This is a genomic window from Nocardia sp. NPDC041819 (genome assembly GCF_055590505.1).
The window spans coordinates 1-56,758 of record NZ_JBVJAP010000012.1; the positions used below are offsets into that span (position 1 = coordinate 1).

Genomic DNA, 56,758 nt, shown 5'->3' on the forward strand with positions numbered 1-56,758 from the left:
ACACCCGGCGCCTGCTCCACCCGCGGAGCCACCACACCACCCGGCACCGGCTCACCCGCAACCGGCTGACCCGGAACACCACCCGACTGACCCGGAACACCACCCGACTGACCCGGCACAGCCCCCGACTGACCCGACCCACCCGACCCACCCGGCACACCCGACGCAGACGGACCCGAAACACCCGGCGACCCAGCCTGACCCGGCATCCCGGGTTGCCCCGGCTCGCCCGCCCCATTGGACTGCCCCGGCCCTGTCGATGAACCGGGCTGCCCCGGCACCGAACCACCCGGACGCGGCCGCTGCTGATCGGGCCGGTTCGACCACGGCGTCACCGGCCCCGGCGGCGCCTCGGCTTCGTCGCCCGCCTCTATCTGCGGCTCTACTTCTGTAGGTGGCATCGTGTATCCATCACATTCCGCTGCCGAGCACTCGCTTCACCCGCACGTCAGCAGTGCTGGGTATGGCCTGCTCGACGAAACCGCGGTTCACCGAATCGAGGGTGACGAGCATCGTGCCGCTGATCGCGATTCCGACTTCGGTGGGCGCATTCTTTCGGTAGTTCCAAAAGACCAGGTCGCCCCCCGATACAGCCGACAGGTCCACCCGTTGACCGCACGCTCCTTGCGCCGCGACGGTGTTCGGCAGCACAACCACCGTGGCTCCCGAACTGTCGGACTGCCCGCATGGCCGCCGAGTCGTACCGCTCGGTTGCTGCGCGACGTCCACTGACGGCGGCAGCGCCACCGGGGCCGCCGTGACTTCGCATCGCCCGCTCGACTGTGCGGCGGAGGCCTGATAAATGACTGATCTGGTGAACTCGGCAGCATCCGCCGAGCCACCGGCGCGGCCCTGACCTCCGTTCGACGAGGCTCCGGCTTGCGCGAGGGCGAGCCGACGCGCGCATTCGGCGCCGATTCCCGAATTACCCGAGATCAGGGGCGGATCTTGGTAGGGGGCGTCCTTCAGCGCTGTGGCACACGCGCGCTGCCAGTCGGACACATTGGTGTCGTCCGGCGCGATGGTCAGTTGCGCATACGGATTCGTCGTGGGAGCGGTGGTCACCCCAGCCGCAGGTGCGCTGAGCGCGGTCGGCCGCGCCGCCGTCGACGCCCGGGTCGCGGTCACGGTCTGGGAGGGGTCGGGTCCCACCGCACTGTCGCACTGGTAGTGCAGGTCGGAAGCGATCGCCGACGTCGCACCGCCGATGACCAGCACCAGGCCCATCAGGATCACGAACAGGACGCCGACGCCCCCCAGCACCAGCCATATCCAGAACGGCATCAGTACGAATGTTAGGAGACGACCGATCATCGACTGCCTTTCTGTGATATCTGCCCCGCTGTCTTGCCCTCATCGCGGGGTGATCAGCGGCCGCGCGGGTTTCTGAGGGGATTGAGGATCCTGCCCGGAATCGCGGGCAGCGGCTGTGCGGGGTTCGGCTGCGGGAGCGAGACAGCACCCGTGATATTCCGGCCCGCCTGCCATTGGTCGGTCTGAGCAGCTTTGTCGATTTCGGAACGCAGTACTCGGATCCGCTCGAAGTCGTTGGGGTTTTCGGCTACCCAGTTGGTGGCCGCCTGGACCCGCAGCGCATGCTCGTTGGAGATCCAGCTCCTCAACCGGTCCGCTTCGGTTTGATTCAGGTCCCGGCCATTGATCCGCAGCCGCGCGGCGGTATTGTCCGTGATCGGCCCCTCGGCATGGGCCTGCAGTGCATCGATCCATTGCTTGTGTGGATTGTCGATGTAATCTCTGCCGAGCTGGGCCAGCTCTTCCGAAATGTGCACACCGCCCTGATAATCACCTCGATACCGATCGACGCTGGCCTCCAACCCGTGGAACCTGGCCATCATCATTCCCGGATTCGTATGGAAGTCCCGCTCGAAATGCTTGTGCGCGGCGACTACACGGCCGAGGTGCTTCGATGCGAGCGGCTCGTCGTCCGCGTGCCGGATGATATCCGCTCGCGCGATGGTCGCCCGTTGCCCTCTTCCCCAGCTGATACCCGCCATCCGGAGGGCATACTGCACGCTGCCCATCATGCCTGTCGCATGCGCGACATTCTCCGCCGCGAAGGCGGCCGCTCTTTCACTGTTGCGTCGCGCCCCGGACCTCGCTATTCCAGCCCGCGCGAAATCGGCGGAGGACACCCGATCGTAGGCGGCACCGTGCGTGGCATTTCTCAGGTCCCGCGAACTCAGGCCCCTCGCCTTATTCTTCTTATCGATATGATCGACCCGCGAGAAGGGACTCAGCGGGTTGAGACGGCCCGCGAACATCCATGCGGTGACCGGCGAGCTGTTGATGGTGCTGACCGCGCCGAGCATCGCCAGCGGGGACAACGAGTTGGCCGCGCCGGAGTTACCCATCCCCAAGCCCGCACCCATCGCGGCGCCGCCGCCCGCACCCTGCGCCGAACCGCCGCTGTGTATCGCCGACCCGATGCGGTTGACCACCCATTCGTTGGCCTCGTCGATATTCCTGCTGAGACGCCGCACCTGGACGATGGCGACGATCTCGACAGCCGCCCCGATGACGAAGATAACCATGATCTGGCCGTTCGCAGCGCGGAACAGGCTGCCCAGCAGCAGCTCGTAGATCCCGAGGGCGATGACGAAAAAGGCCATCTTGCCGGCGGCGATGAAGCCGTGGACCACACAACGGACGGTGAACGTCTGCGTCGGACCATAGATGTACCCGCCGGCGGCGAACCCGAAGATCGACGCGAATCCGTAGTAGATGAGGTCGAGGGCGGCCCACATGATCTTGAAGGACAAGTACGCGGCAAAGGCCAACAGAATGAGCGCGCACAGCAGCAGCAGCAGTCCGGCTCCGATTTGACCGACGCTCGGATTCTGCACCGCGGCATACGCGGCACCGTCGCCGCACGAGCGCAATCCGTTCTTTACCCGGTCTTCGCTACCAGCAGTCATTCCAGCCGACCACGCCGCCCGACAGGAGGGGTTCCCGTCGACGACGTGCCCGAAGTTCCACACCTGCAACGGAAGCCGGATGAAATTGTCCGCCATGGTCGCTTGCAGAGTGGCGACCAGCTGTCTCGGATTCGGGTTGTTGTTCCCGTTCAACCCCGCCGCGACCGAGAGCCCGAGGTCACGCCCTTGCACCAGCACACCGTGGTCGGACAGCGCCTCCGCCATCGGGTTCGCCAGAAAGAACACACCCCCGATCGCGACGATTATCATCGTCACGACCTGCATAACGGCCTTGGCGTATAAGGCGCGAAGGATGAAATATCCCACGAAGAACGCGCCGATCGCCAGTGCCGTCGCGGCAAGCAATGGTGTCGCGATCTGTAGCGTGAAATTTTGGGCCATCGCCTGCAACGGCGCGCTGATCAGATTCAGCCACCCGAAATCCATCGCCTCCGCGGGGAACCAGACCCCGGTCGTCACGGTGACCAGCCATAGCGCGAACATCGGCATGAGGATGATCCACAGCGCGAAATTCCCCAGGTTGAACACTCCGCCGTTATCGACCACCAGTTGGTAGCTCGAGACGTTCACTCCCTGGGAGTCTTTGACGTTCATCCAGCTGGTCGCGCTGTTGGGCGCGGCCCCCTGGGCCAGGGCGCCGGTCTGCGCGACGGACACGGCATGAAGGAGGCCAGGGAAGACGAGCAGCACGAAGAGGGCGATGACGATCCACGAGATCCTGCGACGACGGCGGGACGCGGCGATCCAAGCCCGGAATCGCCGGAAGACCATCTGTGGTCGCCAACGGTCCGTGTCCCAGAACTGGGGTTCCCAGGGCATTCCGAAGGACGCCCCCTCTGTACGCATGCCGGAGCCGAGCAGTGATCTCATCAGCGCGCCAATCGCTCCGGTAGGGCCGAACGCGCACCGGCGCCACTGGTCGGAGTGCTCGTAATCGCCGCGGCGCGGTCCGGACGCGCGGGACCCAGAACCTTGCCGCGCCCGATGCGGTTGAGCGCGTCACGCATGAACATCTCGCCTCGGCGCTCCTCGGGGATCTGACGGCCGGGTCCGACCGGAGGCGAGGTCTCTTCGCGAAGAATCTGCAACAGGAAGGGCGCTTCCTCCAGATCGACGCCCAACCACTCCAAACTGTTGCGCGCCAGCGTCTCGTCGCGCTGCCGGAAGACGAACCGGTTCGGGATGAGGTTGTGCGCCGCGCCTTGGAAGTCGGTGGCCGGGTCGTGCGAGGCGAGCCCGATCGCGGCCAGGTGCTTACGGCCGTCGCGGCTGAAATCGGAAGTGACCGCGGAGCCGACCTGCGTCTGCGTGAAGTGGTGCGCCTCGTCGCCGACCAGGAGGCCGAACCTGCCGTTGTCGGAGAGGAACGCCTCGCGCGCCGCCACGCCGACCAGTTCGTACAGCGCCGTGCCGAGCCGTTTCGTCAGCGGCAACCGGTTGTACAGGTGCGGCGTGGTGAGTTCCTCGGCACTCGGCAGCTGCAGGTTGTGGCTGCGCACGACGGTCGCGGCGGCATCGAGGCGCAGCGGTCGCAACTTGGGGTCGAACAGCACCGGCACCCGCTCCACCACGGTGCCCAGGCGCGCCGCGAGATCAGCGTATTCCTCGCCGCGGTCGGGGTGGTCCCGTAAGCGGCGCACGACGTGGTACAGATCGAGCAGACTCTTGATCTTGTGCTCGGCCATGCCTCTGGGCGACAGCAGGTTGCTCACCGCTGCACCCGTGCCGGAGGTCGGCGACAGATCCAGTAGCGGCAGAATCGAGTCGAGCGCACGTTCACCCGCGATCCGCGGGGGGAACAACCGCAGCGGATCCAGCGACACCGTGGGATTGGCCAAGTCGATGATGACCGCGTCATCGATCGACCGCGCGAAATGCTCCCACTCGCCGACCTGACTGCGGTCGATCGCGAGGAACTGCCCGCCCATGTCGTGCACGAGCACGGCCATCAGCTTGAGGAAATAGGACTTGCCCGAGCCGAGTTCGCCGGTCACCGCGAACGAGGCGGACAGGTCGTGCAGCGCGGCCTCCATGATGCCGAAGTGGATCGGCTCGAAATGACCGGACAGCAGGTTGACCCCGATCACCGGCCCGCTGTCGTCACCGATCTGACTGGTGGTGAACGGCACGAAACCGGCCCACATGTCCGAGGGAACGATATGCGCGAAGTCGTCGAAGGCCCGGCGGGGCGGGCTGCCGGGAACCAGCATCGACCACAGGTCGACCTGCGCGCCGACCGGCGCGACCATATCGACCTGGAACCGCTTGTAGCGGCGTTTGAGCGTGTTGACCGCGTCCATCGTGGCGTCCCGCGACGGCCCGCCGATCGCGATGACGGTGGTGAACGAGACCTCTGATTCACCGCCGTTGACTTCGAAGTGCTGGTTGTACTCACCGAGCATCTGCGCTTTCGACGCCAGCGTGTTCTGCGCGAACGAGACTTCCTGGTCCCGCTGGTCCATCTGCTCGCCGAGCCTGCGCAAGTTGAGCTCGTTGTTCTTGAGGACTTGCTCGGCGGACTTGGTCGAGATCCGCATGCCCCAGTCGACGGTGACGTCGCCGAGGCCCTCCAGCACGTTCAGGAACTCGCTGCCTCCGGGAAACGTCATGCCCGCGTACGGGAATGAGTGCGGTGTCAGCATGGCCTGGTAGGAGGGACGGTATTCGAAATCCGGCTGCACAACCTTGATCACGGGCACGAACGACGGACGGATACGCCGGTTGCTGTCGGCCTGCGCACCCTCGTCGAGCGCGGCGGAGCGGAAGACCGCCGCGGTCGCGTCGTCCAGCGCACCCGCACGGGTGGGCGCCACCGGGTCCCCGGCCGCGCCGCGCGAAAGGTAGTGCTCCCACAACCATTGGAAAAGGGCGGCGGGCACCGGCTGCGGATCGAAGTCCCCGCCGATCCTGGACAGGATCTCGTTCGCCTTCTCGTCGTAGGCGTCCAGGTCGGCGCGTGCGATCGCCGTCGCATCGATCGTGGTGGTGCTACCGCGCCACAGGCGCGACAACGCGGACATACTGGAGTTGCTTGCCCCGACCGGGATGGACAGCAGGAAGATGCGGGTCTGCGGCATGATCGCGTGCACGCGCTCGTAGGAGGCGACCACCTCGTCGGCGTAGTCCTCGCACTCGTCCAGGTCGACGCCCTCCACCATCTTGGTGAGCACGTCGATCGTGTTCAGCCGCGCCTGGATACCCAACAGCAACGATCCGCTCGGCAAGTTGGTGACCAGTGAGTGATGCGCCAGCTTCACGTCGTACTTGTCACCGGCCTTGCGCAAGCCGTAACCGAGCGGGTTGATGAAATAGGTCGCGGTGACCAGACCCGAATGGGTGAACTGGAGATTGCCGCGAATCGCCGCGGTGGGCTGTAGATCTCGTCCGAGTGCCATCAGGGGCTTCCTTCGGTGGAAGTACCGTTGCCGTTGTCCTTGCCGTTCAGTCGCCGCCACAGGTCGGTGGCCTTGCCGCTCCCGTTCAGCACCTCGAGCATCCGGATACCGGACTTCGGCTTGGCGGCCACCGCCGCATCGGGGCGGTCGGGCAGCAAGAGGACCACGGTCTCCTCGATGAACAGGGTGTGGCGCACCGAGTCATTGGTGATCGGCATGCCCGAGGCGGACACCGGCTTGCGGTAGACGATGAGCCTGCCCAGCCATAGGGCCCGTGAGGTCATCCGGACGCCGGTGTACGGCACGAGTCCCAGCACGAAAACCGCCAAGATCGTCATGGCCAGACCGGCGATGAAGGTTACGGCCGGGTTGACCGGAAAAGTCATGGCGCACAAAGACGTCACCGACATCATCGCCACACCGGCGGCGACCTGGGGCAGGGTGTACGGGCCGAACGGAAGCTTCTGCCCGTTCTGCGCCTTGCCGATCATCGTGGGGACACGTTTGACCGGCGTGAACACCTTGATCACTTGGCTCATCGATAGCCACCGATGGGGTGATCGGGGACGATGAGGTTGGCGTCCGTTCGCGCGTAATTGATGGTCGTAGGCAGAATCCAGATCACCACCCCGGCCATCAGCCCCGATCCGAAGACGACGATGATCCGCGCAGGCGAGAGCCTGGATTTGGCTGCCTCGGAAATCACCACACCGATCGTGACGATGGCGATGATGATCATTCCGCCCCATCGGACAAAGATCAGGATGCCATAGAGGATGTTGCTCAGATTACCCATCGGGCTGCCTCTCGGATCAGTTCTGCGTCGCCGGCGGAATCGTCACCGTCGGCGAGGAAGACGAGGTCGAAGTGGGCGGCGCTCCGCCGCGTGAATCCTGACCGACGACCACCGCGAGCGGACTCGACAGAGCGGGAATCGGATCTATGGACACCACCTGCCACTGGCCCGCGTTGCGGATCATGGTGAGCGGGTAGGCCAGTGTCGCGGCGGCGCCGGTGTCGGCTTTCGGGTTGATGGTGGCCAGCACTTGGGCCTTCGCGCCGCCGGAACCGCAGCTCGAATCGTCCGTGGTGAGCGAGGTCAGCTCAACGGCGGTGTAGGGAGGCGGCTTCAATGCGGCCAGCCCGGCATCCGGAGTGGTGTAGCGGGCCACGTCACCGTTTCCGGCCAGCATGGCGTTGAGGAAACCCGCGGCGACCTGGCCGAGCGGCGTGTCCGGTGCGCAGGGCGAGCCGTAGGCCAGCTTGAGATCGACGCCCTTCGCGGGCGGCTCGACCACCGCGGGCATCGACAACGCGCGCAGCCGTCCATCCGACACCGACACCGCGACGCGGTAGAACTGCCGATGTTCCGGCGCGGTGGCGGCGCCGGCTTTGCCGACTCGCACCGACACGGTCACCGACCAGACGTCGACAGCCCCCGTCGAGACCACGCGCGACACATAGGCGACCGACGGGTCGGACACTTGACGCGCGGACGAAGGCAACGTGATCTGCTGATTGGAACCGACGAATTCGCCGATCCGATCCTGTTGCCCCGCAACAGCGGTCAGATAAGTGACGACGAACTGCTCGGCGAAAGAGCTTGCCAATTGCGCGCGCCCGATAATTGCCGTCGTCGAAGCGTCCGACGGCGGAGGCGGAGGGGAGTCGAAGACACTGAGAATCGCGTGACCGCCGCCGAGCACGGCGAGTACCGCCAGCACGGCGACCACGATGTTGTCGCGACGGCGGCGGGCGGCCATCCGGCGAAGCAGTGCCTCACCCGAATCTGCCGGTCCACGAACCACTGTCCTCACTCTCGGAATGGTAGAGAGCACAGGGGTTCTTAACCGGCCAGTAGTTCCCAGTCGTGGGAATCAACTGTCAGCAGGCGGGGCTGCTTTTCATCCTGCCCGCCAGCCAATGCCGCAATTGTTCGTCATAGCCGATCGGCGCGCCGCACTGCCGGGGTTCCAGCACCTGGCGATGGGTTTCCAGCAACGGAACATCGTCGGCGACGCGAACCAGTTGCGCGATGGCCAGCTGTCTGCTCGAGTACCCGGGATAGGGGTAGAGCAGTAGCGATGTCGGGGTGTAACCGCCGCCGTAGTTGAGCACCCGCAGGGTCACGCCGGCGCTGTCACCGGAGCGCAGCCGGTCGCCGAGTTCCGCCAGCCGGGGACGGTCGTCGGGATGGAACACGTCCACAGGCCGGAAGAGATAGTCCCACCGCACCCATGGCGCGGGATCGGTGAGCCAGTGCGAAATGCTGGTGTGCTCGAGCTGCACGACAGCCAGATGCGTACCCGCCCGGCGGTGCGCCTCGCGCAACCCGATGCGCTCCAAAGTCGGCCACGCCGACGGCGCGTTCTCCGACGTCACGTCCTCGATCAACCACCAGGCACCGCGCGTGCGCTCGTCGTCGCGGGCACGAACGGTGATCCGCCACTGGGCCGGGCGACCGAATCCGTGCATCACCGTGGTGTCGAACTGCATCCGCTCACCGGGCTTGGGATCGTAGAGCAGATCGAGCATTTCCGCGTGCCGATCGAAACTCGACACCCGGTGGAACAGTTCGGCGATCGACATACGCGGGACGTATTGTTCCGCGGTGCTGCCCGACAGCCGCGTGATGCCGCTCGGCTGCTGGATGGTCTGACTGCTCAGATCCCAGATGGCGCCCACCGCAGGGCGCAACGCGGGCACCCGCTCGGACGCGGGGCCCAGCCACAGCCGCACCGCATGCACGTCCCCCGCCGGGCCGAAGATCGGACGGATGAGCAGTTGATGCCTTCCCGCCCGCGTCTGGATGGCCAGATCCACGTCCCGCGCTTGATCGTGCGCGTTATGGATGGCCTCGGTCAATGCCGCGGTCGTGAGCTTGTCGTACAGCGCGGGCATTTTCGACAGCGTTCGCTGCACCACCCGCTGCCAGCTCGCGAACTCACGCGGTGCATCCCCCACCGACGCCACGGACATGCCGTCCGGCGCCAACGTCTCGATAGTCACCCATGGAATCACTGCGCCACTTCGCTTCGCACTTGCCCGACCAGCCGTTCCTCCGGGTCCGCCTCAACCCGGATGAGACATCTTGTGACTCAGGCAATGTACCGTTATTTAGCGGCTCAATCAACCTGCGACCTCGGCCGCCCGTTCCCATGAAGTCTGCGGCACGCTCACGAGACACGCGTAGGGGTGTTCATTTTGTTCACGTTAAGTTCCGGAGAAGTCCTCCTCGACCGGCGCACGGACAACGGCACATCTGCCGCAAACCGGCATACAAGATCAACGGAAGCCGTCGGCCGACGCCGACAGCATTCATCTGGCAACTTCGCACGAGGGCTTGAACTCGCTCCCGCCCAGCGCATTACGCCACGGTGCGATAGGTCAGGCGTTCCTTCCGGAGAGAGCCAGCACACCCGCGCCCATGATCGTCGCGACCGCACCGAGCTGCGAAGGAATGACGCGCAATCCCGGCAGGAAACTCAGCCGAGCGTGCGTGGCCACCGCCTCGCCGAGCGGTTTCCACAATGCCGGCCCTGCCTCGGAGAGCGGGCCACCGAGCACCACGAGGTCGAGGTCGAGCAGTGCCGCCACCGAGGCGATCGCCCGTCCGAGCGCCGTGCCGGCCCGGCCGAGCGCCGCGGCGGGAATGTCCTCGCCGACGCGGGCGGATTCCAGCAATTCCGGGACCGACGTGCCCGCCCAGCCCTGTTCTCTGGCCCAGCGCACCATGGCCAGTCCACCGGCAACCGCTTCCAGGCACCCGCGGCCGCCGCAGGAGCACCGATCGTCGAAGCCGGGGACCAGGACATGACCTACGTGCCCCGCATTTCCGGTGCGCCCCACCAAGACGAAGCCGCCTACCACGACCCCGCCGGTGATGCGATCGGAGATACTCAGCGCCAGGCTGTCCATCACCGCGCTCGTCGCGCCGAAACCTCGCTCCGCCAGCGCCAGGCATACGCCGTCCAGCGCGAGCGGAACCTGCGCTTCCGGGAACAGCTTTTGCGCGGCTCGGACGAGTTCGAAACCCGCTCGCCACTCCGGAACCTCGAAGGGGGCGATCACCCCGGCCGCCATATCGATCGGCCCTGCCGAAGCGACGCCGAGGGCGGTGACCTGGTCACCGCCCGCGACCTCGAGCAGCAGCTCCTGGCATCGGTCCCAGGCGCCCGTCGCCGGGATCGGGATCCTCCGGATGTCGTCGGTGTCGACATCGTCGGCGACTCGGGTCGCCGCGAAGCCCGACGACCCGATCTCCAATGCCAGCACTGTCATGAGTTACCCACCACCGAACGACTCGACGCGAAAAGCTGCACGCAGCATAGTCACAGGCCGTCGGTGCCGGTCGGCTTGAGGGGCTGCCCGAGCACGATGTGCCGACGAGGCGCGGGAAGCGTGGACACGGTGCGCAGCGGACGCGGTCCGGTGCGGATGATCCGCATGGGGCGCTTGTGGTCGATCGGCGCGGCACGGTGCCGGTCCAGGTTCTCGATGACGCTGCCCGAGTTGTCATAGGCGACACCCGCCCAGATCATCGCGCGGGGACCGTCTCCGCGGGTGGTGAGAGCCTGCGCCAACTGCTGGCACTGCACGAGCAAGGGGCAACTCTGACAGGTGCGCACCGCTGCTCGCCAGGCATCCGGATTCCCGGTGTCCATGTCCCAGTTGTCCGGGACGTCGGCGCACGGGGGCCGCTGGTTCGACTTTGCCGGAATCGACGAGACCTTTGCTGATGCAATGGATCCCGTGTCCATCGGAAGGGTTCGCGTAATGCTCATAGCCATCTCCGGGGATGCCGAGCACACACCTCTGGCAGGTGCGTGGCCCATGGATCGGACGGTCATCAGGGCTGCTCAACAGTCCCCGGAACCCAGCCGCGATAAGCTGGTCTACGCACGGTAGCCCACTGTTGCCCAGCACACAACCTCTTGTGCCGCTATGTAACGGCTCGTTGACCTTGAAGCAACACACAGCTACCGTCTTTAACGGCACGTTATGAAACGGACCATTTTCCACGGGGGCCCGACTATGGTTTCCTTTTAAACATGGCTGCAGACTCTGAATTCACGATCGACGAACTGGCACGGGCAGCCGACACCACCGTGCGCAGCGTCCGCGTGTACCACGAGCGAGGTCTCCTGCCCTCGCCGGAGGTGCGCGGGCGGATCGGGTACTACGGGTCGGACCATCTCAACCGCCTGCAAACGATCAGCCGCCTGCTGGGGCGGGGCATGAAGCTGAACGGGATCAGGGAGCTGCTGGAAGCCTGGGACCGCGGCGACGGACTTGCCGACGTACTCGGAGTGAAGAACGCGAACGCGGCCGAAGCGGACGCGGAAGCAACCACCGAGCCACAGGACAGCTACGCCGAGTTGCCGGAGTACGCCAAGCAGGCGCTGGCCTCCAGCGAGGACCCGCTCGAGGCCTACCGGGTCACGAATCCCCGGTGCTGCGATCTGGCCACCCGGCTCACCGACACCGGGCTGCCGATGCAGGACACGTTCCAGTTGGTCGAACGTCTGCGCGCCGACTGCGATCGCATCGCCGACCGCTTCGCCACCGAGTTGTTCTTTCGCCTGGCCGGGCAGACCTACGAAGACTCCGCGCGGACCCCGCGGGACCGCACCAAGCTGGAGACCGACCTGGCGATCGCCCGTTTGATCGTCACCCGCGCCACCTCGGAGCTGATCGACCAGGCGTTCGCCCGGCACTCCGAGCTGCCGCCGTCCACGGTGGCCTCCGGCCCACAGGCGCAAGCCGAGCAGTGACGGCGCGGTCGCGAACCGACCGTTCTCCTATTTCCATCCGGCACTGTCGAATACTTACGTAGACATTCGCATTCGGGCTTTTTCGAACCGTGCGCCGGTAGCCGCGGGCGAATGACTCGCAGCACGGTTCCGGCGCAGCGAACACGACGCCCGGCGAATCGCTGAACATACCTACGTAGGATTAGTGCCGAAGAGTTGCCACGGGATTCCCCGGCGGCGACGCGGCGTCCCACCCCCGACTCCGCGCGTCCACCCTGGCCGTTCTCCCACGTATGCGAAACCCGGTGGGACGCGTCGGTATACCGATCCGAGAAGACACGGCGGAGCCGCCGCTACCGTCGAAACCCGAGGACGAACCCCGCCCCCGAACGATGGTCGGGGTGACAGGATTTGAACCTGCGACCCTCCGCTCCCAAAGCGGATGCGCTACCAAGCTGCGCTACACCCCGTGGCCCTCGCGGCGACGGGGCGGCCGCCGACGAGGATGAATGCTCCGTGGAGCGGGTGACGGGAATCGAACCCGCACCATCAGCTTGGAAGGCTGAGGTTCTACCATTGAACTACACCCGCAGGCATACGACACCGATGGGATCGCCACGATGTCGTGTGCGATCCGACTGTACCGAACCCGGCTTCCGAAACGCCAATCAGCCCCCCGCGCAGCGAGATCTCGCAGGTTGCCCGGCGGAGCGCTCCAGGGTTGCCGCGCCCAGTGTCGCACGGCGGGGCCGCAGGCACACGGTGACGCGCTCGACAAAATTTAAAGGTTATTTTTCATTGAAACTCTGGCGTGTCGGATTCCGGTGGGCGAAACTCGAATGACACACTTGTCACCCCAAGAACATCGCTCGAGGGATTTCCGATGAGGACCGCACGACTCGCCGTCACGGCCGACACACTCGGTGTGTCGCCGAGCCACGGCCGCGCGGCCGGGACCGACTCGACACGGCGCACGCGGGGACGAGGTCCATCCCGCGAACCCTCGGCCGATCGCAGGGCAACCCGTCCGCGGGGAGCGTCGGCGCATCGAGCGGCCATCCCGCTTCTCTCGTCGGCGCGCACCGCGCCCCCGGCCGAGGCGGGCTCCGGTGTCGCGGCCCGAAGCGACGGCGTAGGCGACCCGAACCATATCGACCGGACCACCGCCGGTAAGCGACTACCCTCGGAACACTCGGCACAACCATTCGGAACACGACAGGGAAGACGAGGACGTCGCGTGCGAGAACAGATTCTCGTGAGGCGGGCGACGCCGGGCCGGACCGGACCGTCGCCGTTGCTCGCGCACCTTTCCCCGCACACCTCCCGCAGCGTGTCGCCAGCGCGTCGCGGCGCGATTTTGCAGCGAACGAGAATCGGGTGTAACACCAACGCGACGGGAACGATCACATACCCGATCGCTGTTCGCGAGGTATCGAGAACACGTTGCAAATCAGCGCTTTTCGATGCCGAGTGGCTTGCTAGGATCCTTTTTGCCGGACGGGGGTATCTGGAAAGGGGGCGGTGAGCGTGCGCCGAACCAGGTGGACACAACCGCGTAGCAGTGGGAACGATCAGGGTGACGCCGGCACCTGTGTGACTACAGGGCACCTGGGTACCGACGTCACTCACACCGGGTGAGTCCGATGTCGACCGACATCGAGCCCCCGGTAGCCGCCATGGCCCGCGCCTGGGCCCGTGCGGTCTGCGCCGAGCCCGGTTCGGGCGCGGCGCCCCAGCACTTGGAACCGGTGCTGATCGAGATCGTCGAGCGCTTGCTCAGGCTCGCCAGGTCCGAGCCGTTCCCGGTGCCCGAAGCACGGATGCTCGGTGCCCGGCTCGCCGAGGCGCCGTTCGACCGGATCCGGATGCTGGCGCAGGCAACGCGCTGGCTGCTCGGTTTCCCCTCCGGCGCGCCCGGTTCCCTGGTGGCGACCCGCTGGCCGTTCATCGCCAGCCAGGCCATCGACAGTTACGCCCAGGCGCTGCAGGAGCGCGCCCTCGCCCAACAGGAGCAGAACCTGTCGGCCAAGGTGTCGCTGCGGGTGCAGGAGATCGCCGCCTTGCAGCACCGGCTGCGCCACGAGGCCACCCACGACGCGCTCACCGACCTGGCCAACCGGACGCTGCTGCAGGACAAGGTGCGGCTGATGGCCACCGACCCCACCCGCGGCGTCGGACTGCTGCTGATCGACCTCGACCGGTTCAAGCAGATCAACGACGGATACGGACATGCGATCGGCGACGAGGTGCTCGTCGAACTGGCCGGCAGGCTGCGCGAAGCCTGCCCACCGGACACGGTGATCTGCCGGTACGGCGGCGACGAGTTCGTGCTGGCGACCAACCCTCGCCACAACAATCTCGGCGATCTCGCGCATCGGATCGTGGCCGCCCTGCGTGACCCGGTCTGGTCGTCGGCGGGGCCGGTGCCCGTCTCCGCCAGCGTCGGTACCGCCTACAGCCCGCCGGGCAGCCCGATCGATTTCACCGACCTGCTGCGCCGCGCCGACCGCGCGATGTACTCCGCCAAGACGGCAGGCGGTCGCCGCTTCGCCCTCGCGGACGAGCCGGACATCGACACCGCCGTCGCAGGCTGAGCCGCACCGACCGGCCGGGTCAGCCGGGCTGACAGGTGGGACACCAGAAGAGATTCCTGGCCTCCATCACCTGATGGGCGATCGGGGTCCCGCACAGCCGGCACGGGGCGCCCTGACGGCGATAGACGTAGGTGCGCGGACGATCCTTGGCGTACGACGGCTCGCCGTGATCGTGTTCGGGCCGCACCACGACCATCTTCCCGACGCGCACCCCCACCCGCATGAGCGCGACGAGGTCCGACCACATCTGCGCCCATTCGTCCGCGGACAGCCCCGTGCCGGGGCGGTGCGGCGAGATCCGGTGCCGGAAGAGCAGTTCCGCGCGATAGACGTTACCGACCCCGGCGACCACCTGCTGGTCCATCAGCAGCGCGCCGATCGGCCTGCGGGAACGCTGGATACGCCGCCAGGCCCGGTCGGGGTCGGCGCCGCGCCGCAGCGGGTCCGGGCCGAGCCGGTCGGTGAGCGCCGCCACCTCCGATGGCAGCAGGATCTCGCACGCGGTGGGCCCGCGCAGGTCGGTGCCGAAGCCCGGCTGCCCGTCCTGGCCGCCGAACATGCGCATCCGGACCTGGCCGACCGGCTCCCCCATCGGCAGCGCGGATTCGGTGAAGGCGCCGTACAAGCCGAGATGCACGTGCACGATCAAGCCCGAGTCGTAGTGGTGCAGCAGATGTTTGCCCCACGCCTCGGATTTCGTCAGCACCTGCCCGTCCACCCTGGCCGCGCCCGCGGCGAACTTGCCCTGCGGGCTCGACACCCGCACCACACCGCCCGCGAGTCGCCGCTGATGCAGCCGCGCGAGACGGTGCAGTGTATGTCCTTCCGGCACAGCCCGTTACGACCTCGGTGCGCTCAGTACGCGGGGACCGCGGGGGCGACGCCGGTCTTCTCGTACTCGGCCAGGATGTCGATGCGCCGCTGATGGCGCTCCTCGTCCGACCACGGGGTGGACACGAACGCGTCCACGATGGCCAGCGCTTCCTCGGTCGAGTGCATGCGGCCGCCGATACCGATCAGTTGCGCGTTGTTGTGCTCGCGGGCCAGCTTCGCGGTCTCCACACTCCAGGCCAGCGCGCAGCGGGCGCCGGGTACCTTGTTCGCGGCGATCTGCTCGCCGTTGCCGCTGCCGCCGAACACCAGGCCGAGGCTGCCCGGATCGGCCACCGTCCGGCGGGCCGCCTCGATGCAGAAGGCGGGGTAGTCGTCGAGCGCGTCGTACTCGAGCGCACCGCAGTCGACGACCTCGTGACCCGCCTGCTCCAGATGGGCCTTGACAAGATTCTTCAATTCGAAACCGGCATGATCGGCACCCAGGTAAACGCGCATGGCAGGCATTGTGTCAGGCGGCCGCCGCGCGGGCGGCAAGAGGGCATCCCCCGCGATTAACACCGGGACGGGCCTGCGCGAATCGAGTGATACGCCAGTTGTGTTGGCGGCCACAGGGCCCGGTGACACGACCGACGCGCCAGCCCCGTTCCCGGCAACTGAATAGAGTTCATCCCATGCAGCCGTTCGAACCCCAGCCGCCCGACCAGGCGGGCCGACAGGCCGACCCGTATGCCCAGCAGGGCGGGTGGGTCTCGGCTCAGGACATGCCCGCCGCACCCTACGGACGGCCGTATACCTCGGGCTCTTACCCGGCCGCTCCCCCCGCGTACCCCGCGCCGTACGGGTCCTACCCCGGCGCTCCGACGCCGCCCCCCGCGCCGCCGCAGCGGCAGCCTCGCGGTCTGTCGCCCTTCGGCATGCCCGCCCGGCACAGCTGGGAGATCCCGATGCTCGTCGTCGTGGTGGTGCTGACCGTGTTCGCGTACCTGATCGCGCTGGCGCTGCTCGCCACCGGAAACTTCGACCAGTACGTCCTGGCGTTCGCGGCCGCTCCGCTGCTGCTGTGGTTCGGCCGCGGCGTCAACTACGCGGGCCAGCGGGTCAATGGCGTGCGGATGTCGCCGACCCAGTTCCCCGAGGGCTACCAGATGGTGGTGGACGCCGCCGCCCGCTTCGGCATGGCGAAGGTGCCGGACGCGTACGTGGTGCTCGGCAACGGCCAGATCAACGCGTTCGCCAGCGGACACGGCTTCCGGCGCTACGTGGTGGTCTACAGCGACTTGTTCGAGATCGGCGGCGCCGCGCGCGAACCGGACGCACTGGCGTTCATCATCGGGCACGAAGTCGGCCACATCGCGGCGGGGCACACGTCGTATTGGCGGCAGCTGGGCATGTTCCTCGTGCCGTTCCTGCCGATCATCGGCAGCAGCCTGATCCGCGCGCAGGAGTACACCGCCGACAACCACGGTTTCTGCAATCGGCACACCGGGGCGTCCGCCGCCATGGGCACCCTGGCCGCGGGCAAGTACATGAACAGGCTGGTCGGCTTCGACGAGATGGCCGACCGCGCGGTCGTCGAGAAGGGATTCTTCGTCTGGATGGTGAACGCCCTGTCCAGCCATCCGGTGCTCACCTGGCGGATGTGGGCGCTGCGCGACCGCAGCAGGCACGGGAAGCTGTTCCTGCGTCCGGCGCCGCCCGCGGGCGCGAGCGTGCCCGCGGACGGCTACGCGAGCTCCTACGGTCAGCTACCGGCGAGCCCGCCGAAGTCCGTGCTGTGACGATGCGCGGGCGCCGCACGTCGGCACCCGCGCACGGTGCTCAGTCGAACGACGGATCTTCCGTCCGCGTGCGCTTCAGCTCGAAGAAGTGCGGGTAGGACGCCAGCGCCACGGCGCCGTCCCAGACCTTGCCCGCCTCCTCGCCGCGCGGGATCCGGGACAGGACCGGGCCGAAGAACGCGGTCCCGTTGATGTGGATGGTCGGGGTGCCGACATCCGGCCCCACCTTGTCCATGCCCGCGTGGTGGCTCTTGCGCAGCGCCTCGTCGTAGTCGGTGCTGTCGGCGGCCGCGGCCAGCTCGGCGGGCAGGCCCACCTCGGCGAGCGAGTCGGCGATCACCGCGGCGAGGGACTCCTTGCGGCTCTCGCGTTCGTACTCGGCACGCCGGTTGTGGATGCGCGTGCCCATGGCCGTGTACAGCGGCAACAGGACCTTGTCGCCGTGCTCCTGTGCCGCGGCGATCGCGACGCGAACCGGACCCCAGCCCGTGGCGAGCATTTCCTGGTACTGCGGGGACACGTCCTTGCCCTCGTTCAGCACCGACAGGCTCATCACGTGGAAGCGGGCTTCGATGTCACGTACCTGCTCGACCTCGAGAATCCAGCGGGACGTGATCCAACACCACGGGCACAGCGGGTCGAACCAGAAATCGGCGACGTCCTTGGTGGCTTTGTCGGTCACGGGCGGCTTCCTCTCGATCACATCTGGACGGACGGCGGACACACTCGGCCGCCCTACCGAGCAACCACGGCGGCTCGCGATTCGTTCCCATCCGCGGGGCCGTTTTCCCCAGCGACGCGCACGGCTGCCAGTAGGGTTGGTCGGCAGGAGCTTGGTTCCCTTCGGAGAAGGAGTCCGCGATGAGTTCTGACCGGCGTTTCGTCATCGTCGGCGGCGGGCTGGGCGCGGCCAAGCTCGCGGAAACGTTGCGCGCCAAGGACTTCGACGGAACCGTGACGCTGATCGGGGCCGAGGAGCACTTGCCCTACGAGCGGCCGCCGCTGTCGAAGGAGCACCTCGCGGGGAAGAAGTCGCTGCCCGAGTTCACCGTCGCTCCCGCGCAGTGGTACCGCGACCACCACGTCGAGGTCCGCCTCGGCACCACCGTCACCGGACTCGACCCCGCGGCGAAGACGATCACCCTGCCCGACGACTCCACCCTGCCCTACGACAAGCTCGCCCTCGCCACCGGTTCGACGCCGCGGACGCTCCCGGTTCCCGGCGCAGACGCGCCCAACGTGTACACCTTGCGGACCATCGAGGATTCCGACACCTTGATCGAACTGTTCGGCAGCGCGCGCCGGATCGTCATCATCGGAGCGGGCTGGATCGGCCTGGAGGTCGCGGCGGCAGCGCGCTCGGCCGGGGTCGAGGTGACCGTCGTCGAACGCGCCGACCTACCGCTGCTGGCGGTGCTCGGCCCGGAGATGGCCCAGGTCTTCGCCGACCTGCACCGCGCCAACGGTGTCGATTTCCGGTTCGGCGCTCAGGTCGACGCGATCACCACCGAGGAGGCCATCGCCACCGACGTCGCCAACGGCGTCCGACTCGCGGACGGCAGCACGATCGAAGCCGACGCGATACTGGTCGCCGTCGGCGCGCGCCCGAACGTCGATCTGGCCGCCGATGGCGGGCTCGCGGTGGACGACGGCGTGCTCGTCGACGAACACCTGGCCACCAGCGATCCGGATATCGTCGCGGTCGGTGACATCGCGGCGCAGCAGCACCCGGTCCTCGACCGGCGGATCCGGGTGGAGCACTGGGCGAACGCACTCAACCAGCCCGCGGTCGCCGCCGCGACCATGCTCGGCGAGCAGGCCGTCTACGACCGGCTGCCCTACTTCTTCACCGATCAGTACGACCTGGGCATGGAGTACACCGGGTTCGCCGCACCGGGTGAATACGCCAGGGTCGTCGTGCGCGGCGATCCGGCGGCGCGCGAGTTCGTGGCGTTCTGGCTGGACTCCGGCAACCGGGTGCTCGCCGGGATGAACGTGAACGTCTGGGACGTGACCGGCCGGATCAAGGAGTTGATTCTCGCGGGCGATCAGGTCGACCCGGACCGGCTGGCCGACACCACCACCGATCTGTGACGTGGATCACCGACAAGTTGTGTCGAATCCGCGCGCGGGCCTCCGACCTGCTTACGAGCGCCACCCGGGCGCTCCACGCGGCCGGAGGCCGGAAAAGAGGACACGAATCGTGAAGTACATGCTGCTGAAGACTTACGGACCTACCGCGTACTGCGACACACCGATCAACGAATGGTCCCCGGAAGAGATCCAAGCGCACATAGACTTCCAGCGCGCGCTGGGTGCGCAGCTGGCCGAGGCGGGCGAGCTGGTGGACGCGCAGGGGTTGGCCGGGCCGGACGAGGCACGGATCGTCAATTCCGACGGCCGGTCGGCGCCGGTGGTCACCGACGGGCCTTTCCCGGAGACCAAGGAGTTCCTGGCCGGGTACTGGATCGTCGACGTGGACAGCCCCGAACGGGCCTACGAGATCGCCGCGCAGGCCTCCGCCGCACCCGGTCCGGGCGGTAAACCGATCGGCGAGTACATCGAAGTTCGCGCGGTGATGGGCGCCCCCGCCACCGAGCAATGAGCGACCGGCGTGCGGTGCCCGACGACACACCGCTCCCGGCGAGCACCGAGGACCTGCTGCGCGCACTGGCGCCGCAGGTCCTCGGAACGCTCCTCCGCCGCTTCGGTGACTTCGACGCCGCAGAGGACGCGTTGCAGGAAGCGCTGCTGGCGGCCGCGACCCAGTGGCCGAAGGAGGGCTTGCCGGACAATCCACGTGCCTGGCTGATCCAGGTCGCGCAGCGCCGCATGGCCGACGCGGTGCGCGCGGAGGTGGCCCGGCGGCGCAGGGAGACCATCACCTTCGACCGCGAGGTGACCGACGCCGTCCCGGTGGACCACGACGACACGCTCACCATGCTGTTCCTGTGCTGCCATCCGGCGCTGTCGCCCGCCGCCGCCATCGCGTTGACGCTGCGCGCGGTGGGTGGCCTGGGCACCGACCAGATCGCCCGCGCCTTCCTGCTGCCGGAAGCGACGATGGCGCAGCGGATCACCCGGGCGAAGAAGAAACTGGCCACGGTCGAGCGGCCCTTCGCTCAGCCGGGTGACCAGCGGTGGCGGGAGCGGCTCGGCGCGGTCCTGCACGTGCTGTACCTGATCTTCAACGAAGGCCACACCAGCAGCTCGGGGCACACTCTGCAGCGGACGGACCTGTCCGACGAGGCGCTCCGGCTCACCAGGGCGGTGCACCGGCTGCTGCCCGAAGACCCCGAGGTCACCGGCCTGCTCGCATTGATGCTGCTCACCGACGCCCGGCGCGCGGCACGCACCGGTCCACACGGCGAACTCATCCCGCTGGCCGAGCAGGATCGCACGCAATGGGACCGGGCGCTGATCACCGAAGGAACGACCCTCGTCACCGGCACGCTCGCCGGCGGCCTGCGTGGCCCCTATCAGATCCAGGCGGCCATCGCGGTCCTGCACGCACAGGCCGCACGTGCCGAGGACACCGAGTGGGCCAAGATCCTGGCGCTGTACGACCGGCTCGAACAGCTCTCGGACAATCCGATGGTGACGCTCAACCGGGCGGTGGCGACGGCGATGGTGGCGGGGCCGCAAGCCGGTCTCGCGCTGGCCGAGGCCCTCGACGACCGGCTGCCGGGGACCCACCGGCTCGACGCCGTACGCGGACACCTGCACGAGATGGCCGGTGCGGTGGACGCGGCCATCGATTGCTACACCAAAGCCGCCGCCCGCACGACGAGCGTCCCCGAACGCGACTACCTCACGATCCGCGCGGCACGGCTGCGCCAGGAAACGCGGGTGAACCTCTCCGGGTGAGGCGCATGTCGAGGCTTCGCGCATCCGGCCTGCGGGCGCCTCGACATGCGAGCGCCCCGAAGCCTGCGAGCGGCGACGACGGGGCGATCGCCGCGTAACGGCTGCTCCGGCGACGCGCCCGGCAGAACGGCCGAGGAGGCTCGGCCGAGCGCGACCGGGCAGACTACGCGTGTGGCAGGCAGACACAGTGCGGGAGTCCTTCTCTTCCGCCGGAACTCCGACGGCGCCATCGAGGTGTTGCTCGGGCACATGGGTGGTCCGTTCTGGGCGCGAAAGGACCTGGGCGCATGGTCGATTCCGAAGGGCGAGTACGAACCGGAGACGGAGGACGCGCGAGCCGCGGCGAGCCGCGAGTTCACCGAGGAACTCGGACTTCCGGTCCCGGACGGCACGTGGCGGCCGCTGGGCGAGATGCGCTACAGCAGCGGTAAGAAGGTTCTCACCGCCTGGGCCATCGAAGGCGATCTCGACCCCGCCGCCGTGGCGCCGGGAACCTTCGAACTGGAATGGCCGCCGCGCTCCGGCCGGTTCGCGCAGTTCCCGGAGATCGATCGCGCGGAATGGTTCGACACGGCCACCGCGCGCGACAAACTGGTGGCAGGCCAGCGGCCCTGTCTGGACCGGCTGGCCGAGCTGCTCACCGACTGAGCGTTACCGCGGCACGCCCGCCCAGGTCCGGCCGGTGATGAGTTCGTAGGCCTCGACATACTTCTCGCGCGTCGCCGCGACGACATCGGCCGGGATCTCCGGGCCGGGCGCCTCCTTGTTCCAGCCCGTGGAGGTGGACCAGTCGCGAACGAACTGCTTGTCGAACGAACGTTGCGCGCGACCCGGCTCCCACTCGTCGGCGGGCCAGAAACGCGAGGAATCGGACGTGAGCACTTCGTCGCCGAGGGTGAGCACGTCACCGTCCCAGCCGAATTCGACCTTGGTGTCGGCGACGATGACACCCCGTTCGGCGGCGTGCGCGGCCCCGCGGGTGTAGAGGTGCAGGGTCATCTCGCGCAGCCGCTCGGCGACCTCGCGCCCCTCCTGGTTCACCACGTCCGCGAAGGTGATCGGCTCGTCGTGTCCCTCGGACGCTTTGGTGGTCGGGGTGAAGATCGGCTCCGGCAGCTGGTCGCCCTCGCGCAGTCCGGGCGGCAGCGCGACCCCGGACACCGAGCCCGTCCGCCGGTATTCCACCAGCCCCGACCCGGTCAGGTAACCGCGCGCGATGCACTCCACCTGAACCATCTTCAACGGCTTGACCCGGATGCCGCGACCGGCGAACTCGGCGGGCACGTCGGTCGCGGAGACCACGTGGTTGGGCACGTCGGTGAAGTACTCGAACCACCAGTTCGACAGTTGCGTCAGCAGTGCGCCCTTGTCCGGGATCGGCGTCGGCAGCACCACGTCGTACACCGACACCCGGTCGGAGGCGACCAGCAGCAGCGTGTCGCCGTCCTCGTACAGGTCACGCACCTTCCCGGCGTGCACATGCTTCAACGTCGAGCCTCCGAATCCGTGGTGGTGAACCTGTGCTGTACCAGGCACAATACCGCCGTCCCCGAGCACGGCCGTCGCGCCGCCCGCGTCGCACCGCCGTCCCGGCGCGCAGGAGGGCCCGATCATCGAGGTTTGTCGGGAAAGTCCCGCGCGGCTTGCTACGCCGAGGTGGCATTGTGGGTGTCGCCCGTGCCAGTTCTTCGACCCCGAAGGAGCCTTATGTCCGCACCCAATCTCACTCGCGACCAAGCGATCGAACGCGCCGCGACAGTGTCGGTCGAGAACTACCGCGTCGAGCTGGACCTCACCGACGGCGCGGGCGAACCGGGCGAGCAGACCTTCTTCTCCCGCAGCACCGTGACCTTCACCGCGACGCCGGGCGCGAGCACGTTCATCGACATCGTGGCGCGCGGCGTGCGGTCGGCGGTACTCAACGGCACCGCGCTGGACGTCTCCGACTACGACGAGTCGACCGGGATCACGCTGACCGGCCTGGCCGAGCGCAACGAGCTGGTGGTGGAGGCCGATTGCGAGTACTCCCACACCGGCGAGGGCCTGCACCGGTTCGTCGATCCCGCCGACGAGGCGGTGTACCTGTACTCGCAGTTCGAAACCGCCGATGCCAAGCGCATGTTCGCCTGCTTCGACCAGCCGGACCTCAAAGCCACCTTCGACCTCGCCGTCACCGCACCGGAGGACTGGCAGGTCATCTCCAATGCCGCCGTCGTGCAGACGCTCGCGCCGGAGCCGGGCAAGCACGTCTTCCGCACGACCCCGAAGATGAGCACCTACCTGGTCGCGCTCATCGCAGGCCCGTACGCGCAGTGGACCGACGTCTACACCGACGAGCACGGCAGCATCCCGCTGGGCATCTACTGCCGCGCCTCGCTGGCCGAGTACATGGACGCCGAGCGGCTGTTCACCGAGACCAAGCAGGGTTTCGGCTTCTACCACCGCAACTTCGGCGTGCCGTACGCGTTCGGCAAGTACGACCAACTGTTCGTCCCCGAGTTCAACGCGGGCGCGATGGAGAACGCGGGCGCGGTGACCTTCCTGGAGGACTACGTCTTCCGGTCCAAGGTCACCCGGGCGTCCTACGAGCGGCGCGCCGAGACCGTGCTGCACGAGATGGCGCACATGTGGTTCGGCGACCTGGTCACCATGAAGTGGTGGGACGATCTGTGGCTGAACGAGTCGTTCGCCACCTTCGCGTCGGTGCTGTGCCAGTCCGAGGCCACCGAATACGCCAGCGCGTGGACCACGTTCGCGAACGTGGAGAAGTCCTGGGCCTACCGGCAGGACCAGCTGCCCTCCACCCACCCGATCGCCGCGGACATCCCCGATCTCGCCGCGGTCGAGGTGAACTTCGACGGCATCACCTACGCCAAGGGCGCCAGCGTCCTCAAGCAGCTCGTCGCCTATGTCGGTCTGGAGCCGTTCCTGGCCGGTCTGCGCGCGTACTTCGCCGATCACGCCTACGGCAACGCCACCTTCGACGACCTGCTGTCGGCGTTGGAGAAGTCGTCCGGTCGCGATCTGTCCACGTGGGGCGCGCAGTGGCTCAAGACCACCGGGCTGAACATCCTGCGCCCGGATTTCGAGGTGGACGCCGAGGGGAAGTTCGGCTCCTTCGCGGTGGTGCAGGAAGGCGCGCAGCCCGGCGCCGGTGAGCGGCGCGTGCACCGCCTGGCCATCGGCGTGTACGACGAGCAGGACGGAAAGCTGGTGCGCACGAAGCGCGTCGAGCTCGACCTCGACGCCGCCGAACGGACCGAGGTGCCCGAGCTGGTCGGCGTGCCGCGCGGCAAGTTCGTGCTGGTCAACGACGACGACCTCACCTACTGCTCGATCCGCCTCGATGCCGATTCGCTCGACGTGCTGGTCAACCGCATCGCCGACATCGCGGAGCCGCTGCCGCGCACGCTGGCCTGGTCGGCGGCCTGGGAGATGACCCGTCAGGCGGAGTTCCGCGCCCGCGATTTCGTGGCGCTGGTCGAGCGTGGCGTCGGCGCCGAGACCGAGATCGGCGTGGTGCAGCGGCTGCTGATGCAAGCCAACACCGCGCTGAGCAGCTACGCCGATCCCGAATGGGCCGCGGCCACCGGCTGGCCGGAATACGCGAACCGACTGCTGGAGCTGGCACGCGAAGCCGAGCCGGGCTCCGACCACCAGCTGGCCTTCGTCAACGCGCTGACCGGCGCGAAGCTGTCGGCCTGGCACACCGAGGTGCTGCGCGAACTGCTCGACGGTGATCCGGCGAAGGTCGGGCTGCCCGGCCTGGTCATCGACACCGATCTGCGCTGGCGGCTTCTCGCCGCGCTCGCGGCGGCGGGCGAGGTCGACGCCGACGGGCTGGACACGCCGGTCATCGACCAAGAGCTGTCCAACGACCCGACGGCGGCGGGCAAGCGGCAGGCGGCCGCCGCGGCGACGGCGCGTCCGATCGCCGAGGTGAAGGAGCAGGCGTGGGCGACGGTGATGGGCGACGACTCGGTGCCCAACGTCACCGCCCGCTCGATCGTCGGCGGCTTCGCGCCCGCCGGACAGGGTGAGCTGCTCACGTCCTACGTGGAGCGATATTTCGCCGAGGTGCCCGGCGTCTGGGAACGCCGCTCCAGTGAAGTCGCCCAGACCGTGGTGGTAGGCCTCTACCCGCACTGGGCGATCAGCGAGGACGCGGTGGCCGTCGCCGACAAGTTCCTCGCGGGCGACCACCCGCCGGCGCTGCGCCGCCTGGTCAGCGAGGGCAAGGCGGGCATCGAACGCTCGCTGCGCGCCCGCGCCTTCGACGCCCAGGGCTGAACCGGCCCCTGCCGACGGCAGAGGCCATCGGCGGGTCCGATCGGCCCCTCCGGCGCGACGTGCGGCCGGGCGGCCGCAACAGGGCGTGCTCATCCGTCGTGATGAGCACGCCCTGTTCGCGTCATGCCCCCGATGCCGCTTGGACCTGGCGTGTTCCCGCGGGCAACATCACGCGGAAACACGACGGCGCGCCCACCCGAACGGGTGAGCGCGCCGGAATGCGCTGTACAGCGGTGAACTACCGACCGATGGCGGCGGCCATCACGCGCACCGCGGATACCACGCCGTCGATCAGCTGGCCCTGCCGGAACGAGCTCAGCGCGGCGGTGACGCCGAGCTGGCAGACGCGATCGTTCGCACGGTCGGCGACCGCCTTGCCCGAGCGCACCTCGATCGCCTTCTCGTTGGGCGAGACGGCGATCAGTACCGAGTGCGCCGCCTCGGGCGTGCCGGGGAAGATCGCGTCCGCGGCTGCGGCCGGGTCCTCGCCCAGATCGCCGATGTAGACGTTGAAGCGCACCTTGGTCGCCCGGGTCGCCTCGGTCAGCACGTTGTCCATGGTGAGCCGCTCTTCATCGTTGAACGGCGCTTCCTTGAACACGTCGCCCGCCTCGTGCACGCCGGAGACGCGCCCGCTGGTGGTGATGGCGTATCCGTGCGGCAAATCGGCTTCGATCACCGCGGGCCACTTAGAACCTGCCACTTGCCCGTCCTCCGATCAGCTCCACCTCGGTGGACTCGATGGCCGCATGCTGTCCATGCGGCGTTTCCGGAAAGTGGTGACCCGAGCCGATCACCTCTTCAGTGGCACTCCACAGCACCGGCGGCTGGGTCCACTTCTGGCCGAGGGCGAAGTGGACCGGCTTCTCGCCAGGCAGCGGCTTACCGAGGAACGACAATCCGGCGATCACGCCGTAGATCACCAGCGGGATGCCGGCGAAGATCAGCACTGTCTCGAGAATGCTCACGGGTCAAAGGTAGACGATCCTCTGTAGTAGTTCTCCGTCCGGTCGCGCCGGAACGCCGTCCGAGTCGGCGGCACGGGCGCCGAGCTGGGAGTTTCACCGTGGCTCAGACCAGCCAGGCCGCCGCGTTGGGCGGCAGCTGGCCGCCCTCGGCCTGCGCGCTGGCCAGCAGCACGTCTCCCGGCGGTAGCTGGATGGGCGCGTCCGAGGCGTTGAGCACGCAGACCAGTCCGCCAGGTCGGCGGAACGCGAGACAGCCCGGCGGGCTGCCGTACCACTCGACCCGGTCCCCCGCGAACTCCGGACGCAGCGAGCGCAGTTCGATAGCGAGGCGATACAGCGACAAGGTCGACCCCAGCTCCTCGAGCTGAGCCTCCACGGTCAGCGGTGCCCAGTCCGGCGGCATGGGCAGCCACGGCGTTCCGGTGGTGAACCCGTACGGCGGCGTGGCGCCCTCCCACGGCAGCGGCACCCGGCAGCCGTCACGGCCGCGCTGGGTGTGCCCGGAGCGCTCCCACACCGGATCCTGCAACATCTCGTCCGGCAGGTCGTCGACGTTGGGCAACCCCAGCTCGGAGCCGTTGTAGAGGAACACCGCGCCGGGCAGCGCCAGTTCCAGCAGGATCATCGCCCGAGCGCGCGCGACGCCGAGCGCGCCGCCGCCGTACCGGGTGACCTCGCGCTCGATGTCGTGGTTGGACAGCGTCCAGGTGGGGACGGCGAAGACCGGGGCGACGGCGGCGAGCGAGTTGTCGATCGCGTCGCGCACCGCCTCGGCGTCGAACGACGATTCCGCGAGGCGGAAGTTGAAGGCCAGGTGCAGTTCGTCGGGGCGTACGTACTCGCCGAAGCGCGTGTTGTCGTTCACCCACACTTCACCGATGGTCACCGCGTCGGGGTATTCCTCGACCACCTTGCGGATCCGGCGGTGGATGTCGTGGACGGCGGGATTGTTGAACCGCGGGTCGCTGTCGTCGTGCGCCAGCAAGGCCGAGACGGACAACTGGGGCATGTCGGGCAAACCGTCGGGCTTGGCCATGCCGTGCGCGACGTCGATCCGGAACCCGTCCACCCCTCGGTCGAGCCAGAACCGCAGTGTCTGCTCGAAATCGGCGGCGACCTCGGCATTCGACCAGTTCAAGTCCGGCTGTTCCCGGGCGAAGATGTGCAGGTACCACTGGCCGGGGGTGCCGTCGGGTTCGGTGATCCTCGTCCACGCCGGGCCGCCGAAGATGCTCGGCCAGTTGTTGGGCGGCTCGGCGCCGTCGGGGCCACGGCCGTCGCGGAAGATGTACCGGTCGCGCTCCGGGCTGCCGGGAGGCGCGGCCAGTGCCGCACAGAACCACGGATGCCGGTCGCTGGTGTGGTTGGGCACCAGGTCCATGGTCACCCTGATCCGGCGGGCGTGCGCCTCGGCGATCAGCGCGTCCATCGCGGCGAGCCCGCCGAAGAGCTGATCGATGTCACGGGGGTCGGCAACGTCGTAGCCACCGTCGGCCATCGGCGAACGCATCACGGGGCAGATCCACAGCGCGTCGACCCCGAGCAGTTCGAGATAGCCCAGTTTGTCCCGGACTCCCCCGAGATCGCCGACCCCGTCTCCGCTCGAGTCCGCGAAAGATCTCGGATAAACCTGGTAGAACACGGCCGACCGCCACCACGACTGAGTGGTGGGATCCACCGGCGCCGTTACGGCTGGTGCATCACTCACATCCGCAATAGTGCCAAAGTTTCGACGCGAAAGCCTTCAGGCGAGATGAGCTTTCGAATCGCGGGCAAATATTCAGCAGCGACCCGTACCGAGGCGAAAAACCCTGCTCTACACCGTCTCTCAGGCGAAATGCCTCCGTCACTCCGTGTTCACCAGCGAATCCGTCGTCACCACAACGCGGTAGAAAACACACCGCCGCCCCAAGGCGAAGGCATTGTCAGAATGGGGCGTTCACCAAGGAGTTGGCTGCCATCTCCAAGTAGTCCAGCAGCGCCTTGCGATGCTCGTCATCCAGGGTTTCGGGCTCGATCTCGGCGACCGCGATGCGCATACACCGCAGCCATGCGTCCCGCTCGATGGGTCCGATGGTGAACGGCATGTGCCGCATGCGCAGGCGGGGGTGGCCGCGCTCGTCGGAGTAGGTGCGCGGACCGCCCCAGTACTGCTCGAGGAACATTCGCAAGCGCCGCTCGGCCGGGCCGAGATCCTCCTCCGGATACAGCGGGCGCAGCACCTCGTCGGCGGCCACCTCGCGATAGAACGTCGCGACGAGCCGCTGGAACGTCTCCGCCCCACCGACCGTCTCGTAGAACGACGTCGCCGTCTGCTCGCCCGAAGTCATAGACCCTCTCGATTCACCGGATGCGCCGCTGTCCATTGTGCCCGCGCGGGGGGACTGCCGCCGCACTGCCCTCGCGCTGCCGCTCGGCAACCGGAACATCGCGCTGAAATGGCACTTCAGCCACAGTTAACCGGACATTGTTGAAAATCACCGTGCAATGCCCGACATTCCATGGTCAACTGGGTGACAGTCTCTGCTTTGCAGATACCACATGATCCTGCCAATCATGAAATCGAGGTCGAGATGAAGCAGCGGCACAGCGCCCGATCACACGAGGCGCGAGCGCACCGACAACTCCAGCCCGCCGACGTCCACAATCGTGGGTCGGGGGCTACTCCGCTGCACATCGTGTCCGACCATCATCCGGGTGGACATCGTGGCCATCACGACCACGGACCCCGCCCCACCGCCCCGCCCGCCGAAGGCACGAACTGGCTCAAGACCAGGGTGTTGCTGTTGAACGCCACCTACGAGCCGCTCACCGCTCTGTCCGCGCGCCGCGCGATCGTCCTGCTCATCTGCGACAAGGCCGATGCCATTCATCACAGTGACGAAGGGCCGGTGGTCCACTCCGCCGAGACGGCGGTGGCCATCCCCTCCGTGATCCGCCTGCGCAGCTATGTCCACGTCCCGTACCGCGCCCGGGTGCCGATGACCCGCGCCGCCCTCATGCACCGCGATCGCTACCGCTGCGGTTACTGCGGCGGCAAGGCCGAGACCATTGATCACGTCATCCCGCGCAGCCGCGGCGGGGAACATTCCTGGGAGAACTGCGTCGCCAGCTGCGCGCCGTGCAACCACCGCAAAGCCGACAAGCTGCTCAGCGAGCTGGGCTGGACGCTGCGAGCCCCGCTGGTCTCGCCGAAGGGCCCGCACTGGCGCCTGCTGTCCACCACCACAGAACTCGACCCCGTGTGGTTGCAGTATCTCGGCGAAGGCGCCGCCTGAACGATCAGGTGTATTCCACCACCAGCGTCGCCCAGGTCGGCGAGGCCAGCGCCTCGAATACGTGCGGCCGGTCACCCGGGTACGCGATGTAGTCGCCCGGGTGCAGTTCGACGGGCGCGTCGACCGGTCCGACCAGCGCGCGCCCCTCGGCGAGCAGTACATGTTCGACCACACCGGCGATGTGCGGATCCGATCGGCGCGCATGCCCCGGCTCCGCGGTGATGCGAAACAGATCGCGGCGGGAATTGGCCGGCCCGGCCGCCAGCAGGGTCGCCCGGTAGTCGGATTGCTCGGCCGCGACGACCGGGCCCTCACCGGCACGAATCACGTGCACGCTCGGGCGCGGCGGGTCGAGCAATCGGGAGAACGGCATATCCAGGGTGACGCACAACGCCCACAGGGTTTCCAGGCTCGGATTCCCGGTGCCCGATTCCAACTGTGACAGTGTGGATTTCGCGATACCCGCCCGGCCGGCGACCTCGCTCAGCGACAACCCGGCCCGAGTGCGCTCGCGGCGCAGCGCGGCGGCGATCACCGCCTGGGGTGTTGTCGTCGCGTCCTGCTCGGCCATACCCGCTCCGTTTGTTCTGCGTCGCCTGTGGCGCGACGTCTTCGGTCTCGCTTCGCTCGAACCTGTGGTCGTGCGAATAGCGACAGAAAACCATATTGACGGAACCGGGCGCCATGTTCACTATAAACAACATGCGTTCGATATGGCGAACACTCGATCGGGATGTGATGACGGGAATCGGGGCAGTTTGTCTCGCCGTCGGCGTGATGGGGGTCTCCTACGGGGCGACCGCGGTCGCGGCGGGCTTGCCGATCTGGCTCCCGATCCTGCTCGGGTGCGTGGTGCTCGCCGGAAGCTCGGAATTCCTCTTCATCGGCATCGTCGCCGCCGGGGGCAGTCCGATCGCGGCGGTGCTGGCGGGTTTGCTGGTGAACGCCAGGCATGTGCCCTACGGTCTGTCGGTCCCCGACGCGGTTGGCACAGGTTGGCGCAGGTCATTGGGCGTCCATCTGATGAACGACGAGTCGGTCGCCATGACCATCGCGCAGCCCGACGCGCGGCGCAGGCGGGCGGCCTACTGGCTCACCGGCGCGGGGGTGCTGCTCGCCTGGCCCGGCGGCGCGGCCATCGGGGCGTTGATCGGATCGGTGGTTCCGGACACATCGGCGTTCGGGCTCGACGCGGTGTTTCCCGCCGTCCTGCTCGCGCTGGTGCTGCCGGCTCTGCGGGATCGCACCACTCTCGCCGCGGTGAGTGCGGGCGCGGCGATCGCGCTGGTCTGCGCTCCGTTCCTGCCCACCGGACTGCCGGTCCTCCTGGCCCTCTGCGGGGTGCTGGTCGCGGCGCGGGGGAAACCCGATCCGTCGGCCGCACAGGGAGCCGCGTGATGCTGGCCGCCGGAATCATCGCCCTCGCCGCGGGCACCTACGCGTTTCGCTGGGCCGGGCCCGCGCTGCGCGAGCGGGTGCGCATTCCGGCGCGCGCGGTGCGCATGCTGGAAATCGGCGCCGTCGTGCTGCTGGCCGCGGTGGTGGCCGTGACCACCCTGCCGATCGGCACCGCGAGCCTCGGATTCGCCGTGCCCGCAGGCGTTCTCGTCGGCGGAGTGTTGGCCTGGTACCAACGCCCCATCTTGCTGGTCATGCTCGCCGCCGCCGCGACGGCGGCACTCCTTCGCTCGATCGGCGTCCCCTGACGGGCCCGAACACCCTTCCTGCCACCTTCTTTCGCGAAGGGCGGCGCCGTCCCCTCCTGCCGACGGCGCCGCCCATACCATCGATCGTTCCCGGACGTCCACGTGCTACCGGGTCCGCCTCGCGCGCCGGAATAACGCCGCGTACGGCACAACCGAGCTGATGATGGCCGTACGGAACGAATTCGAAAGGCCGGTCCGGCGCACGACGATCCGTCGTCAGCGGATCGTGCCCGCGACCGACGGCAGCACGATCGCCCGTCGGCGCCAGCGGGCGCCCCGCCCTCGAAGCGTGCCGACGGCGCCGCGACACCCCGCGCAGACAACCGTCGATACGCGCAACCGCTGGCAGCACACCGCTCACCGGCACCAGCGGGCGATCCACCCCTCGAGGCGGGCCCACGGCGCCGCGAAACCACCACAGCCTATTGACGGTGTCGGTGCGGGCGCGGCCGACTTCGTCGCGACGATCGGCGAGCATGCCCAACGCGATCAGCTCCGAATCTGCCTGCACTCGGTGCAGGTCCGGTGACCGCATCGTGGAGCGAAAGTATTGCGAGGCAGCACAATCGACGGTTCGCACGGCGATAGCCACTCTCGCACCACTCTCCCGCTGCCCCGCGCCGCGCGCATCGACGGGACGCGGCGTCTACGCGGAAGCAGCAAGCCGAAGGTGCACTCGACGACACGAACGTAGACGTTCGAGCAGCGCAACGGTGTCCAGCCCACAGTGGTTTCGGCGCGCGGCACGCTCAATGCGGTAGCAGGGGAATCCCTCCACCGAGCCGCCGAGCCACGGAGCCGTAGCGGGCGTCGAGCCGCAGCCATGTCCTGGTCGCCCGGACGCGCACGATCTCGGTGGGCGGTATGCGGCGAGCGTCGGCCTTCTCCCCCGAATGCGGGATGAAGTCCATGGCCGTGAGGGCGAAGACGACCCGCATCGGCACCTCCACCCGGGCGCCCGCGCCGGACACGGTCAGCACCGCCTGATCGAGCAACGAGGCGGGCGGGCCGTGGCTGCTGCTGTGTTCCTTCGCCAGTTGCGCACCCTGCTCGGCGAGTTCCACCAAGGTGCGCGCGGGCACGTCGTCGACGTGCGCGAAACCGTCCGTCGGCGGCAGCGCGCCACGCCACGCCGAATCCATCGAGAATCCCAGGTCGATCGGACCGCCGCTCGCCGAACCGGCCAGCACGAGATCGGCGCCGACGGTCACGTCGTCGACACCGAGCTCGGCGACCACCGTGCGCATGGCCAGCACCTCGAAACCCGTCGCCACCCAGGCCGCGACGTACTTCTCCCCGCGGCGGCGCAAGCGCACCACCGCCGCCGGGTCCAGCCGCACGGCCCTGGTCAGAAACGTCGCGAGGTTCTCTCGCTCCGCCGGATCCGGCACATGCAGCACTCGTTGTTCCGCTATCACGGCAGCTCCGCCGTCAGCACTCGACGATCATCGACGCGCGGCCACTCACTCCATCCATTCGGACAGGTAATCACGCTCGGCGTCGGTGAGCCTGCGCAATCGCTGCGCCCGCATGTCGAATGCCGCGATCTGCGTGGAGGCGACCACGGCCGCGGGCGAATCGGGCTGCGCGCCCGCCGCACGCACCTCGTAGCCGATGGTGAAGTCGACCGCGCGCAACTGCTCGATCCACATGGCGATATCCAGCGGCGTGTCCTCGTGCCGCAGCTGGCCGCGGTAGCGGACCCGCAGGTCGGCGAGTACGCAGCCCTCGCGCAGCGGGGCGGTCGGACGACCGTCCTCGAACAGCCACGGAATCCGCGCCTCTTCCAGCAACGTCACCATCCGGGCATGGTTGACGTGCTGGAACACGTCCATGTCCGACCACCTGACGTCCACCTTGGCGTGGAAACGCCTGGGCAGCACGAGGCTGCCCGCCGCTTTCCCACTTCCGCTCACCGAACTCGTCAACGTGGTACCTCCGATTGAGCGCCCACCCCGCTCACCATGCTCCGCACTTGCCGCGCTGCAACCGACAACGTGGCGAGATCGTGGGTTCCGGACTCGAACAATTCCGACAGCGCCGCCCTGGCTCGGCCGAGGCGGGACTGATTCTTCGACTCCCAGTATGCAATCTTCTCATCCGCCGTTTCCTCGGGGTCGCCGCCGGAGAGCACGTCGAGGGTGAGCGAGCGCAGCGACCCGTACATGTCGTCGCGCAGCGCGAGCCGCGCCAGCGCGTGCCAGCGGTCGCCGCGTTCGAGGTGGCTGACCGCCTGCAACAGCCAGTCGATCTTGAGGTGATCATTGAGCGCGTAGTACAGCGACCCGACCTCGTCGCCGTCCCGGTCGGTGATGTCGGCGATGTCCACGATATCCAGCAGCGGGAACAGGTGGAGCAGGCCGAAGACCTCGGTGGCCAAATCGGTCGGCGCGCCGCGGGCGATCAGCTCGGCGGACCGTTCGGTGAGGGTCGACACGTGGTGTCCGCGAAGCCATCCCGGCACCTTCGGTGCCAGTTCGCGCACGTCGGCGCGATACCGGCTGATTTCCGAGCCCACCGCGATCGGCTGCGGCCGGTTGCTCAGCAGCCAGCGGGAGGCCCGGTCCAGCGTGCGCTTCGTCTCCAGCTCGAGCAGGTCGCGCACCGACGTGGGCGCGTCGCAAGCACGGATTCGCGCCCACATCTGGTGCAGATCGAAGATTCCGCTGCCCGCGGCGAAGGCGCGCACCGCGTCGGTGGCGGTGGCCCCGACCTCCTCTTTCAACCGGTGCGCGTAGGTGATGCCGCCATAGTCGACCATCTCGTTGGCGATCATGGTGGTGACGATCTCCCGGCGCAGCCGGTGCCGCTTGATCGCCGCCCCGAAACGGTCGCGCAGCGGAGTCGGGAAGTAGTCCGGCAGCCGCATGGCGAAATACTGGCTGTCGGGCAGGTCGGAATCGAGCAGATCAATCTTGAGCGAGAGCTTCACATGCGCCATCAGATTGGCCAGCTCCGGCGACGCCAGCCCGGAGCCTTCTTCCAGCCTGCGCTTCAACTCCTGATCCGAGGGCAGCGCCTCGAGTTCGCGATCCAGGCCGCGACGCACTTCGAGGTCCTCGACGAGCCGCATCTGCACGCTCAGCATCTGCGACGCCTCGGTGCGCGAGATACCCATGAGGAAGTTCTGCGCCACGTTGTCCCGCAGGACCATCTGCGCGACCTCGTCGGTCATCGAGGCCAGCAGCGGATTGCGGTCGTCCGGCGGCAGCTGACCGCCGGAGACGACGGCATCGAGCAGGATCTTGATGTTGACCTCGTGGTCGGAGCAGTCCACGCCCGCCGAGTTGTCCAAGGCGTCGGTGTTCATCTTGCCGCCGTTGCGGCAGAACTCGATGCGGCCCAGCGCCGTCGCACCGAGGTTGCCGCCCTCGCCGATCACCTTGACCCGCAACTTGTTCCCGTTGACGCGCACCGGGTCGTTGGACTTGTCACCCACTTCGGCGTTGGTCTCGGCGCTTGCCTTGATGTAGGTGCCGATCCCGCCGTTCCACAGCAGATCGACCGGGGCGAGCAGGATGGCGCGGACCAGATCCGGCGGCGACAGCGAGACGACGTCATCGCCGAGGCCCAGCGCCGCCCTGGCCTGCGGGCTGATCGGCACCGCCTTCACGGTGCGGTCCCACACACCTCCACCGGGGCTGATCAGCGAGGTGTCGTAATCCGCCCACGACGACCTGGGCAACGCGAACATCCGCTGCCGCTCCCGGTAGGAACGCGCCGCGTCCGGGTCGGGATCGAGGAAGATGTGGCGGTGGTCGAACGCGGCCACCAGACGAATATGCTCCGACAACAGCATGCCGTTGCCGAAGACGTCGCCGCTCATGTCACCGATGCCGACCACGGTGAAGTCCTGGGTCTGCGTATCGAGGTCCATCTCGCGGAAGTGCCGCTTCACGCTCTCCCACGCACCCTTGGCCGTGATGCCCATCGCCTTGTGGTCATAACCCGCGGATCCACCGGAGGCGAACGCGTCGCCCAACCAGAAGCCATAACTCTGGGCCACATCGTTGGCGATGTCGGAGAATGTCGCGGTGCCCTTGTCGGCGGCCACCACCAGGTAGGTGTCGTCACCATCGCGCCGCACGACTCGGGCGGGGGGCAGCACCTCCCCGCTCGCGCGGTCCACATTGTCGGTGACATCCAGCAGGCCGGAGATGAACGTGCGGTAGCAGGCCACGCCCTCGGAACTCAGCGCCTGGCGGTCCGCGACCGGATCGCCCGTGGCCGCCGGCGGTTGCTTCACCACGAAGCCGCCCTTCGCGCCGACCGGCACGATCACCGCGTTCTTCACCGCCTGCGCCTTGACCAGACCGAGGATCTCGGTGCGGAAGTCCTCCAGGCGGTCCGACCACCGCAAGCCGCCACGGGCCACCGGACCGAATCGCAGGTGCACGCCCTCGACTCGCGGCGAGTACACGAAGATCTCGAACTGCGGCTTCGGCCTGGGCAATTCGGCGATCTCCCGCGGTTCGACCTTCACCGAGACGTAGTCGCGCGGCTTGCCATCCGCGTCGGTCACGTAGTAATTGGTGCGCAGCGTCGCCTTGATCAGGCCGAGGATCGCGCGCAGGATGCGGTCCGCGTCCAGGCTGACCACCTCGTCGATCCGGCCGCGCACCTGCGTCTCCAGTTCCGCGGCGTGCTCGGCGGAGACGGTGTCGGGATCGAAGCGCGCCGCGAACAGGTCGACGAACAGGCGCGCGATATCCGGATAGGTGAGCAGCACACGGCAGATATTGGCCTGGCTGTACGGAAAGCCCGCCTGCTGTAGATATTTCGCGTAGGTGCGCAGGATCGATACGGCCCGCCACGGCAGCCGGGCACGCAGCACGAGTTCGTTCAGGCCGTCCGCCTCCGCGCGGCCGTACCACATCGCCTCGAAGGCTTCCACGAACCGCTCCCGCAGCCCGCGCACCTCCGCCTCCAGCACGTCGGCGCGCTTGGAGGACTCCAGCAGTTCCGCGTCCAGATCCCGATCGAGCGAACTGCGCAGCAGCTCCGCGCGGGCGAGCAGGCCGAAGTCGTAGATCCACCGCTCACCGCCTTCGGCGCCGTCGGCGGCCTCCAGCTCGATCTGGTAGGGCCGCTCGTCGACCACCTCGACGCCGAGGCTCTGCAACAGCGGAAGCACCTGACTCAACGAGATCCCGCTGCCACCGATGTAGAAGGTGAAGCGCCATGAACCGGGGGCCGAATCCGGCTTCCGGTACAGGTATTGGTCGATACCGCCGTCGCGCAGCCGCTCCAGGCGCACGATGTCCCGCAGCGCGCGGGGCGAGGCGAAATCCTGCTTGTAGCCCTCGGGAAAAGCTTCCGCGTACTGCTGCACCACGGCGGGGTCGAGCACCGTCGACGTGCTCACCTCGTCGTTCAGGCGGTCGTCCCAGGTACGAGTCGCCTCGGCGAGCAGGTTCTGCAGACGCAGCCGGTTGGGTTCGGAAGTGTCGGCGGCGGGCGGCGTCCGCCGCGGGGCGCCGTGCTCGGCTTCCGGCATGCGCACCGTGAAATACACGCGCGCCAAGTCGCTTTCGCCCACTCGCGCGGAGTAGTCGATGGACACTCCGCCCAGTTCGCGGACCAGGATGTCCTGCATCTCCAGCCGCGCCCTCGTGGTGTACCGGTCACGGGGCAGGTAGACCAGGCAGGCGACATAGCGGCCGTAGGTGTCCGCGCGCAGGAACAGGCGCACCTGGCGGCGCAAGCCCACGCTCAGGACGGCGGTGGCGGTGCGGCGCAGTGTCTCGCCGTCGGCGGAGAACAGCTCGGTGCGCGGGAAGGACTGGATGACCTCGAGCATCGCCTGACCGGAGAACGATTCCAGGTCGAATCCGCTCTCCTCGATCGCCGAGCGGACCCGGCGCTCGATCACCGGGATGTCCAGGACGTTCTCGTGCACGGCGGTGACCGTGAAGACGCCGATGAACAAGTGCTCGCCGACCACCGCTCCGTCCGCGTCGAAGTCGGCGACGCTGACGAAGTAGGGGTACACCGCACGATGCACGGTAGCCGGAACCAGCCCCTGGGTAAGGGTCAGCAGGGGACGGTCGCCGCCGTTGACCGGCACGTGGAAGTCGGTGCCCACGTCCGGACGCAGTACGCCGAGGCAGGTGGCGGGCAGGACGGTGGTCATCTCCCGGCCTTGGTCGGTGCTCAGCCGATAACGCGCGTATCCGAGGAGGGTGAAATTCCCCCCGGCCAGCCAGCGCAACAGGTTGGCGGTGTCGGTCAGTTCGGTCGGCTCGAACGGCGCCGCCCCGGATCGCGCGGCCCGTTCCAGGTCGTCGGCCAGCTTGCTCTGCGCGTCCTTGATGGCATCGGTGTCACCGATCACCTGACGCACGTCGTCCACCACGTCCGGCATCGCGGATTCGACCTTGGCCAGCAGCGCCGCACTGGTCGACGGGTGCAATTGCACGTGCATCCAGGATTCGCGCAGCCCCGCCGCGCCGGTGCCGTCCACCTCGTGCGCGGCGGCGTGCGTCAGCTGCCCCTGCTCGTCCCGCTCGACCTCGAAGATCGGGTGGATGATCTCGCTGGCGCTCACGCCGATCCGGCTCAGCGACGAGCTGATCGACTCGACCAGCAGCGGCATGTCGTCGGTGACGATCTGCACCGCCGCACCGACTCCGGAACCGTCATCCGGGTGATACACCCGGACCAGCGCGCGCCCCGGGCGGCGGGTCACCGCCAACTCCAAATGCCTGCGGAAGATCTGGGTGATGCCGGTGATCGCACAGTCCACATCGCCCGCGTCGACGTGGCGGAAGTACGCTTCCTCGAGCGTCGCGAGTTCGCCGCGCAGTGACTGCGGCAAACCCGCGGCCCACGCCGCGCTGGACAATTCGGACGAGACGGTCATTTTTCGCCAACTCCCTCGGATATCGGTTCCGTAACAAAGTGACGCCGGTCCGAGAGTAACTGTGCGCCGAGGACGCGTGGGTGAATTCCCTTTCGACATGCAGGAGTTCACCGCGACCGCGTAGTTCGCCGCTCGTGTGCCGAGATCGCACGCGATGACCTCGGGCACAGCACAGAATCCGGACCCGCGAACGTCAGGTGAGCGCTACAGGTCGTATCCGCGGCGGCAGCGGCGCCGCACCGGTACCTCGGGTCAGCTCGGCCACCGCGCCGGCGACCGAAGCCACCGATTGCTCGAACTGCGCCTGCGCATTCACATCTCCACCCTAGCGAGCTACGCGCGGGTAGGTGTCACTCCTGTTTCCGCGTTCGGCGACAAAGACTTTTCGCGCCGTCCCACCGAGAGCGTTCGTCGCCCGCTCCCGGCTCTACCGTCCGGCCCAGCCGCCTCCCACGGCGCACCGGCAAACGCTGAGCAGCGGCGGAAGCCAGCGCCCGACCTCCGCGCCTTCTCCCGCGGTGGCAGCGGATCACGCACGCCGAAATCGACTCGCCGACATCCGGTCCGAGCGCCGCCCGCATCGAACGGTGGCGGACAGCCGTGGTCGGGCCACCGGATCGCCCGGCCAGAGGGAAAGCGACTCCCACCGAGGCGATGGCCGCTCGCCTTCGGCTACTGATGTCCCGGGTACCCGTGCTTGCGCACGAATCTTTCGCCGCTCCGGGCAGGGGGGTGCGTGCTACGTCGCGCACCCACCCGCCACGACGAACTCAGCCGCGGGTCAGCTTGCGGTGCGTCACCCGGTGCGGGCGAGCCGCGTCCGGGCCGAGCCGCTCGACCTTGTTGGCCTCGTAGGCTTCGAAGTTGCCCTCGAACCAGAACCACTTGGCCTCGTTGTCGGAGTCGCCCTCCCACGCGAGGATGTGGGTGCAGGTGCGGTCGAGGAACCAGCGGTCGTGCGAGATGACCACGGCGCAACCGGGGAACTTCTCGAGCGCGTTCTCCAGCGAACCCAGGGTCTCCACGTCGAGGTCGTTGGTCGGCTCGTCGAGCAGGATCAGGTTGCCGCCCTGCTTGAGGGTCATCGCCAGATTCAGCCGGTTGCGCTCACCACCGGACAGGACGCCCGCAGGCTTCTGCTGGTCGGGGCCTTTGAAGCCGAACGCGCTCACATAGGCGCGCGACGGCATCTCCTGCTGGCCGACCTCGATGTAGTCCAGCCCGTCGGAGACCACCTGCCAGACCGTCTTCTTCGGGTCGATGCCCGCGCGGTTCTGGTCGACGTAGCTCAGCTTGACCGTATCGCCGACCTTCACCTCGCCGCTGTCCGGCTGCTCGAGCCCCACGATGGTCTTGAACAGCGTGGTCTTACCGACACCGTTCGGCCCGATCACGCCGACGATGCCGTTGCGCGGGAGGGTGAACGACAGGTCCTTGATCAGCTGGCGATCGCCGAAGCCCTTGTCGAGGTGCTCGACCTCCACCACGACGTTGCCCAGACGGGGGCCCGCGGGAATCTGGATCTCCTCGAAGTCCAGCTTCCGCATCTTCTCGGCTTCGGCCGCCATCTCCTCGTACCGGCCGAGACGGGCCTTGTTCTTGGCCTGCCTGGCCTTCGCACCGGAACGCACCCAGGCGAGTTCTTCCTTGAGCCGCTTCTGCAGCTTCTGGTCCTTCTTGCCCTGCACCTCGAGCCGCTCGGCCTTCTTCTCCAGGTAGGTGGAGTAGTTGCCCTCGTAGGGGTAGGCGCGGCCGCGGTCCAGCTCGAGGATCCACTGGGCGACGTTGTCCAGGAAGTACCGGTCGTGGGTGACCGCGAGCACGGCACCCTGGTACTGCGCCAGGTGCTGCTCGAGCCAGTTCACGCTCTCGGCGTCCAAGTGGTTGGTCGGCTCGTCCAGCAGCAGCAGGTCGGGCTTGCTCAGCAGCAGCTTGCACAGCGCCACCCGGCGGCGCTCACCACCGGAGAGGTTGGTGACCGGCTCGTCCGGCGGCGGGCAGCGCAGCGCGTCCATCGCCTGCTCGAGCTGGGAGTCCAGATCCCACGCGTCGGCGTGATCCAGATCCTCCTGAAGCTTGCCCATCTCCTCCATGAGCTCGTCGGAGTAGTCGGTGGCCATCAGCTCGGCGATCTCGTTGAAGCGATCCAGCTTCACCTTGATCTCGCCCATGCCCTCCTCGACGTTGCCGCGGACGGTCTTCTCCTCGTTGAGCGGCGGTTCCTGCTGCAGGATGCCGACGGTGGCGCCCGGGGCGAGGAAGGCGTCACCGTTGTTCGGCTGGTCCAGTCCGGCCATGATCTTCAGCACGCTGGATTTACCCGCGCCGTTCGGGCCGACGACGCCGATCTTGGCGCCGGGAAGGAAGTTCAAGGTGACATCGTCGAGCACGACTTTGTCGCCGTGCGCCTTGCGAACCTTCTTCATCTGGTAAATGAACTCAGCCATAAGTGTGCAGCCTATCGGTGCGTGAGATGGGGGGACGAAGCAGAGCTACCTGCCGCCGGGACGAAACCGGCCGTGCGATCAAGCGTCGACAGGCTCGGGTGCGCTACTGCGCGGCGGTGCAGAACCGGCGGCGGCGATATTCTCCCCCGGCGCATCGCGGTCCGGTACCCGAGCTTCAGCGCTCGGCACGTCGGAAGTATTCCGCGACGGCAGATCGGACCACCGCGTCAGCCGCGCCACACAGCGGGACAGGTCCGGTCCGACCACGGTAGCGCGCATCTCCAGGTCTCGTCGTTCCACACCGTCCTTGCTGCGGTACTCGTGGGAACGCAGGTGGCCGTAGGCGATGACCGGATCGCCGCGCCGCAGGGACGCGTCGACCCCCGCCACCAGCCTGCGCCAGCAGCTGACCGTGAGGTACAAGGTGCCGTTGTCCACCCATTGCCCCGACGCGTGATCCAGCCGGCGCGAATTGCTCGCCAGCCGGAAGGTGACCACCTGCTCGCCGTTGGCGAGGTCGCGCTTGACCGGATGCGTGGCGATCGTTCCGATCACGGTCGCATGAGCCTCGTACATGATTACGCCCCTTCACATTCGGATCCGGGCCTGCCCGGAATCTCCTCCCCCTCCAGGAGGCTCTTCCAGGGTGCGCCGATCCGCGGGCGCCGAGCGAGCCGATCCGGGAATGTGCACAGCTTCCCGAGCTGTGAAGATTGAACATTTCACGCAGGAGAGATCAGAACACCGCCACGTCGGTATTCGCGCCGCAGAGCACGATGACCGGGCGCTCGTCCGGCTCGGGAACATAGGCTCCGCTGTGCACCGCGGCCAGCGCCGCCGCGCCGGCCAGTTCCACGAGGATGCGGAATTCGCGCCACAGATACTCGCGCGCCGCGCTGATCGCGTCATCGCTGACCAGCAGCGACCGCACTCCGTGCCGGCGCGAGACGTCGAGGGCGATTTCGCCGATCCGCGTCGGGCCCAGCGCGTCGACGGTAGGCCCGGACCCGACGATGTCCACGGGATGGTCCGCCGTCAACGCCGCGCGCAGGATCGCGGCGCCCTCGGGCTCCACCCCGATGACCTGCTGACGGCGCCCGACCGCCGCCGCGATCCCGGCGACGAGTCCGCCGCCGCCCACCGCGGCCAGCACCGGCGGCCGACCGCGCACCTGCTCCTCGAGTTCCAGCCCGACCACACCGATCCCCGCGACCACCGCGGGCAGGTCGTAGCCGTGCAGCAGCAGCGCGTCGCGTTCGACGGCCAGCTCGGCCGCGTGACCCAAGGCCTCCGCATAGGTGGTGCCGTGCCAGAGCACATCGGCGCCGTGCGACCACATCGCGGCGACCTTGGTGTGCGGGGCGGTCTCCGGGACGACGACCGTGCACGACTTGCCCAGTCGCGCGGCGGCGAGCGCGGCCGCGATACCGGCGTTGCCACCGGAGGCGATCACGACCTGATCGGCCTCCTCGCCCGACTCCAGCAGCGCGTTGAGGCTGCCGCGGACCTTGAACGTCCCGCCGTGCTGGAGATGCTCGAGCTTCATCGTCACCGGCACCGGACCGGACGGGCTCGCCACGGACGTGTGGAAGACCGGCGTCTTGCGGATCTGCCCCGCCAGCCGCTTGCGCGCGGATCGCACGTGCGACCGTTCCACCCGCCCGACCGGTCTGTGTGGGGAGACCACGGTGGCGCGTTCACTCACTTACGCACTTCTCCATCTCGCTTGGCCAGTTCGGCGTACATCGCGTTGTATGCGGCGAGTGCGGCGTCGTTGTCGCGTTCGGCGGCTCGATCGGTGCGTTGCGCGAGCCGCTTGTCGCTGCGCGACCATTGGATCAGCAAGGCAAGCATCACCACCACCAGAGGGACCTCACCGCTCGCCCAGGCGAGGCTGCCGCCGGTGCGCTGGTCGCCGAGCAGGTCGCCGTTCCAGCCGAGCCCTAGGCCGCGATAGAACCAGCCGCCGAGCACCGTGGTCGTGCTCATCAGCGCCACGCCGAAGAACGCGTGGAACGGCAGCGAGCCGAAAACCATGGCGAGCTTGGTCAGCGGTTCGGCCTGCCTCGGCTTGGGGTCGATGCCGATCACCACCCAGTAGAACAGGTAACCGCTGAGCAGGAAGTGCGTGTTCATCAGCAGATGCGCGGCGTGCGAGTCGGCGTAGGCGTCGAAGATGCCGCCCAGATACAGCGCGTAGAACCCCGCGACGAAGATCGCCGAGGCCACGATCGGGTGGGTCAGAAAACGCGACACCGGGTTGTGCACGGCGGCCAGCAGCCATTCCCGGGGGCCGGGCACGCCGCCGCGGCCCGCCGGAGGCAGCGCGCGCAACGCCAGCGTCACCGCGCCACCCAGCGCGAACAGGATCGGGGCGAGCATCGACAGCGCCATGTGCGCTCCCATATGCACGCTGAACATCGCGGGCGAGTACCGGCCGACGCCGGAGGAGGTGGCGACGAGCAGCACCACGCACCCGGACAGCCAGGCCAGCGTCCGCCCGGCAGGCCACGCGTCACCCCGCGCTCGCAGCCGCCGCACGCCCAGCAGATACAGCACCGCGAGCACGACCGACAACGTTCCGAAGATCAGATCGAACCGCCAGTCGAACATCATGCGGGCGACGCTGGGCGGCCCAGCCAGGTCGTAGCCCAACTCCACTTCGACGGGGGTCGGAACGGAATCGGGAGGTGGCGGCGGCGTGCGGCCGAGCCCGACCGCGAGGCCGATGGTCGCGGCGAAGATCAGCACCTCGACGCCCGCGTAGCGGGCCAGCGCCGAGCGGTCGCGGGGATCGGCCGCGAGGGCGGGCAAGGCGGCGCGGCGCTGGAGATAACCGAACGCGCCGAGCACCGCCAGCGCCGCGGCCTTGGCGAGCACCAGCCTGCCGTAGGTGCTGCTGAACAGCTCGTCCAGCGGCACCCGGACCCAGGAGTTGATCACGCCGCTGACCGCGATGACCGCGAAAGCCACCGTGGCGGTCAGCGAGAAGCGCCGCGCCGCCAGGTCGGTGTACGCGCCGCCGCGCAAGGCATGCGCCAGCACCGCGAACAGGCCGCCGACCCAGACGGCGGACCCCACCAGGTGCAGGATCAGGCTGTTGGTCGCCACGTCGTGCGACCCGCCCGAGGACGAATGCCCGGTCAACGCCAGCGGCATCATGGTCGCGATCGCGCCGCCGAGCAGCACCGGAGTCCAGCCCCAGCGCAGCGCGAGCCGGCAGCCGACCGCGACGATCAGGGCGAAGACGACGGTCGTGCGCCAGGCCCCGGCCAACTCGATCTGACCGATAGCCCGCCACAGACCGTCGGGCCGCAGCACTTCCCCGACCGGCCGGCCCGTGGTGTCCGAGACCGTGAGCGGCACGAGCAGCGCCGCACAGCATGCCCAGACCACCGCGAAGTTCGATGCCCGGTGCACCGCCCGATATCCGCCGACGTCCAGCAGTCCATTGCCCTGCGGCGGCACGAGGAACGCCGCGAAGAGCAGCGAACCGACCGTCAGGGCCGCCGCCAGATCGGCGAGCGCCCGCACCGCGGGCAGGCCGTAGGTGGTCGCCACGCCCGGGTCGGGGATGCCGAGCAGACTCAGCGCCTGCGCCGCCGACAGCCCCACCACCAGTGCCGCGACCACGGCCGCGATGGCGCCGGCCAGCGCGGTGACCGTCGTGAACGTCGCCCCGGACCGGACAGCCTCGGCTTCGGGAGCGGCGGACGAGGTGGGGGCGGACGACATACGACTGAGCGTAGTTCGGCGAGTAATCCGTGGCCCGGTCGGGTTTGTACCGATATCCTGACCGCGGATCACCACCGGCACGTCACCTACTGTCTCGGGATGGCTGAAACGTTGCTAACGCTAAGAGTTCGACCACCTGGACGGTCGCTATAATCGACCCGCTGGACAGCACGGCCAATGTCGGCCATCGTGGAACCCGCTGCCTCCGTAGCTCAGTTGGATAGAGCAAGGGCCTTCTAATCCCTAGGTCGCAGGTTCGATTCCTGCCGGGGGCGCAGCACACTGGAGACCTGCAGCTATGCGGGTCTCCAGTGCTATTACCCAGGGAGCGCGAAGCTCAAACACTCGGAGATTCTCCTCCCGCGCATCTCGCCACCGAACAGTGTCCGCGATCGAGCCGAAGTTCCGGCGAGACTTGCGAGCCGGTTGCAGGGCCGGACACCGCCCCATTGCCCGCCGCCGACCAGCGCGAGCGCCCTGCCAAGCCTCAAATCTCCGCGGGCGAGGAAGCGATGTCGTCGGCCAGCGGGGCCACGGCACCCAGGATCTCGGCGACCAGGTCGGCGGGCACCCCGGCCGCGGTGAGCGAGGCCTCCAGGTGTCCCGCCACCAGACCGAAGTGGTGCATGGTGATACCCCGGCCCTGGTGCACCTGTTTCATCGGAGCGCCGGTGTACGGGAGGGGACCGCCAAGGGCCGCCGCGAAGAACTCGACCTGCTTCCCCTTCAACCGCGACATGTTCGTGCCGGTGAAGAACCCAGCCAATTCACCGTCGGCGAGTACGCGAGTGTAGAAGTCTTCCACGACGACCTCGAGCGCCTCGTGACCGCCGACCTTGTCGTAGATGCTGGTTGTCTTGCTCTTCCCGAGCCAGGAGGGCATTCGCATGACTACCAGGACACCACCGGACTGTTGCGTCCGGATTAGTGTGACGTCGCGGCTCGTTTGCCTTCATCGCAGCGCGATTACTCGCACCTCACCGCCACATCGGCAGCGCGGTGAGACTTCCGCAACACGTCAACCGCAGACCGCCTCCATCGCTCCGGTCAACAGGCGCATGCCGTGATCGATCTCGTCGTCGGTGACCGTCAGGGGCGGCATGAGCTTGATCACCTCGTCCGCCGAGCCGGAGGTCTCCACGAGCAGTCCACGGTCGAACGCGGCCCGGCCGACCTTCTCCGCCAGTGACGCGTCCTCGAAGACGATGCCGTGCACCAGGCCGCGTCCGCGCGCCGAGACCCCGTCGAACCCCTCCGCCAGCCCATCGAGCGCCCGTGCGATCCGCTCCCCCTTGGCGAGGGTCGTGAGTTCCAGCGCGGAATCCGACCAATAGTGCTCGAGCGCCACACGACCGGTGACGAATGCCGCGTTGTTGCCACGGAAGGTGCCGTTGTGCTCGCCGGGCGCCCACTGATCGAGTTCCGGCTTGAACAGCACCAACGCCATCGGCAGGCCGTAACCCCCGATCGACTTCGACAACGTCACGATGTCGGGCGTGATCCCGGCGACCTCGAAGGAGAAGAACGGCCCGGTACGGCCGCAGCCCATCTGGACGTCGTCGACGATCAGCAGGATGCCACGGGCCGAACACAGCTCGGCCAGTCCGCGCAGCCATTCCACGCGGGCCACATTGATGCCCCCTTCGCCCTGCACCGTCTCCACGATCACCGCGGCCGGTTTGTCCAGACCGGAAGACGGATCGTCCAGCGCCCTGCGCATCCAGAGCAGGTCGTCGGCGATGCCGAGGTATCCGTCGTAGGGCATGGGCATGGCATGCGCGAGCGGCACCCCCGCGCCGGACCGCTTGGCGGCGTTTCCGGTGACCGCGAGCGCGCCGAGCGACATGCCATGGAAGGCGTTGGTGAAGCTCAGCACGGTCTGGCGCCCGGTGACCTTGCGGGCGAGTTTCAACGCGGCCTCGACCGCGTTCGCTCCGGTCGGCCCGGGGAACTGGACTTTCCAGTCCAGGCCGCGGGGGCCGAAGACGTTGTCGCGCAGCGCTTCCAGCAGCCGCCGCTTGGCGACGGTGGACATGTCCAGGCCGTGGGTGATGCCGTCGCCCGCGATGTAGTCCAGCAGCGCCCGCTTGAGCACGGGGTTGTTGTGGCCGTAGTTGAGCGATCCCGCCCCGGCGAAGAAATCCAGGTATTCCTTGCCGGTCTCATCGCGCAGCCACGCTCCGCTGGCGGTGTCGAAGACCGCGGGCCAGCAGCGACAGTACCCGCGCACGTTGGATTCGAGTGCCTCGAAAACAGTCATCTCGGCGACGGTCATCGGCGATCCTTACTCGTCGTGCGCGAGCGCTCCACAATCTGAAGTGACAGTGTTTCTAACATCCGCGACGCGTGGATGGCGGCCTTTTCCCGCAAACAGCGCAGAAGCCTTTCCCGTGCCCACCCGGGCCGGTAGGGTTGACCCCTTGTGCGCGGGAGACCGGAGGGGGGCGGACAGCGTGCCGTCGGGGGAACGATTTCGCAGCGCCGTCGCCCTCTACACATCGCTCATGGGCGCCGGATTCCGCAGACAGTGGCAATACAAAGCGGCGATGTTCGCGGGACTGTTCACCAACTGCGTGTTCGGGTTCGTCCGCGCGGCCGTCCTGGCCGCGGCGGTGGACGCCGGCGGTGACTTCGGCGGGTACGACCGGGGCAGCATCGGCGCCTACGTATGGCTGTCACAGGGGCTGCTCGGTGCGTTGCAATTCATGGGATCCCTCGGACCACTGGATGATCGGGTGAAGAACGGTGACATCGCCATCGATTTCCTGCGCCCTGTCGATATCCAATGCGGTTATCTCGCGGACGATCTCGGGCGGGCGGCGTGCACCTTTCTGCCGCGCGGCATACCGAGCGTGCTGGTGGGCACGCTCACCTTCGGGCTGGTGATGCCGGTCTCGACCGGACCGTATCTGCTCGGGGCGGTGAGTGTCCTACTGGCCGTGGTGATTTCGTTCCTGTGCCGGTTCATCGTGGTGCTGATCGGATTCTGGGTCGTGGAGACCCGCGGCATCCGGGTGCTGTACTACACCGGCGGGACCTTCCTGGCCGGGCTCTTCGTCCCGGTGCACATGTTCCCCGCGTGGCTGGGCGCGCTCGCGGCCACCACGCCTTTCCCCTCGATCCTGCAGTCTCCGATCGACGTGCTCTCCGGCCGGATCACCGGTGCGGAAGCGCTTTCCGTCATCGGCGTGCAGGTGTTCTGGGTGCTGGTGGCCGGGATCGCAGGGCGCGCGCTGCTGATCACCGGCCGACGCAGGCTGGAGGTGCAAGGTGGTTGAGGTCGCTGCCGCGCGTGCCGGGTCGTGGTCGACACCCTACGTCGCGGTGTTGCGCTCCAGGATCCGCGCGCAGCGCAGTTACCGATTGTCCTTCGTCAGTGAGCTGTTGAGCGCCCTGCTGGTCGGCCTGGTCGAGTTGGCCGAAGTCTGGCTGATCTTCCGCGCCGCGCGCGTCCTCGGCGGACTGGATCTGGACGGCGCGCTGTTGCTGTTCGGATTGAGCAACACGAGTTTCGCGCTGTCCCAGGTGCTGTTCGGCCACCTCGACACGCTGCCGGTCCTGATCAGGATGGGCCAGCTCGACGCCTATCATCTGCGACCGCAACCGCTGCTGCTGCAACTGATCACCAGCGATGTCTCGCTGCGCAGGTTCGCGCGCGCGTCCGTCTCGATCGTCGCGCTGGCGGCGGGCTTGGCGCGCAACGACATCGCCTGCGACGCGACCACGGCCGCGCTGCTCACCCTCACGCTCCTCGGCGGTATCGCGCTGTTCGGCGGCGTGTTCGTCTGCGCCGCGGGGTTGCAGTTCTATCTGATCGACGGCTCCGAACTCACCAACAGCTTCACCTATGGCGGCTCGTTCGCCGCGACTCAACCGGCATCGGTGTTCCCCACCCCCATGCGATTACTGTTCGGGTTCGCGATTCCGGTCGCGTTCACGGCCTACCTGCCCACCCTCGCGCTGCTGCGCCTGCCCGGCCCGCCGCTGCTGCCCGCCTGGCTGGCCTGGCTGACTCCGGTGGCGGCGCTGTGGGTCTGGCTGCTGGCGCTGGGTCTGTGGCGCTCGGGCACTCGGCACTATCAGGGAGGCGGAGGATGAGAACGAGCCGGCGCCCCGGCCCGGAGGCGATCATCGATATGGAGGACCTCACCAGGCAGTTCATCCTGTATCGCAAGAACGGCCGCCGCTGGCGCAGACGCCGTGAAACGCTCACCGCGGTCGACGGGATGACCGCCCGGATCGAGCGGGGCGCCGCCGTCGGCTACATCGGCGCCAACGGTGCCGGCAAGTCCACCACGATCAAGATGCTCACCGGCATCCTGGTGCCCACCTCCGGCACCGTGCGTACCTGCGGGCTGGACCCGGTGCGGCAGCGACGCGAACTGGCCGGCCGGATCGGGGTGGTGTTCGGCCAGCGCTCCCAGCTGTGGTGGGATCTGCCGCTGCGCGAATCGTTCTCGATCCTCGCCGCGATCCACCGATTGGCGCCGGATGCCGCACGCGAGCGCGCACACGAACTGATCGAGCAACTGGAAATGGCCGATACCCTCGACACACCGGTGCGCCAGCTCTCGCTCGGCCAGCGCATGCGCGCGGAAGTCGCCGCGGCCCTGCTGCATTCGCCCGAGCTGGTGATCCTCGACGAGCCCACGATCGGCCTCGACGTGCTGTCGAAACAACGGTTGCGCGAGTTCCTCCGGGCCGAGCGCGCCGAGCGCGGCACTACCCTGCTGCTCACCACCCATGACATGGGCGATATCGAAAGGCTCTGCGAGCGTGTGCTCGTCGCAGATCATGGCCGCTTGGTGTACGACGGATCGCTCACCGGATTGGCGGCCACCGTCGGCGCGCGCCGGGTGCTGGTGGTGGACCTGGCCGAACCGTCGCCGGACTTCGACGATCTGCCCTCGGCCCAATTGCTGGGCACCGAAGCCGACGGCATGCGGCAACGGCTGGCCTTCGATCCGGAACAGATCACGGCCGCGCAGTTGCTGGCCGCGGTGTCGGAGCGCGCCGAAGTGCGGGACCTGTCGATCGAGGAGCCCGAGATCGAGGACGTGGTGCGGCGGATCTACGAATCCGCCCGCTGACGGGAGGGGCGGATCCGGTGGCGAGGCCGGGCTCAGTCGGACTCGCGAGCGCCCTGGTCGAGCCGGAAGGGCGGGTACTCGTCCCGCATCAAACCGGCGTATGCCTGGACGCGGATGATCCAGCGATTGACGCCCATCACGAAGTCGTAGAGGCCCTGCGGGTAGCGCGCCGTGAACAGCAAGGCGACCAGCGCGACGATCAGCAGGATGCTCAGCAGCGAAATCGAGGCGCCGCCCCAGTCGTCCCCCTCGCCGCCCGCGAACGCGACGCCGCCGCTCACCACCGCGCCGACGATCAGGTAGTGCGGAATGGCCAGCAACCACCACTTCACCAGTACCAGGCCGCGGTGCAATGTCTCCGGGTAGTCGATCTCCAGGTCGGCCGGGTAGTCCGCGTTCGTCCGCAAGCTGAACGGCGGGTATTTGTCGGTGCCGAGCACTGACAAGGAGTAGAAGGTCACCCGCCATCCCCAGCGCATGACGCCGACATTGAAGTCGAACAGGCCGCGCGGGTACTTGCCGGTGATCAGGATCGCGAAGAAGGCGACGACCGTGAGCACCGCGTAGGCGATGTGCAGGAAGAAAAGCACGATGTAGTGCGGTATCGCCAGTAGCCACTTGACCAGCCACAACCACCGCGACAGCGCGGGATCCAGATCGCCACGCACGCGAATCGGGTCGGACGGGACGGCGGGCTTCTCGAGTTCCATGAGCAACGCTCCTTACGGTTGTTGTGATCCAAACCACAACCAGTAGGTGTCCTGATTGTCCCGTACCCAGCCGTGCGGGAACGGCACCATCTGATACCGACACGCCAACGAATAGGCGCGCGGAGAGGGCGGTCCGCGCACGGCTGGGCCTGAGCCGCAATCGAATCGATCGAACCGCCCCCAACACCGGCGGATCGCGCTCCGGCCGGACTTGTACCATCGGGACGTGACGTTCGGCGCGCTGCGACTACCGGTGACCCGGGTACTCGTGGCTCTCGCGTACACCGCCTGGGTGGTCGCCATCGCGGTGCCCCAGTGTCACGTCTTCACCCACGCCGCCGCGCCGCACGCGCATATCGAAGCGTCCGGCCCGGTCATGGCCTCTTCCGTCACCCAGGCGATCCTCCTCGACCGCCATCAGCACGCCAACGAGCCGGATCGGCACGTTCCCGGCGACGCAGTGCTCGCCGCCCTGCCGCGCGCCATCTCGCTGCTGGTGCTGCTGCTGGTCGCCTCGGTGCCGGTGCTTCTGGCGGCGCCGGCGGCCGCGCTCGGTGGCGGCGTGCGCGCGCCCCCGATCGCGGCCATCCCGGTGTGTCCGGGCAGAGACAAACTCACTCGATTCGGCATCGATCGGAACTGATCGGTCAGCGTCAGGCCGGAGCCTGCCGGGGCCCGGCCGGTGTTCGTGCGAAGTCCGCACTCACACCGTCGCTACCAGTAGCGACCGCACAGAATCGACGATTCCCCATGACTTCTGCGCTGCAGAACCCGGCTGTGCCCGATCCCGCTCCGCGCGAGCCGCAGACCCGTCCCTCGACACCGCTCGCGAGCCCTGCGAGTCTCCTGACCACCGCCCAGCGCTGTCCGCGTCCGGACACCATGGTGGGCAACACGCCGGTCCTCTGGATCACCGAACCGCTGGGCGACACCACGCCACCGGAGGGCCGCGGCTTCTGGGCCAAGCTCGAAGGCGCCAATCCCGGCGGGATGAAGGACCGGCCCGCGCTGCACATGGTCGAGCGCGCCATCGCGCGTGGCGACCTCGCACCGGGCGCGCCGATCATCGAATCGACGAGCGGCACGCTCGGTCTGGGCCTCGCGCTGGCGGGCATGGTGTATCACCACCCGGTCACACTGGTCACCGACCCAGGCCTGGAACCACTCATGCACCGCATGCTCGCGGCCTACGGTGCGCGGATAGAACTGGTCGCCGAGCCGCACCCGACCGGCGGCTGGCAGCAGGCGCGCCGCGACCGCGTCGCCGAACTGCTGGCGCGGGACCCCCGGGCCTGGTGCCCCGACCAGTACCGCAACCCGGACAACCGCGACGCCTACGAAACCCTGGCGCTCGAGCTGGTGGCCCAGCTGGGCCGGATCGATGTTCTGGTCTGCTCGGTCGGCACGGGCGGCCATTCCGCCGGAATCGCGCGCACGCTGCGCCGGTACTTCCCGCACCTGCGTTTGGTCGGCGTCGACGCCGTGGCGTCCACGATCTTCGGCCAGCCCTCGGGACGGCGGCTGATGCGCGGGCTGGGGTCGAGTATTCATCCGGGCAACGTCGACTATCCGGCGTTCGACGAGGTGCACTGGGTCGCGCCCGCGGAAGCGGTGTGGGCCTGCCGCAGGCTCGCCGCGACACACCATGCCAGCGGCGGCTGGAGCGTCGGCGCCGTTACCTTGGTCGCCGGTTGGCTGGCCCGCACCAGCGATCCGGCCACACGGATCGCCGCGATCTTCCCCGACGGCCCGCTGCGCTATTTCGACACCGTCTACAACGACGAGTACTGCCGTGCGCACGGCTTGCTCGGCGTCACGCCGCCCGCCGCACCCCTGCGCATCGCGCATCCGGCCGACGCCGTCGTCGACTCGTGGACGCGCTGCGCGACGGTCGTCGATCCCCGCGGTGGCGCCGACGCGGAGCGGACGCGATGACCGAGCTGATCGCCACCTTCCGCGGCTTCAACCGCCCCAGCCGCATGCTGATGGTCAATCAGTTCGCCATCAACACCGGGTTCTACATGCTGATGCCCTACCTGGCCGGTTACCTGGCAGGTCCGCTCGGGCTGGCCGCGTGGGCGGTCGGGCTGGTCCTCGGCATCCGGAACTTCGCCCAGCAGGGCATGTTCCTGCTCGGCGGCACCCTGGCCGATCGACTCGGCTACAAACCGCTGATCGTGACCGGATGTCTGCTGCGCACAGGCGGTTTCGCGTTGCTGGCGGTCGCGGATACGCTTCCGGCGCTGCTGGTCGCGTCGGCCGCGACCGGTTTCGCGGGCGCGCTGTTCAATCCCGCGGTCCGCGCGTATCTGGCGGTGGACTCGGGGTCGCGCCGGGTGGAGGCGTTCGCCGTGTTCAACGTCTTCTATCAGGCGGGCATATTGCTCGGCCCGATCGTCGGGCTCGCGCTGATGGCCGTCGACTTCCGCGCGACCGCCACGGGCGCCGCGGTGGTGTTCGGCGCGCTGACGCTGGCCCAGTTACGTGCGCTCCCACAGCACACGGCCGCGCCGAAAACCACGTCCGTTCTGGACGATTGGCGCGTCGTACTGGCCAACCGCCCGTTCCTGCTGTTCGCCTCGGCGATGATCAGTTCCTCGGTGCTGGCCTTCCAGGTCTACCTGGCGTTGCCCGTGCACGCCGCACGGATCGCGGGCGACTCGGCGACCGCGCTGATGACCGCGGTGTTCGTGCTGTCCGGGTTGGTCGCTATCGCCGGTCAGCTGCGCATCACCCGCTGGTTCGGGCAGCGCTGGGGCCGCGCGCACAGCCTGGCACTGGGTATGGCGATTCTCGCGTTCGCGTTCCTACCGCTGGTGGTGATCCCGGGCACCGGCTCGGGCGTGTGGCCTGCGATCGGCGCGCTGCTGCTGACCGCAGTCGTCCTGGGAATCGGTGCGGCAGCGGTCTTTCCGTTCGAGATGGACACCGTGGTCGCACTGGCGGGCAACCACCTGGTGGCGACGCACTACGGCCTCTACAACACGATCGTCGGCGTCGGCATCCTGCTCGGGAATCTGGGCATCGGAACGCTGCTGGATGCCACGCGCGAGGCCGGTCTGAGCGCACTGGCGTGGGCGGCGCTGGTCGCCGTCGGGACGGTCGCGGCGGCGGCGTTGTTCGCGCTCGCCCGTTCCGGACGGCTCGACGCACCGGTCCCGGTCGGCTGATCGAGCGGGCCGTCCCGGGTGCGTACCGGCCGGGACGGCCTGGTCAGGCAGGTCCGTTCGACTGCGCCGAATACAGGCTGACCTCGCCGTCCTCGCTGAGGAAGGCGTTGACCAGCATGATGCGGTTGGCGCGCAGTTCCTCGTGATCCGGGGCGCTGGTGGTGATCGAGATCTGCGGGATGACCGCCCAGTTGACCACGTAGCGCTCCGGCGGGCCGTCGTCATCGGACAGCCGGGCCAGACGGAAGACCGAGACGGTCTTGCGGACGATCAGATTGCGCACGACCTCGGCGATTCGCTCAGGGTCTTCCAGTGCGAACATGAAGCCGAATGTCAACTCGGGCGATGACACGTAGGCGGGCACGAAGACCGAGGTTAGCCGATCGGACGCGTGTGCGCAGCGCTCGGGTCGAATCGGGTTGCTGCGCATGCGCTCGAACAATTCGAGAGCGCACAACCCCTGCGCGGAGCCGGTTGACCGATCCGTAACGGAACATAACGATTTCCCGGCAGCTCTCGGATTCGTACACCAGAGTATTGCGTGGATTCGGCTATCGCGCTTTCCTGAAAGTGTCCCGATTTCTCGGACGTCTTCTCTCGCATCGTCGCGGATTTCCCGGTTTCTCTGCCGTGCTGGTGGACCGTGGGACGACATCCGGATGCGGGACTGCGCCGGAGCCGAGGGGCGCCCCTCCCCGAAATCCCCCTCGGCCCTGGCGCATCCAAGATCCGCCGCGTCGCCGGAGGTATGCCATGCCCACCGAATACGCTCAGCGCGGCCTCGGAGCCGAGGAACTGCCACCCGCCGCCGCACTGCTTCGCGCGCTCCGGGAAGCCGGCGAGAACCAGCACCGGCACAGCGTGCTGCACGCCGCGCGCATGCTCGTCGAATGCCACGAGCGACGGCAGCTGGCGCTCGAGCGAGCACACGCGCCGGGCGCGTCCAGCGCGCACGTCGCGGCATGCAGCCGACAGCTGGAGGACATCGACGGCTGCCGCGCCGAGTGGATCGGACGAATCGACGCGTGGGTAGCCGCCAACGTGCAGCACCGGGAGGGCGCCTCGCTGCATACCGAGACACTCGGGGCGGTGATCGATCGAATCGCGGCGAAATGGGTTGCGGCTCGTCACACTTTGGGCGACGAGGTCACGACTGGGCCGCATCCGGCGCAGGTGGACGGGGAAGCCCACCTGCGGTGGACGAGGCTGGCCGAACTGATCGACGGCTACCAGGATCTGATCACCGACGTCACCGAGCACCGGCGCCGGCTGCCGGTGTGGTGATCAGCGCGGCTCGTCGACTCCGGGTTCGACGACTTCGGCGTCGAGGAACTCTTCCGTCCGGCTGACCGGCGGCTTCTCGACCGGGACCTCGGCCTCGTCGCCGAGATCGGTATCGAGGTCCCGCTGCGCCGCGGCGTCCCGGCGAGCCGCGGCCGCCGCCTCGCGCATCTCGATCGTGTCGGTGATCCACTCACCGATCTCCCGGGTGACCTCCGCGACGGTGCCCGTGATGATGCCGGCGATATTGCCGACATGCTTGGCGCCGGAGGAGGTCATTTCCTGAATGAGATCTTTGTTGCTTTCGAATTTCCCGATCATTCACACGCCCGCTTCGCTCGCCTGCCGCTGTCGCATCACGATAACACCGGGAGACGGCTCGCTCTCGACCCAGCGCGGCGGCAGTGCGAGCTTGAAAATCTTCTTCCACACCGACCCGATCTGCTTACCGAGCGGGCCGGTGTTGTACGGCAAACCGTACTTTTCACACAATGCGCGCACAGTCGGCGCCATCTCCGGATAACGGCTCGCGGGCAGGTCCGGGAACAGGTGGTGTTCGATCTGGTGCGACAAATTGCCGGACATGAGATGGAACAGTTTGCTGCCGCTGATGTTGGCCGAGCCGAGCATCTGCCGGATGTACCACTCGCCGCGGGTCTCGTCCGCGGTCTCCTCCTCGGTGAACGTCTGTACGCCGGTCGGGAAGTGACCGCAGAAGATGATGGCGAAGGCCCACACGTTGCGCACCAGGTTGGCGGTGACGTTACCGGCCAGGGTGTGGAAGAACAGCGGCCCGGTCAGGGCGGGGAACACCAGGTAGTCCTTGAGCACCTGCTTGCCCGCCTTGCGCCACTGGCCGAGGAGCAGCTTCTTGACCTCCGGCCACGTCTTCTTGCCCGCCAGGATGTTCTCGACCTCGAGGTCGTGGCCCATCACACCCCACTCGAACAGCATCATGAGCACGAAGGCGTACAGCGGCTGCCCGAGCCGCAGCACGTTCCACTCCTGGGCCTCGTCCATGCGCAGGATGGAGTAGCCGATGTCGCGGTCCTTGTTGTGGATGTTGGTGTAGGTGTGGTGCAGGTAGTTGTGCGAGTGCTTCCACTGGTCGGCCGGGCAGACCGTGTCCCACTCGAACACACGGGAATTCAGGCCGGGCTCGCGCATCCAGTCGTACTGGCCGTGCATCACGTTGTGGCCGATCTCCATGTTGTCCAGGATCTTCGACACGCTCAGCGCGGCCACCGCGGCCAGCCAGACCGGCGGAAGGAAGCCGAGATACATCAGGCCGCGCCCGGCGATCTCGAAGCCGCGCTGCGCCTTGATGATCGAGTACAGGTATTCCCGGTCGCGCTCGCCGAGGTCGGCGACGATCGCGGCGCGCAACTCGTCGAGTTCGCGGCCGAGTTCCTCGATCTGGTCCGGGCTCAGGACCAACGGTCCGTTGTCGGTTTCGGTCAGGATGGTCATGATCGGTTCCCCTTCTTCGATTAGATGTCGACCTCGACGTCGCCGACCGGCGCGCTGATGCACAGCTGGATCGGCTGGTCGGGGTCACTGTCGGTCTCGCCGGTGCGCAGATTGCGCGTGCAGCCGGAGCGGCGCACCGCGGTGCAGGAGAAACAGATCCCCATGCGGCAGCCGTACTCGGGGCTGAGCCCGGCGGATTCGGCCTGTTCGAGCAGCGGGGCGCCGTTGTTCTGCGCGCTCACGCCGCTGGCCGAGAAGCTCACGGTGCCCTGCGCGTCCGCGGCGTCGGCCGGGGCGAACGAGAGGATGAACTCCTCGGTGTGCAGCCGGTCTTCCAGCTGCTCGGCCTGATAGATCGTGCGCACCGCGTCCATCAGCGACTGCGGGCCGCAGACATAGGTCCGCGCGTCGGCGAACCACGGCGCCACGCGCTCCAGTTCGTCGTAGTCGAAGTATCCGCTGTTCTTCGGTTGGTTCAGGTCCACCCACGGTGCGTCGGGGTCGACCCGCGCCAGGTCCGGTGCGCGATGCGGATACCGCAGCTCGATGCGGAAGTTCGGGTGCCGCTGCGCG

General features: G+C 67.9%; 51 protein-coding genes and 3 tRNA genes (1 of these 54 cut by a window edge). 19 read left to right on the forward strand and 35 right to left on the reverse strand.

The features are described 5' to 3' along the window. Positions 1-411: 411 nt before the first annotated feature. The 9 genes from ACZ6DL_RS27755 to ACZ6DL_RS27795 all read right to left on the reverse strand — a co-directional run bounded on the left by ACZ6DL_RS27755 (position 412) and on the right by ACZ6DL_RS27795 (position 11,136). The gene (locus tag ACZ6DL_RS27755) at positions 412-1,314 is read right to left on the reverse strand and encodes a hypothetical protein (RefSeq protein ID WP_466055482.1); all 903 of its coding nucleotides are present in this window, start codon (positions 1,312-1,314) and stop codon (positions 412-414) included. Positions 1,315-1,367: 53 nt separating this feature from the next. Then, the gene (locus tag ACZ6DL_RS27760) at positions 1,368-3,827 is read right to left on the reverse strand and encodes a hypothetical protein (protein ID WP_466055484.1); all 2,460 of its coding nucleotides are present in this window, start codon (positions 3,825-3,827) and stop codon (positions 1,368-1,370) included. Next, positions 3,827-6,352, reverse strand: a complete 2,526-nt coding sequence (locus tag ACZ6DL_RS27765; protein ID WP_466055486.1) for an ATP-binding protein — start codon at positions 6,350-6,352, stop codon at positions 3,827-3,829. Before ACZ6DL_RS27765 ends, ACZ6DL_RS27760 begins: the two co-directional genes overlap by 1 nt. After that, positions 6,352-6,891 (reverse strand): hypothetical protein, encoded by a 540-nt coding sequence (locus tag ACZ6DL_RS27770; protein WP_466055488.1) that lies wholly within the window; start codon positions 6,889-6,891, stop codon positions 6,352-6,354. The genes ACZ6DL_RS27765 and ACZ6DL_RS27770 overlap by 1 nt, the downstream gene beginning before the upstream one ends. Next, on the reverse strand, positions 6,888-7,148 hold the full coding sequence (locus tag ACZ6DL_RS27775; RefSeq protein ID WP_039796594.1) for a hypothetical protein: 261 nt from the start codon (positions 7,146-7,148) through the stop codon (positions 6,888-6,890). Before ACZ6DL_RS27775 ends, ACZ6DL_RS27770 begins: the two co-directional genes overlap by 4 nt. A 16-nt stretch (positions 7,149-7,164) precedes the next feature. Continuing rightward, the gene (locus ACZ6DL_RS27780; protein ID WP_466055490.1) at positions 7,165-8,169 is read right to left on the reverse strand and encodes a conjugal transfer protein; all 1,005 of its coding nucleotides are present in this window, start codon (positions 8,167-8,169) and stop codon (positions 7,165-7,167) included. Positions 8,170-8,236: 67 nt separating this feature from the next. Then, positions 8,237-9,361: a GAF domain-containing protein gene (locus ACZ6DL_RS27785; protein WP_466055492.1), complete on the reverse strand. Its 1,125-nt coding sequence runs from the start codon at positions 9,359-9,361 to the stop codon at positions 8,237-8,239. A gap of 378 nt (positions 9,362-9,739) precedes the next feature. Further along, positions 9,740-10,633: an ROK family protein gene (locus tag ACZ6DL_RS27790; RefSeq protein ID WP_466055494.1), complete on the reverse strand. Its 894-nt coding sequence runs from the start codon at positions 10,631-10,633 to the stop codon at positions 9,740-9,742. A gap of 50 nt (positions 10,634-10,683) precedes the next feature. After that, positions 10,684-11,136: a hypothetical protein gene (locus ACZ6DL_RS27795; protein ID WP_466055495.1), complete on the reverse strand. Its 453-nt coding sequence runs from the start codon at positions 11,134-11,136 to the stop codon at positions 10,684-10,686. Between the two features lie 267 nt (positions 11,137-11,403). Here ACZ6DL_RS27795 and ACZ6DL_RS27800 point away from each other — a divergent pair, with 267 nt between their 5' ends. Next, positions 11,404-12,126, forward strand: coding sequence for a MerR family transcriptional regulator (locus ACZ6DL_RS27800; protein ID WP_051174966.1), 723 nt, complete (start codon positions 11,404-11,406; stop codon positions 12,124-12,126). 372 nt (positions 12,127-12,498) lie between these two features. Here ACZ6DL_RS27800 and ACZ6DL_RS27805 read toward each other — a convergent pair. Together ACZ6DL_RS27805 and ACZ6DL_RS27810 are read right to left on the reverse strand one after the other, a co-directional pair. Further along, positions 12,499-12,575, reverse strand: a tRNA-Pro gene (locus tag ACZ6DL_RS27805). A 47-nt stretch (positions 12,576-12,622) separates the two neighbouring features. After that, positions 12,623-12,696 (reverse strand) — tRNA-Gly (locus ACZ6DL_RS27810). Positions 12,697-13,748: 1,052 nt separating this feature from the next. Here ACZ6DL_RS27810 and ACZ6DL_RS27815 point away from each other — a divergent pair. Continuing rightward, positions 13,749-14,699, forward strand: a complete 951-nt coding sequence (locus ACZ6DL_RS27815; RefSeq protein WP_040865435.1) for a GGDEF domain-containing protein — start codon at positions 13,749-13,751, stop codon at positions 14,697-14,699. A gap of 19 nt (positions 14,700-14,718) precedes the next feature. Here ACZ6DL_RS27815 and ACZ6DL_RS27820 read toward each other — a convergent pair whose 3' ends face one another. Next, the gene (locus ACZ6DL_RS27820; RefSeq protein WP_466055498.1) at positions 14,719-15,531 is read right to left on the reverse strand and encodes an Fpg/Nei family DNA glycosylase; all 813 of its coding nucleotides are present in this window, start codon (positions 15,529-15,531) and stop codon (positions 14,719-14,721) included. A 23-nt stretch (positions 15,532-15,554) separates the two neighbouring features. After that, a complete protein-coding gene (locus tag ACZ6DL_RS27825) occupies positions 15,555-16,028 on the reverse strand; it encodes a ribose-5-phosphate isomerase (RefSeq protein ID WP_062977163.1) in 474 nt (157 codons plus the stop codon). Positions 16,029-16,294: 266 nt separating this feature from the next. Here ACZ6DL_RS27825 and ACZ6DL_RS27830 point away from each other — a divergent pair, with 266 nt between their 5' ends. Further along, on the forward strand, positions 16,295-17,311 hold the full coding sequence (locus ACZ6DL_RS27830) for a M48 family metallopeptidase (RefSeq protein WP_466055785.1): 1,017 nt from the start codon (positions 16,295-16,297) through the stop codon (positions 17,309-17,311). Positions 17,312-17,351: 40 nt separating this feature from the next. Here ACZ6DL_RS27830 and ACZ6DL_RS27835 read toward each other — a convergent pair whose 3' ends face one another. Then, the gene (locus ACZ6DL_RS27835) at positions 17,352-17,993 is read right to left on the reverse strand and encodes a mycothiol-dependent nitroreductase Rv2466c family protein (RefSeq protein ID WP_466055500.1); all 642 of its coding nucleotides are present in this window, start codon (positions 17,991-17,993) and stop codon (positions 17,352-17,354) included. 179 nt (positions 17,994-18,172) lie between these two features. Between ACZ6DL_RS27835 and ACZ6DL_RS27840 the strand changes: the two genes are divergently transcribed. The 4 genes from ACZ6DL_RS27840 (at position 18,173) to ACZ6DL_RS27855 (ending at position 21,826) form a co-directional block, all read left to right on the forward strand. Beyond that, positions 18,173-19,405 (forward strand): NAD(P)/FAD-dependent oxidoreductase, encoded by a 1,233-nt coding sequence (locus ACZ6DL_RS27840; protein WP_466055502.1) that lies wholly within the window; start codon positions 18,173-18,175, stop codon positions 19,403-19,405. A gap of 109 nt (positions 19,406-19,514) precedes the next feature. Next, complete coding sequence (locus tag ACZ6DL_RS27845; RefSeq protein WP_174315502.1) at positions 19,515-19,916, forward strand: YciI family protein; 402 nt, start codon at positions 19,515-19,517, stop codon at positions 19,914-19,916. Beyond that, positions 19,913-21,178 (forward strand): RNA polymerase sigma factor, encoded by a 1,266-nt coding sequence (locus tag ACZ6DL_RS27850; protein WP_466055503.1) that lies wholly within the window; start codon positions 19,913-19,915, stop codon positions 21,176-21,178. The genes ACZ6DL_RS27845 and ACZ6DL_RS27850 overlap by 4 nt, the downstream gene beginning before the upstream one ends. A gap of 171 nt (positions 21,179-21,349) precedes the next feature. Beyond that, positions 21,350-21,826, forward strand: coding sequence for an NUDIX hydrolase (locus tag ACZ6DL_RS27855; RefSeq protein ID WP_466055505.1), 477 nt, complete (start codon positions 21,350-21,352; stop codon positions 21,824-21,826). 3 nt (positions 21,827-21,829) lie between these two features. On the opposite strand, the gene ACZ6DL_RS27860 is transcribed toward ACZ6DL_RS27855, so the two are convergent. Then, complete coding sequence (locus ACZ6DL_RS27860) at positions 21,830-22,666, reverse strand: phosphoribosylaminoimidazolesuccinocarboxamide synthase (protein WP_466055506.1); 837 nt, start codon at positions 22,664-22,666, stop codon at positions 21,830-21,832. A gap of 219 nt (positions 22,667-22,885) precedes the next feature. Between ACZ6DL_RS27860 and pepN the strand changes: the two genes are divergently transcribed. Next, on the forward strand, positions 22,886-25,468 hold the full coding sequence (gene pepN, locus ACZ6DL_RS27865; protein ID WP_466055508.1) for an aminopeptidase N: 2,583 nt from the start codon (positions 22,886-22,888) through the stop codon (positions 25,466-25,468). A 238-nt stretch (positions 25,469-25,706) separates the two neighbouring features. Here pepN and ACZ6DL_RS27870 read toward each other — a convergent pair whose 3' ends face one another. The 4 genes from ACZ6DL_RS27870 to ACZ6DL_RS27885 all read right to left on the reverse strand — a co-directional run bounded on the left by ACZ6DL_RS27870 (position 25,707) and on the right by ACZ6DL_RS27885 (position 28,766). After that, complete coding sequence (locus tag ACZ6DL_RS27870; protein WP_466055509.1) at positions 25,707-26,171, reverse strand: DUF5130 domain-containing protein; 465 nt, start codon at positions 26,169-26,171, stop codon at positions 25,707-25,709. Further along, positions 26,158-26,436, reverse strand: a complete 279-nt coding sequence (ctaJ, locus tag ACZ6DL_RS27875; RefSeq protein WP_062977182.1) for an aa3-type cytochrome oxidase subunit CtaJ — start codon at positions 26,434-26,436, stop codon at positions 26,158-26,160. Before ctaJ ends, ACZ6DL_RS27870 begins: the two co-directional genes overlap by 14 nt. Before the next feature lie 103 nt (positions 26,437-26,539). Then, entirely contained in the window at positions 26,540-28,144 is a 1,605-nt protein-coding gene (locus ACZ6DL_RS27880) for a glycoside hydrolase family 13 protein (protein ID WP_466055511.1), read from the reverse strand. Positions 28,145-28,361: 217 nt separating this feature from the next. Then, positions 28,362-28,766, reverse strand: coding sequence for a globin (locus ACZ6DL_RS27885; protein ID WP_063053760.1), 405 nt, complete (start codon positions 28,764-28,766; stop codon positions 28,362-28,364). A gap of 243 nt (positions 28,767-29,009) precedes the next feature. Here ACZ6DL_RS27885 and ACZ6DL_RS27890 point away from each other — a divergent pair, with 243 nt between their 5' ends. Beyond that, positions 29,010-29,714, forward strand: coding sequence for an HNH endonuclease (locus ACZ6DL_RS27890; protein ID WP_466055513.1), 705 nt, complete (start codon positions 29,010-29,012; stop codon positions 29,712-29,714). Positions 29,715-29,718: 4 nt separating this feature from the next. Here ACZ6DL_RS27890 and ACZ6DL_RS27895 read toward each other — a convergent pair whose 3' ends face one another. Next, entirely contained in the window at positions 29,719-30,285 is a 567-nt protein-coding gene (locus ACZ6DL_RS27895) for a helix-turn-helix domain-containing protein (protein ID WP_466055515.1), read from the reverse strand. A gap of 131 nt (positions 30,286-30,416) precedes the next feature. Here ACZ6DL_RS27895 and ACZ6DL_RS27900 point away from each other — a divergent pair, with 131 nt between their 5' ends. Both ACZ6DL_RS27900 and ACZ6DL_RS27905 read left to right on the forward strand, forming a co-directional pair. After that, positions 30,417-31,112 (forward strand): AzlC family ABC transporter permease, encoded by a 696-nt coding sequence (locus ACZ6DL_RS27900; RefSeq protein ID WP_466055516.1) that lies wholly within the window; start codon positions 30,417-30,419, stop codon positions 31,110-31,112. Next, complete coding sequence (locus tag ACZ6DL_RS27905) at positions 31,112-31,420, forward strand: AzlD domain-containing protein (protein WP_357128243.1); 309 nt, start codon at positions 31,112-31,114, stop codon at positions 31,418-31,420. The genes ACZ6DL_RS27900 and ACZ6DL_RS27905 overlap by 1 nt, the downstream gene beginning before the upstream one ends. Before the next feature lie 749 nt (positions 31,421-32,169). On the opposite strand, the gene ACZ6DL_RS27910 is transcribed toward ACZ6DL_RS27905, so the two are convergent. From ACZ6DL_RS27910 to ACZ6DL_RS27945, 8 genes are all read right to left on the reverse strand, one after another. Next, the gene (locus tag ACZ6DL_RS27910; protein ID WP_466055518.1) at positions 32,170-32,838 is read right to left on the reverse strand and encodes a DUF8185 domain-containing protein; all 669 of its coding nucleotides are present in this window, start codon (positions 32,836-32,838) and stop codon (positions 32,170-32,172) included. Between the two features lie 45 nt (positions 32,839-32,883). Continuing rightward, entirely contained in the window at positions 32,884-33,336 is a 453-nt protein-coding gene (locus ACZ6DL_RS27915) for an acyl-CoA thioesterase (protein ID WP_063053764.1), read from the reverse strand. An 8-nt stretch (positions 33,337-33,344) separates the two neighbouring features. Next, a complete protein-coding gene (locus tag ACZ6DL_RS27920; protein ID WP_466055521.1) occupies positions 33,345-38,282 on the reverse strand; it encodes an NAD-glutamate dehydrogenase in 4,938 nt (1,645 codons plus the stop codon). Positions 38,283-38,475: 193 nt separating this feature from the next. Next, positions 38,476-38,598 carry a hypothetical protein gene (locus ACZ6DL_RS27925; protein WP_281218377.1) on the reverse strand — a complete coding sequence of 41 codons (123 nt, stop codon included), beginning with the start codon at positions 38,596-38,598 and terminating at the stop codon, positions 38,476-38,478. A 454-nt stretch (positions 38,599-39,052) separates the two neighbouring features. After that, complete coding sequence (gene ettA, locus ACZ6DL_RS27930; RefSeq protein WP_063053815.1) at positions 39,053-40,729, reverse strand: energy-dependent translational throttle protein EttA; 1,677 nt, start codon at positions 40,727-40,729, stop codon at positions 39,053-39,055. Between the two features lie 78 nt (positions 40,730-40,807). After that, on the reverse strand, positions 40,808-41,305 hold the full coding sequence (locus ACZ6DL_RS27935; RefSeq protein ID WP_466055522.1) for a single-stranded DNA-binding protein: 498 nt from the start codon (positions 41,303-41,305) through the stop codon (positions 40,808-40,810). A 160-nt stretch (positions 41,306-41,465) separates the two neighbouring features. Then, positions 41,466-42,434: a serine/threonine dehydratase gene (locus tag ACZ6DL_RS27940; RefSeq protein ID WP_466055524.1), complete on the reverse strand. Its 969-nt coding sequence runs from the start codon at positions 42,432-42,434 to the stop codon at positions 41,466-41,468. Beyond that, positions 42,431-44,464, reverse strand: coding sequence for a bifunctional copper resistance protein CopD/cytochrome c oxidase assembly protein (locus ACZ6DL_RS27945; protein WP_466055526.1), 2,034 nt, complete (start codon positions 44,462-44,464; stop codon positions 42,431-42,433). The genes ACZ6DL_RS27940 and ACZ6DL_RS27945 overlap by 4 nt, the downstream gene beginning before the upstream one ends. A 201-nt stretch (positions 44,465-44,665) precedes the next feature. Between ACZ6DL_RS27945 and ACZ6DL_RS27950 the strand changes: the two genes are divergently transcribed. Next, positions 44,666-44,739, forward strand: a tRNA-Arg gene (locus ACZ6DL_RS27950). Between the two features lie 212 nt (positions 44,740-44,951). Here ACZ6DL_RS27950 and ACZ6DL_RS27955 read toward each other — a convergent pair. Together ACZ6DL_RS27955 and ectB are read right to left on the reverse strand one after the other, a co-directional pair. Further along, positions 44,952-45,353: a group I truncated hemoglobin gene (locus ACZ6DL_RS27955; RefSeq protein ID WP_063053819.1), complete on the reverse strand. Its 402-nt coding sequence runs from the start codon at positions 45,351-45,353 to the stop codon at positions 44,952-44,954. Positions 45,354-45,482: 129 nt separating this feature from the next. Continuing rightward, complete coding sequence (gene ectB / locus ACZ6DL_RS27960) at positions 45,483-46,739, reverse strand: diaminobutyrate--2-oxoglutarate transaminase (protein ID WP_466055528.1); 1,257 nt, start codon at positions 46,737-46,739, stop codon at positions 45,483-45,485. Between the two features lie 229 nt (positions 46,740-46,968). Here ectB and ACZ6DL_RS27965 point away from each other — a divergent pair, with 229 nt between their 5' ends. From ACZ6DL_RS27965 to ACZ6DL_RS27975, 3 genes are read left to right on the forward strand one after another with little or no spacing between them, the layout of a single operon-like run. After that, complete coding sequence (locus ACZ6DL_RS27965) at positions 46,969-47,742, forward strand: ABC transporter permease (protein WP_466055529.1); 774 nt, start codon at positions 46,969-46,971, stop codon at positions 47,740-47,742. Then, complete coding sequence (locus ACZ6DL_RS27970; RefSeq protein ID WP_466055531.1) at positions 47,735-48,562, forward strand: ABC transporter permease; 828 nt, start codon at positions 47,735-47,737, stop codon at positions 48,560-48,562. Before ACZ6DL_RS27965 ends, ACZ6DL_RS27970 begins: the two co-directional genes overlap by 8 nt. Beyond that, complete coding sequence (locus ACZ6DL_RS27975) at positions 48,559-49,554, forward strand: ABC transporter ATP-binding protein (protein WP_466055533.1); 996 nt, start codon at positions 48,559-48,561, stop codon at positions 49,552-49,554. The genes ACZ6DL_RS27970 and ACZ6DL_RS27975 overlap by 4 nt, the downstream gene beginning before the upstream one ends. A gap of 32 nt (positions 49,555-49,586) precedes the next feature. Here ACZ6DL_RS27975 and ACZ6DL_RS27980 read toward each other — a convergent pair whose 3' ends face one another. Next, positions 49,587-50,264 carry a DUF4389 domain-containing protein gene (locus tag ACZ6DL_RS27980; protein ID WP_466055535.1) on the reverse strand — a complete coding sequence of 226 codons (678 nt, stop codon included), beginning with the start codon at positions 50,262-50,264 and terminating at the stop codon, positions 49,587-49,589. 226 nt (positions 50,265-50,490) lie between these two features. Here ACZ6DL_RS27980 and lpqS point away from each other — a divergent pair, with 226 nt between their 5' ends. The 3 genes from lpqS to ACZ6DL_RS27995 all read left to right on the forward strand — a co-directional run bounded on the left by lpqS (position 50,491) and on the right by ACZ6DL_RS27995 (position 53,434). Further along, positions 50,491-50,907, forward strand: coding sequence for a putative copper homeostasis (lipo)protein LpqS (gene lpqS, locus ACZ6DL_RS27985; RefSeq protein ID WP_396986829.1), 417 nt, complete (start codon positions 50,491-50,493; stop codon positions 50,905-50,907). A gap of 239 nt (positions 50,908-51,146) precedes the next feature. Continuing rightward, positions 51,147-52,199 carry a PLP-dependent cysteine synthase family protein gene (locus tag ACZ6DL_RS27990; protein ID WP_466055787.1) on the forward strand — a complete coding sequence of 351 codons (1,053 nt, stop codon included), beginning with the start codon at positions 51,147-51,149 and terminating at the stop codon, positions 52,197-52,199. Beyond that, positions 52,196-53,434: an MFS transporter gene (locus tag ACZ6DL_RS27995; protein WP_466055537.1), complete on the forward strand. Its 1,239-nt coding sequence runs from the start codon at positions 52,196-52,198 to the stop codon at positions 53,432-53,434. The genes ACZ6DL_RS27990 and ACZ6DL_RS27995 overlap by 4 nt, the downstream gene beginning before the upstream one ends. Before the next feature lie 43 nt (positions 53,435-53,477). Here the strand turns inward: ACZ6DL_RS27995 and ACZ6DL_RS28000 are convergent, their stop codons facing one another. After that, positions 53,478-53,756 carry a hypothetical protein gene (locus tag ACZ6DL_RS28000; RefSeq protein WP_466055539.1) on the reverse strand — a complete coding sequence of 93 codons (279 nt, stop codon included), beginning with the start codon at positions 53,754-53,756 and terminating at the stop codon, positions 53,478-53,480. Positions 53,757-54,187: 431 nt separating this feature from the next. Here ACZ6DL_RS28000 and ACZ6DL_RS28005 point away from each other — a divergent pair, with 431 nt between their 5' ends. Further along, on the forward strand, positions 54,188-54,718 hold the full coding sequence (locus ACZ6DL_RS28005; RefSeq protein WP_466055540.1) for a DUF4254 domain-containing protein: 531 nt from the start codon (positions 54,188-54,190) through the stop codon (positions 54,716-54,718). Here ACZ6DL_RS28005 and ACZ6DL_RS28010 read toward each other — a convergent pair whose 3' ends face one another. The 3 genes in view from ACZ6DL_RS28010 to ACZ6DL_RS28020 are tightly spaced (at most 42 nt apart) and all read right to left on the reverse strand, a layout consistent with a single transcriptional unit that may run on beyond the window. Next, positions 54,719-54,994, reverse strand: coding sequence for a hypothetical protein (locus ACZ6DL_RS28010; protein WP_245548852.1), 276 nt, complete (start codon positions 54,992-54,994; stop codon positions 54,719-54,721). It abuts the gene before it with no gap. 42 nt (positions 54,995-55,036) lie between these two features. Then, a complete protein-coding gene (locus ACZ6DL_RS28015) occupies positions 55,037-56,185 on the reverse strand; it encodes a fatty acid desaturase family protein (protein WP_466055542.1) in 1,149 nt (382 codons plus the stop codon). A 20-nt stretch (positions 56,186-56,205) separates the two neighbouring features. Beyond that, positions 56,206-56,758, reverse strand: the 3' portion of a protein-coding gene (locus tag ACZ6DL_RS28020) for a ferredoxin reductase (protein ID WP_466055543.1). Its footprint extends 566 nt past the window's final position; only the last 553 of its 1,119 coding nucleotides appear in the window; its start codon lies off the right edge, out of view; it ends in the stop codon at positions 56,206-56,208.

Excerpts from the sequence above, each read along its gene's own strand:
- ACZ6DL_RS27755 (WP_466055482.1), bottom strand. The coding sequence starts at position 1,314 with ATGATCGGTCGTCTCCTAACATTCGTACTGATGCCGTTCTGGATATGG.
- ACZ6DL_RS27760 (WP_466055484.1), bottom strand. The coding sequence starts at position 3,827 with ATGAGATCACTGCTCGGCTCCGGCATGCGTACAGAGGGGGCGTCCTTC.
- ACZ6DL_RS27765 (WP_466055486.1), bottom strand. The coding sequence starts at position 6,352 with ATGGCACTCGGACGAGATCTACAGCCCACCGCGGCGATTCGCGGCAAT.
- ACZ6DL_RS27770 (WP_466055488.1), bottom strand. The coding sequence starts at position 6,891 with ATGAGCCAAGTGATCAAGGTGTTCACGCCGGTCAAACGTGTCCCCACG.
- ACZ6DL_RS27775 (WP_039796594.1), bottom strand. The coding sequence starts at position 7,148 with ATGGGTAATCTGAGCAACATCCTCTATGGCATCCTGATCTTTGTCCGA.
- ACZ6DL_RS27790 (WP_466055494.1), bottom strand. The coding sequence starts at position 10,633 with ATGACAGTGCTGGCATTGGAGATCGGGTCGTCGGGCTTCGCGGCGACC.
- ACZ6DL_RS27795 (WP_466055495.1), bottom strand. The coding sequence starts at position 11,136 with ATGAGCATTACGCGAACCCTTCCGATGGACACGGGATCCATTGCATCA.
- ACZ6DL_RS27800 (WP_051174966.1), top strand. The coding sequence starts at position 11,404 with ATGGCTGCAGACTCTGAATTCACGATCGACGAACTGGCACGGGCAGCC.
- ACZ6DL_RS27815 (WP_040865435.1), top strand. The coding sequence starts at position 13,749 with ATGTCGACCGACATCGAGCCCCCGGTAGCCGCCATGGCCCGCGCCTGG.
- ACZ6DL_RS27825 (WP_062977163.1), bottom strand. The coding sequence starts at position 16,028 with ATGCGCGTTTACCTGGGTGCCGATCATGCCGGTTTCGAATTGAAGAAT.
- ACZ6DL_RS27830 (WP_466055785.1), top strand. The coding sequence starts at position 16,295 with ATGCCCGCCGCACCCTACGGACGGCCGTATACCTCGGGCTCTTACCCG.
- ACZ6DL_RS27840 (WP_466055502.1), top strand. The coding sequence starts at position 18,173 with ATGAGTTCTGACCGGCGTTTCGTCATCGTCGGCGGCGGGCTGGGCGCG.
- ACZ6DL_RS27850 (WP_466055503.1), top strand. The coding sequence starts at position 19,913 with ATGAGCGACCGGCGTGCGGTGCCCGACGACACACCGCTCCCGGCGAGC.
- pepN (WP_466055508.1), top strand. The coding sequence starts at position 22,886 with ATGTCCGCACCCAATCTCACTCGCGACCAAGCGATCGAACGCGCCGCG.
- ACZ6DL_RS27885 (WP_063053760.1), bottom strand. The coding sequence starts at position 28,766 with ATGACTTCGGGCGAGCAGACGGCGACGTCGTTCTACGAGACGGTCGGT.
- ACZ6DL_RS27890 (WP_466055513.1), top strand. The coding sequence starts at position 29,010 with ATGAAGCAGCGGCACAGCGCCCGATCACACGAGGCGCGAGCGCACCGA.
- ACZ6DL_RS27895 (WP_466055515.1), bottom strand. The coding sequence starts at position 30,285 with ATGGCCGAGCAGGACGCGACGACAACACCCCAGGCGGTGATCGCCGCC.
- ACZ6DL_RS27900 (WP_466055516.1), top strand. The coding sequence starts at position 30,417 with ATGCGTTCGATATGGCGAACACTCGATCGGGATGTGATGACGGGAATC.
- ACZ6DL_RS27905 (WP_357128243.1), top strand. The coding sequence starts at position 31,112 with ATGCTGGCCGCCGGAATCATCGCCCTCGCCGCGGGCACCTACGCGTTT.
- ACZ6DL_RS27920 (WP_466055521.1), bottom strand. The coding sequence starts at position 38,282 with ATGACCGTCTCGTCCGAATTGTCCAGCGCGGCGTGGGCCGCGGGTTTG.
- ettA (WP_063053815.1), bottom strand. The coding sequence starts at position 40,729 with ATGGCTGAGTTCATTTACCAGATGAAGAAGGTTCGCAAGGCGCACGGC.
- ACZ6DL_RS27935 (WP_466055522.1), bottom strand. The coding sequence starts at position 41,305 with ATGTACGAGGCTCATGCGACCGTGATCGGAACGATCGCCACGCATCCG.
- ACZ6DL_RS27945 (WP_466055526.1), bottom strand. The coding sequence starts at position 44,464 with ATGTCGTCCGCCCCCACCTCGTCCGCCGCTCCCGAAGCCGAGGCTGTC.
- ACZ6DL_RS27955 (WP_063053819.1), bottom strand. The coding sequence starts at position 45,353 with ATGCGAATGCCCTCCTGGCTCGGGAAGAGCAAGACAACCAGCATCTAC.
- ectB (WP_466055528.1), bottom strand. The coding sequence starts at position 46,739 with ATGACCGTCGCCGAGATGACTGTTTTCGAGGCACTCGAATCCAACGTG.
- ACZ6DL_RS27965 (WP_466055529.1), top strand. The coding sequence starts at position 46,969 with ATGGGCGCCGGATTCCGCAGACAGTGGCAATACAAAGCGGCGATGTTC.
- ACZ6DL_RS27975 (WP_466055533.1), top strand. The coding sequence starts at position 48,559 with ATGAGAACGAGCCGGCGCCCCGGCCCGGAGGCGATCATCGATATGGAG.
- ACZ6DL_RS27980 (WP_466055535.1), bottom strand. The coding sequence starts at position 50,264 with ATGGAACTCGAGAAGCCCGCCGTCCCGTCCGACCCGATTCGCGTGCGT.
- ACZ6DL_RS27990 (WP_466055787.1), top strand. The coding sequence starts at position 51,147 with ATGGTGGGCAACACGCCGGTCCTCTGGATCACCGAACCGCTGGGCGAC.
- ACZ6DL_RS27995 (WP_466055537.1), top strand. The coding sequence starts at position 52,196 with ATGACCGAGCTGATCGCCACCTTCCGCGGCTTCAACCGCCCCAGCCGC.
- ACZ6DL_RS28000 (WP_466055539.1), bottom strand. The coding sequence starts at position 53,756 with ATGTTCGCACTGGAAGACCCTGAGCGAATCGCCGAGGTCGTGCGCAAT.
- ACZ6DL_RS28005 (WP_466055540.1), top strand. The coding sequence starts at position 54,188 with ATGCCCACCGAATACGCTCAGCGCGGCCTCGGAGCCGAGGAACTGCCA.
- ACZ6DL_RS28010 (WP_245548852.1), bottom strand. The coding sequence starts at position 54,994 with ATGACCTCCTCCGGCGCCAAGCATGTCGGCAATATCGCCGGCATCATC.
- ACZ6DL_RS28015 (WP_466055542.1), bottom strand. The coding sequence starts at position 56,185 with ATGACCATCCTGACCGAAACCGACAACGGACCGTTGGTCCTGAGCCCG.